Annotated in this window: 52 protein-coding genes, 1 tRNA gene and 1 other RNA gene; 22 read left to right on the forward strand and 32 right to left on the reverse strand. The window is 71.6% G+C overall.

Annotated elements, in window-relative coordinates; all coding sequences use genetic code 11:
• Positions 1-30: 30 nt before the first annotated feature.
• Both AC1DV7_RS03500 and AC1DV7_RS03505 read left to right on the forward strand, forming a co-directional pair.
• A complete protein-coding gene (locus AC1DV7_RS03500) occupies positions 31-279 on the forward strand; it encodes a helix-turn-helix domain-containing protein (RefSeq protein WP_477594634.1) in 249 nt (82 codons plus the stop codon).
• A 119-nt stretch (positions 280-398) separates the two neighbouring features.
• Complete coding sequence (locus AC1DV7_RS03505; RefSeq protein ID WP_477594636.1) at positions 399-629, forward strand: helix-turn-helix domain-containing protein; 231 nt, start codon at positions 399-401, stop codon at positions 627-629.
• Positions 630-679: 50 nt separating this feature from the next.
• On the opposite strand, the gene AC1DV7_RS03510 is transcribed toward AC1DV7_RS03505, so the two are convergent.
• The 4 genes from AC1DV7_RS03510 to rph all read right to left on the reverse strand — a co-directional run bounded on the left by AC1DV7_RS03510 (position 680) and on the right by rph (position 3,575).
• Entirely contained in the window at positions 680-1,924 is a 1,245-nt protein-coding gene (locus AC1DV7_RS03510; RefSeq protein ID WP_477594638.1) for a tyrosine-type recombinase/integrase, read from the reverse strand.
• A gap of 149 nt (positions 1,925-2,073) precedes the next feature.
• A tRNA-Leu gene (locus AC1DV7_RS03515) sits at positions 2,074-2,155 on the reverse strand.
• Positions 2,156-2,181: 26 nt separating this feature from the next.
• On the reverse strand, positions 2,182-2,790 hold the full coding sequence (gene rdgB / locus AC1DV7_RS03520) for an RdgB/HAM1 family non-canonical purine NTP pyrophosphatase (protein ID WP_477594639.1): 609 nt from the start codon (positions 2,788-2,790) through the stop codon (positions 2,182-2,184).
• Positions 2,787-3,575 carry a ribonuclease PH gene (gene rph, locus AC1DV7_RS03525; protein WP_477594641.1) on the reverse strand — a complete coding sequence of 263 codons (789 nt, stop codon included), beginning with the start codon at positions 3,573-3,575 and terminating at the stop codon, positions 2,787-2,789. The genes rdgB and rph overlap by 4 nt, the downstream gene beginning before the upstream one ends.
• Before the next feature lie 56 nt (positions 3,576-3,631).
• Here rph and AC1DV7_RS03530 point away from each other — a divergent pair, with 56 nt between their 5' ends.
• Positions 3,632-4,432: a deoxyribonuclease IV gene (locus AC1DV7_RS03530; protein ID WP_477594643.1), complete on the forward strand. Its 801-nt coding sequence runs from the start codon at positions 3,632-3,634 to the stop codon at positions 4,430-4,432.
• Here AC1DV7_RS03530 and AC1DV7_RS03535 read toward each other — a convergent pair.
• The 5 genes from AC1DV7_RS03535 to clpS form a co-directional block, all read right to left on the reverse strand.
• Positions 4,429-5,148 carry an MBL fold metallo-hydrolase gene (locus AC1DV7_RS03535; protein WP_477594645.1) on the reverse strand — a complete coding sequence of 240 codons (720 nt, stop codon included), beginning with the start codon at positions 5,146-5,148 and terminating at the stop codon, positions 4,429-4,431. The genes AC1DV7_RS03530 and AC1DV7_RS03535 overlap by 4 nt on opposite strands.
• 52 nt (positions 5,149-5,200) lie before the next feature.
• The gene (locus AC1DV7_RS03540) at positions 5,201-5,968 is read right to left on the reverse strand and encodes an MBL fold metallo-hydrolase (protein ID WP_477594646.1); all 768 of its coding nucleotides are present in this window, start codon (positions 5,966-5,968) and stop codon (positions 5,201-5,203) included.
• A complete protein-coding gene (gene murI / locus AC1DV7_RS03545) occupies positions 5,965-6,789 on the reverse strand; it encodes a glutamate racemase (protein ID WP_477594648.1) in 825 nt (274 codons plus the stop codon). The genes AC1DV7_RS03540 and murI overlap by 4 nt, the downstream gene beginning before the upstream one ends.
• Before the next feature lie 69 nt (positions 6,790-6,858).
• Positions 6,859-7,521, reverse strand: a complete 663-nt coding sequence (locus AC1DV7_RS03550; RefSeq protein ID WP_477594650.1) for a DUF2017 domain-containing protein — start codon at positions 7,519-7,521, stop codon at positions 6,859-6,861.
• Entirely contained in the window at positions 7,521-7,811 is a 291-nt protein-coding gene (clpS, locus tag AC1DV7_RS03555; protein WP_477594828.1) for an ATP-dependent Clp protease adapter ClpS, read from the reverse strand. The genes AC1DV7_RS03550 and clpS overlap by 1 nt, the downstream gene beginning before the upstream one ends.
• Before the next feature lie 34 nt (positions 7,812-7,845).
• Between clpS and AC1DV7_RS03560 the strand changes: the two genes are divergently transcribed.
• The 4 genes from AC1DV7_RS03560 to AC1DV7_RS03575 all read left to right on the forward strand — a co-directional run bounded on the left by AC1DV7_RS03560 (position 7,846) and on the right by AC1DV7_RS03575 (position 11,709).
• The gene (locus tag AC1DV7_RS03560; protein ID WP_477594652.1) at positions 7,846-9,150 is read left to right on the forward strand and encodes a nicotinate phosphoribosyltransferase; all 1,305 of its coding nucleotides are present in this window, start codon (positions 7,846-7,848) and stop codon (positions 9,148-9,150) included.
• Between the two features lie 62 nt (positions 9,151-9,212).
• The gene (locus AC1DV7_RS03565; RefSeq protein ID WP_477594653.1) at positions 9,213-10,520 is read left to right on the forward strand and encodes a kynureninase; all 1,308 of its coding nucleotides are present in this window, start codon (positions 9,213-9,215) and stop codon (positions 10,518-10,520) included.
• Between the two features lie 121 nt (positions 10,521-10,641).
• A complete protein-coding gene (locus AC1DV7_RS03570; protein WP_477594655.1) occupies positions 10,642-11,079 on the forward strand; it encodes a nitrite reductase (NAD(P)H) small subunit in 438 nt (145 codons plus the stop codon).
• 39 nt (positions 11,080-11,118) lie between these two features.
• Positions 11,119-11,709 (forward strand): isochorismatase family protein, encoded by a 591-nt coding sequence (locus AC1DV7_RS03575; RefSeq protein ID WP_477594657.1) that lies wholly within the window; start codon positions 11,119-11,121, stop codon positions 11,707-11,709.
• 29 nt (positions 11,710-11,738) lie between these two features.
• Here AC1DV7_RS03575 and AC1DV7_RS03580 read toward each other — a convergent pair whose 3' ends face one another.
• Positions 11,739-12,758: a hypothetical protein gene (locus tag AC1DV7_RS03580; RefSeq protein ID WP_477594659.1), complete on the reverse strand. Its 1,020-nt coding sequence runs from the start codon at positions 12,756-12,758 to the stop codon at positions 11,739-11,741.
• A gap of 300 nt (positions 12,759-13,058) precedes the next feature.
• On the opposite strand from AC1DV7_RS03580, the gene AC1DV7_RS03585 reads away from it, so the two are divergent.
• Genes AC1DV7_RS03585 through AC1DV7_RS03615 form a run of 7 tightly spaced genes read left to right on the forward strand, consistent with a single transcriptional unit; the run spans position 13,059 to position 23,679 of the window.
• On the forward strand, positions 13,059-14,450 hold the full coding sequence (locus tag AC1DV7_RS03585) for an MFS transporter (protein ID WP_477594830.1): 1,392 nt from the start codon (positions 13,059-13,061) through the stop codon (positions 14,448-14,450).
• Positions 14,451-14,478: 28 nt separating this feature from the next.
• Complete coding sequence (locus AC1DV7_RS03590; RefSeq protein WP_477594661.1) at positions 14,479-16,674, forward strand: molybdopterin oxidoreductase family protein; 2,196 nt, start codon at positions 14,479-14,481, stop codon at positions 16,672-16,674.
• Positions 16,671-18,218 carry an FAD-dependent oxidoreductase gene (locus AC1DV7_RS03595; RefSeq protein WP_477594663.1) on the forward strand — a complete coding sequence of 516 codons (1,548 nt, stop codon included), beginning with the start codon at positions 16,671-16,673 and terminating at the stop codon, positions 18,216-18,218. Before AC1DV7_RS03590 ends, AC1DV7_RS03595 begins: the two co-directional genes overlap by 4 nt.
• A gap of 10 nt (positions 18,219-18,228) precedes the next feature.
• On the forward strand, positions 18,229-20,808 hold the full coding sequence (nirB, locus tag AC1DV7_RS03600; protein WP_477594664.1) for a nitrite reductase large subunit NirB: 2,580 nt from the start codon (positions 18,229-18,231) through the stop codon (positions 20,806-20,808).
• On the forward strand, positions 20,805-21,290 hold the full coding sequence (gene nirD / locus AC1DV7_RS03605; RefSeq protein WP_477594666.1) for a nitrite reductase small subunit NirD: 486 nt from the start codon (positions 20,805-20,807) through the stop codon (positions 21,288-21,290). The genes nirB and nirD overlap by 4 nt, the downstream gene beginning before the upstream one ends.
• Positions 21,290-22,555 (forward strand): uroporphyrinogen-III C-methyltransferase, encoded by a 1,266-nt coding sequence (cobA, locus tag AC1DV7_RS03610; protein ID WP_477594668.1) that lies wholly within the window; start codon positions 21,290-21,292, stop codon positions 22,553-22,555. The genes nirD and cobA overlap by 1 nt, the downstream gene beginning before the upstream one ends.
• 26 nt (positions 22,556-22,581) lie before the next feature.
• Positions 22,582-23,679 (forward strand): uroporphyrinogen-III synthase, encoded by a 1,098-nt coding sequence (locus tag AC1DV7_RS03615; RefSeq protein ID WP_477594832.1) that lies wholly within the window; start codon positions 22,582-22,584, stop codon positions 23,677-23,679.
• A 12-nt stretch (positions 23,680-23,691) separates the two neighbouring features.
• Here the strand turns inward: AC1DV7_RS03615 and AC1DV7_RS03620 are convergent, their stop codons facing one another.
• Both AC1DV7_RS03620 and AC1DV7_RS03625 read right to left on the reverse strand, forming a co-directional pair.
• Positions 23,692-25,611, reverse strand: coding sequence for a bifunctional metallophosphatase/5'-nucleotidase (locus AC1DV7_RS03620; protein ID WP_477594670.1), 1,920 nt, complete (start codon positions 25,609-25,611; stop codon positions 23,692-23,694).
• A gap of 170 nt (positions 25,612-25,781) precedes the next feature.
• Positions 25,782-27,074 (reverse strand): homogentisate 1,2-dioxygenase domain-containing protein, encoded by a 1,293-nt coding sequence (locus tag AC1DV7_RS03625; protein WP_477594672.1) that lies wholly within the window; start codon positions 27,072-27,074, stop codon positions 25,782-25,784.
• 76 nt (positions 27,075-27,150) lie between these two features.
• Here AC1DV7_RS03625 and AC1DV7_RS03630 point away from each other — a divergent pair, with 76 nt between their 5' ends.
• Both AC1DV7_RS03630 and fahA read left to right on the forward strand, forming a co-directional pair.
• Positions 27,151-28,014 carry a hypothetical protein gene (locus tag AC1DV7_RS03630; RefSeq protein WP_477594674.1) on the forward strand — a complete coding sequence of 288 codons (864 nt, stop codon included), beginning with the start codon at positions 27,151-27,153 and terminating at the stop codon, positions 28,012-28,014.
• Positions 28,015-29,256, forward strand: coding sequence for a fumarylacetoacetase (gene fahA, locus AC1DV7_RS03635; protein ID WP_477594676.1), 1,242 nt, complete (start codon positions 28,015-28,017; stop codon positions 29,254-29,256).
• Here the strand turns inward: fahA and AC1DV7_RS03640 are convergent.
• Together AC1DV7_RS03640 and hppD are read right to left on the reverse strand one after the other, a co-directional pair.
• Positions 29,253-30,167 carry an RDD family protein gene (locus tag AC1DV7_RS03640; protein ID WP_477594678.1) on the reverse strand — a complete coding sequence of 305 codons (915 nt, stop codon included), beginning with the start codon at positions 30,165-30,167 and terminating at the stop codon, positions 29,253-29,255. The two genes, fahA and AC1DV7_RS03640, sit on opposite strands and share 4 nt — an antisense overlap.
• Before the next feature lie 188 nt (positions 30,168-30,355).
• A complete protein-coding gene (hppD, locus tag AC1DV7_RS03645; protein WP_477594680.1) occupies positions 30,356-31,564 on the reverse strand; it encodes a 4-hydroxyphenylpyruvate dioxygenase in 1,209 nt (402 codons plus the stop codon).
• 108 nt (positions 31,565-31,672) lie between these two features.
• Between hppD and AC1DV7_RS03650 the strand changes: the two genes are divergently transcribed.
• Positions 31,673-32,167, forward strand: a complete 495-nt coding sequence (locus tag AC1DV7_RS03650; RefSeq protein WP_477594682.1) for an Lrp/AsnC family transcriptional regulator — start codon at positions 31,673-31,675, stop codon at positions 32,165-32,167.
• Here the strand turns inward: AC1DV7_RS03650 and AC1DV7_RS03655 are convergent.
• The 10 genes from AC1DV7_RS03655 to AC1DV7_RS03700 form a co-directional block, all read right to left on the reverse strand.
• A complete protein-coding gene (locus AC1DV7_RS03655) occupies positions 32,155-33,039 on the reverse strand; it encodes an LLM class flavin-dependent oxidoreductase (protein ID WP_477594684.1) in 885 nt (294 codons plus the stop codon). The two genes, AC1DV7_RS03650 and AC1DV7_RS03655, sit on opposite strands and share 13 nt — an antisense overlap.
• Positions 33,040-33,120: 81 nt before the next feature.
• On the reverse strand, positions 33,121-33,330 hold the full coding sequence (locus tag AC1DV7_RS03660; protein ID WP_477594686.1) for a dodecin: 210 nt from the start codon (positions 33,328-33,330) through the stop codon (positions 33,121-33,123).
• 72 nt (positions 33,331-33,402) lie between these two features.
• Complete coding sequence (locus AC1DV7_RS03665) at positions 33,403-35,154, reverse strand: DEAD/DEAH box helicase (RefSeq protein WP_477594688.1); 1,752 nt, start codon at positions 35,152-35,154, stop codon at positions 33,403-33,405.
• 112 nt (positions 35,155-35,266) lie between these two features.
• Entirely contained in the window at positions 35,267-36,226 is a 960-nt protein-coding gene (locus tag AC1DV7_RS03670) for a zinc metalloprotease (RefSeq protein WP_477594690.1), read from the reverse strand.
• Between the two features lie 172 nt (positions 36,227-36,398).
• Complete coding sequence (locus AC1DV7_RS03675; protein WP_477594691.1) at positions 36,399-36,701, reverse strand: DUF3039 domain-containing protein; 303 nt, start codon at positions 36,699-36,701, stop codon at positions 36,399-36,401.
• Positions 36,702-36,733: 32 nt separating this feature from the next.
• Positions 36,734-37,288, reverse strand: coding sequence for a YqgE/AlgH family protein (locus AC1DV7_RS03680; protein WP_477594693.1), 555 nt, complete (start codon positions 37,286-37,288; stop codon positions 36,734-36,736).
• A 239-nt stretch (positions 37,289-37,527) separates the two neighbouring features.
• Positions 37,528-39,726: a DEAD/DEAH box helicase gene (locus AC1DV7_RS03685; protein ID WP_477594695.1), complete on the reverse strand. Its 2,199-nt coding sequence runs from the start codon at positions 39,724-39,726 to the stop codon at positions 37,528-37,530.
• A gap of 210 nt (positions 39,727-39,936) precedes the next feature.
• Positions 39,937-40,332, reverse strand: a complete 396-nt coding sequence (locus AC1DV7_RS03690) for a VanZ family protein (RefSeq protein WP_477594697.1) — start codon at positions 40,330-40,332, stop codon at positions 39,937-39,939.
• On the reverse strand, positions 40,325-41,779 hold the full coding sequence (locus AC1DV7_RS03695) for an NAD-dependent malic enzyme (protein ID WP_477594699.1): 1,455 nt from the start codon (positions 41,777-41,779) through the stop codon (positions 40,325-40,327). Before AC1DV7_RS03695 ends, AC1DV7_RS03690 begins: the two co-directional genes overlap by 8 nt.
• Positions 41,780-41,849: 70 nt before the next feature.
• Positions 41,850-42,530, reverse strand: coding sequence for a class I SAM-dependent methyltransferase (locus AC1DV7_RS03700; protein WP_477594701.1), 681 nt, complete (start codon positions 42,528-42,530; stop codon positions 41,850-41,852).
• A gap of 23 nt (positions 42,531-42,553) precedes the next feature.
• On the opposite strand from AC1DV7_RS03700, the gene AC1DV7_RS03705 reads away from it, so the two are divergent.
• From AC1DV7_RS03705 to AC1DV7_RS03715, 3 genes are read left to right on the forward strand one after another with little or no spacing between them, the layout of a single operon-like run.
• On the forward strand, positions 42,554-43,162 hold the full coding sequence (locus AC1DV7_RS03705; protein ID WP_477594703.1) for an SIMPL domain-containing protein: 609 nt from the start codon (positions 42,554-42,556) through the stop codon (positions 43,160-43,162).
• Between the two features lies 1 nt (position 43,163).
• Positions 43,164-43,532 (forward strand): thioredoxin, encoded by a 369-nt coding sequence (trxA, locus tag AC1DV7_RS03710; protein WP_477594705.1) that lies wholly within the window; start codon positions 43,164-43,166, stop codon positions 43,530-43,532.
• A gap of 57 nt (positions 43,533-43,589) precedes the next feature.
• Entirely contained in the window at positions 43,590-44,213 is a 624-nt protein-coding gene (locus AC1DV7_RS03715; protein ID WP_477594707.1) for a hypothetical protein, read from the forward strand.
• Between the two features lie 55 nt (positions 44,214-44,268).
• Here the strand turns inward: AC1DV7_RS03715 and AC1DV7_RS03720 are convergent, their stop codons facing one another.
• Positions 44,269-45,078 carry a phosphatase PAP2 family protein gene (locus AC1DV7_RS03720; protein WP_477594709.1) on the reverse strand — a complete coding sequence of 270 codons (810 nt, stop codon included), beginning with the start codon at positions 45,076-45,078 and terminating at the stop codon, positions 44,269-44,271.
• Positions 45,079-45,189: 111 nt separating this feature from the next.
• Positions 45,190-45,557: a transfer-messenger RNA gene (ssrA, locus tag AC1DV7_RS03725) on the reverse strand.
• Positions 45,558-45,819: 262 nt separating this feature from the next.
• Between ssrA and AC1DV7_RS03730 the strand changes: the two genes are divergently transcribed.
• Complete coding sequence (locus AC1DV7_RS03730) at positions 45,820-49,197, forward strand: pyruvate carboxylase (RefSeq protein ID WP_477594711.1); 3,378 nt, start codon at positions 45,820-45,822, stop codon at positions 49,195-49,197.
• A gap of 129 nt (positions 49,198-49,326) precedes the next feature.
• A complete protein-coding gene (locus AC1DV7_RS03735) occupies positions 49,327-49,500 on the forward strand; it encodes a CsbD family protein (protein WP_477594713.1) in 174 nt (57 codons plus the stop codon).
• Between the two features lie 83 nt (positions 49,501-49,583).
• Here the strand turns inward: AC1DV7_RS03735 and AC1DV7_RS03740 are convergent, their stop codons facing one another.
• From AC1DV7_RS03740 to prfB, 6 genes are all read right to left on the reverse strand, one after another.
• Entirely contained in the window at positions 49,584-51,509 is a 1,926-nt protein-coding gene (locus AC1DV7_RS03740) for a DUF2207 domain-containing protein (protein ID WP_477594715.1), read from the reverse strand.
• A gap of 3 nt (positions 51,510-51,512) precedes the next feature.
• Complete coding sequence (gene smpB, locus AC1DV7_RS03745) at positions 51,513-51,983, reverse strand: SsrA-binding protein SmpB (protein WP_477594717.1); 471 nt, start codon at positions 51,981-51,983, stop codon at positions 51,513-51,515.
• 97 nt (positions 51,984-52,080) lie between these two features.
• Positions 52,081-53,397: a M23 family metallopeptidase gene (locus AC1DV7_RS03750; protein ID WP_477594719.1), complete on the reverse strand. Its 1,317-nt coding sequence runs from the start codon at positions 53,395-53,397 to the stop codon at positions 52,081-52,083.
• 180 nt (positions 53,398-53,577) lie between these two features.
• A complete protein-coding gene (gene ftsX, locus AC1DV7_RS03755; RefSeq protein WP_477594721.1) occupies positions 53,578-54,486 on the reverse strand; it encodes a permease-like cell division protein FtsX in 909 nt (302 codons plus the stop codon).
• Positions 54,487-54,544: 58 nt separating this feature from the next.
• Positions 54,545-55,234: a cell division ATP-binding protein FtsE gene (gene ftsE / locus AC1DV7_RS03760; protein ID WP_477594723.1), complete on the reverse strand. Its 690-nt coding sequence runs from the start codon at positions 55,232-55,234 to the stop codon at positions 54,545-54,547.
• 140 nt (positions 55,235-55,374) lie between these two features.
• A complete protein-coding gene (gene prfB / locus AC1DV7_RS03765; protein WP_477594725.1) occupies positions 55,375-56,490 on the reverse strand; it encodes a peptide chain release factor 2 in 1,116 nt (371 codons plus the stop codon).
• Positions 56,491-56,508 lie beyond the last annotated feature (18 nt).

Raw genomic sequence — 56,508 nt, forward strand, 5'->3', positions numbered from 1 at the left:
ACCCCTCGCCGTGTGGATCCCTGGGTCACGATGCTTGAGCAGGCTCCGGATGTGGAGGCCGGGTCGCACTTCACGGGCTTCTCCAGCGAGGAGCTCGCAGAGCTGACAGGCAACAGTCACGCCTGGGTCCTCCACCTGTGCCGGACGGGGGAGATCGCGCACCATCGGTTCGGCGACCGGATCTGGTTCACTGCGGGAGACCTGGACTCCATCGCCAAGCAGGCCGCGTCTCCACGCCGGGGGTCGCGCCGGAACTCTCGCCGAGGCTGGCTGCGGTGACACGACCGTTCAGTCCCCCAAGCACGGAGGTTCAAGTCATCGCCGGGCCAGAGGACGATCGACGACAGGCCCTTCATGCCCCAAGCACCACGTCGGCGTTGGCGCGCCGAGAGCACGCAGTGAGCGCCTCTGCATCAGTCCCCCGGCTGTACACGATCGCCGAGGTGGCCGAGCGCACGGCGATGAGCGAGTACTGGCTGCGGGAGCAGTGCCGGGAGGGCAAGCTGGCGCACCACCGGCTGGGCAGGTGCTACCGGTTCGCCGAGACGGACCTGGTGCTGCTCCTGGCGGCCACTAGGGTGCAGCCCCGGGAGCGTGAGCTCACGCCCACCCGGCACCGGCGCTCCTGACGACCGGCAGTGAGCCCCACCCGTTTCGGCGGTGTGGGGCTCGCTGCCGCTCAGATCGCCTCGTCGTCTCGGACGACCCGCAGCCGTGGCCGGCCGGGGTCGAGGATCGGGATGCGGTCGAGTGAGCTGCGCATCTGCTCGTCCATCTCCGGCAGCAGGTGGGCGTAGCGGGCGTCGGTGGTGGTGATGCTGGCGTGCCCCAAGCGGCGGGACACGGCATACATCGAGTTGCCCTCGGCCAGCATCAGCGAGGCGTGAGAGTGCCGCAGGTCGTGCACCCGCGGCCGCTGGGTCAGTCCGGCGGACACCGCACGCTCGACCGCCGGGTTCCACTGGCGCAGGTGGAACGTGCCGTTCCGGATACGACCGCCCTCGGTGTTGAGGAACAGCAGCGCGGGCTGCCCGGGCCTGCGCGCCTGGTGCCTTGCCGCCTGCGCGAGGGGTGTCACCATTTCGGCGACGGTGTCGTTGAGGGTGACGGTGCGGGCCGCCCGCGTGGTCTTCGGCGGCCCCAGGTAGACGCCCAGGCTGGGGGAGTACTTCCACGCGCGGTCCACGCGGATGGTGCGGTGCGTCGCGTCGAAGTGCTCCGGTCCCAAGGCGGTGGCCTCGCCGAACCGCAGCCCGGTGGCGTAAAGGAAGGTCACGAACGGGCGGTAGTGCTCGCTGAGCTGCCCGCTCAGTAGGGCGAACTCCTCCGGGGTCAAGCACGTCATCTCGTGCACCGGGGTTCTGGGCACGCCGCGAAGCAGCCCGCTGAAGGGGTTGCGGTCCGCCAGGCCGTCGCGGACGGCGTCGTTCATCGCTCCGGAGACGTGGCCGTGCACGTTGTGTACCGTCTTGGCGGACACCGGCTGGGCGGCGAGCTTGCCGGTCCCCCCGCGGGGGACGGTGCGCAGGTGGTTGACCCACAGCCCGGCGTCTTCGCGGGTGATAGCCCGGATGGACCGCTCGGCGAGCCATGCGGGCACGTGGGTGGCGAAGTCACGGCGCATGTCGTGCTTGCTGCGCTCGTTCGCGCTGGTCCGGGCGGCCACGGCGCGCTCGAACCACTCGGCGAGGGTCGGCGCGGCAGACGCGCAGCCGGTCCGGGGCTCGTGTGGCCCGGGCGCGCGGCGGTCGGTGTCGAACCCGTGCCCGGGCACCCATCCAGCGGGGTAGCGCTCCCCCGCAGCCTGCACCAGGCCTTGGAACCGCCGGGCCTGCCCCCGGTCGGCGAACGTCTCCGCCCGGGCGGCCCCGCCCTGACGCCACCGCACCTGCCAACGCTCGTTGCGCTGTCGAATACTTGCCATCGCCGAACCCGCCTTCCGTCCGCCAGACGGTCGGCATGAGCGGCATGAAACGAACCCCCGGCGGGGTGCCCCCGCTGGGCGGGCCACCCCCGGCGTGGACAGGGCGTGGACATCGTCCACATCCCGGCTCGTTTCCGCAGGTCAGTCGGTGCGCAAGGCGGGACTTGAACCCGCACACCCGAAGGCACAGCATCCTAAGTGCTGCGCGTCTGCCAATTCCGCCACTTGCGCGTGGTCGCCAACTCTAACGCGACCCGTCAGCCGAGGAGGTCGCGCAGGTGCGGGACCATGGCTCGGAAGGCCTTGCCCCGGTGGGAGATCCCGTTCTTCTCGTCGGGGCTGAGCTCGGCGGCGTGGCGGGTGTCGCCCTCGACGACCAGCACCGGGTCGTAGCCGAAACCGTTGGTGCCCTTGGGCTCGCGAGCCAACGCACCCGGCATACGACCCTCGGTGGCCCGCACGGTGCCGTCGGGCAGCGCCAGGACCGCGGCGCACACGAACGCGGCAGCCCGGTGCTCGTCCTTGACGTCGGCGAGCTGCGCGAGCAGCAGGTCGAGGTTGGCCTGGTCGTCACCGTGCCGCCCGGACCAGCGCGCCGAGAAGATGCCCGGCGCACCCCCGAGCACGTCGACGGCGAGCCCGGAGTCGTCGGCGAGCGACGGGAGCCCGGTGTGGGCGGCGAGCGCCACGGCCTTGAGCCGGGCGTTCCCCTCGAAGGTCACCTCGTCCTCGACGACGTCGGGCGCACCCTCGAACTCCGAGGCACCCACGATCTCGAGGCCGAGCTCGTCGCACACGTCGGCGAGGATCGCGCGGAGCTCGCCGACCTTGTGGTCGTTGCGGGTGGCGAGGACGACCCGGGTCACAGCACGCGCTCGCGGGGCGTGGTGGCGAGCGCCTCCTGCTGCTTGCGGGTCAGGTCGGCACAGCCGACGGTCGCCTTGTCGAGCAGCCGGTTCAGCATCTCGCGGTCGAACGGCTCACCCTCGGCGGTGCCCTGCACCTCGACGAACCGGCCGTCCCCGGTCATGACGACGTTCATGTCGGTCTCGGCGGTGGAGTCCTCGGGGTAGTCGAGGTCGATGACCGCTTCGCCCTTGACGATGCCGACGGAGACGGCCGCGATGGATCCCGTGAGCGGCTGGGCGTTCTTGGCGATGAGCCCCTTGGCCCGGGCGTCCTCGATGGCGTCGACGAGGGCCACGTAGGCACCGGTGATCGAGGCCGTCCGGGTGCCGCCGTCGGCCTGCAGCACGTCGCAGTCCAGGACGATGGTGTTCTCGCCCAGCGCCTTGGTGTCGATGATGGCCCGCAGGCTGCGCCCGATGAGGCGGCTGATCTCGTGGGTGCGGCCGCCGACCTTGCCCTTGCGCGACTCGCGGTCGGACCGGGTGTTGGTCGAGCGCGGCAGCATCTCGTACTCCGACGTCACCCAGCCGGTGCCCTTGCCCTTCAGCCAGCGCGGGACGCCCTCGGTGAACGACGCCGCCACCAGGACCCGGGTGCGGCCGAACTCGACGAGCACGCTGCCCTCGGCGTGGTCGAGCCAGTTGCGCGTGATGCGCACCTCGCGGGTCTGGTCGGGGGTGCGTCCGTCGTGGCGCGTGGTCGGGGTCGTCGTCGGGGTCGTCGTCGGGGTCGTCTCAGTCACGCGGCAAGGCTAACGGGGCCGTGCCCGGCGTCGGTGGCCCGGCCTAGGCTGGGCCCATGGCTGAGACCCCGCGCATCGGTGCCCACGTCGAGTCCTCCGACCCGGTCGCCGCCGCCCAGGAGCGCGGCGCCGGGCTGAGCCAGTTCTTCCTCGGCAACCCGCAGGGCTACAAGGGACCCGAGTACGAGTTCGAGGGTGGGCCCGAGGCGCTGCGAGCCGCAGCCGAGGCCGCGGACGTCGACCTCTACATCCACGCGCCCTACCTCATCAACGTCGCGTCGACCAACAACCGGATCCGCATCCCGAGCCGCAAGCTGCTCCAGCAGTTCATCGACGCCGGTGCCGCGATCGGCGCCAAGGGGCTGATCGTCCACGGCGGTCACGTCGACAGGGCCGACGACGTCGACAAGGGCTTCGACAACTGGCGCAAGGCGATCGAGGCCACCGAGCTCAAGATCCCGCTGCTCCTCGAGAACACCGCCGGCGGTGACAACGCGATGGCGCGCACCCTCGAGCGGATCGCGCGCACCTGGGAGGCCATCCAGGCGGCCCCGGGCGCCGACAACGTCGGCTTCTGCCTCGACACGTGCCACGCGCACGCGGGCGGCATCCCCCTCGCCACCGCCGTCGACGACCTGCGCGCCATCACCGGTCGCATCGACCTCGTGCACTGCAACGACAGCCGCGACGAGTTCGACTCCGGGGCCGACCGGCACACCAACCTCGGCGAGGGGCTCATCGACCCCGACGAGCTGGCCGGTGCCGTGCGCGCCGCGGGCGCACCGGTGGTCATCGAGACGCGCGGTGGCCTCGACGGGCAGCGCACCGACCTCGACTGGCTGCGCGAGCGCCTCTAGAGCGCGGGGTGCGTCGCGAGGAACCGCCGGATCTCCTCGCGAGGGTTCACCCGCAGCTCCGGACCGTGCGTGAAGGCTGCCGTCGTGTAGTCGAGCTCAGCCAGCCGGTGCGCCGTCTGGGTCGTGAGCCGAAAGCTCGTGCAGAACGCCTTGATCGGCCAGCGCAGTCCGCGGACGTTGAAGATCGAGTCACCGGTGATGAGCACCCCCGAGGAGCGGTGCAGGTATGCCGCGTGGCCCGGTGAGTGCCCCGGCGTGTGGATGACCTCGAGGCCTCCCGCGACCGGCACCACCTGTCCATCCGTGAAGGTCTCCCCCACCTCCAGCGGCTCGAAGTCCTTGCGCCCGCCACCCATCCGGTTGGCCAGCCGCCCCAGTCGCAGGGTGTCGTCCCGCGGCGGCGAGAAGCCGGTGCGCGCGGCCTCGGCGTCGCCCTCGTGGATCCCGAACGAGCGGCCCGTCTCGCGAGCCACGTGCGCAGCACCACCCGCGTGGTCGGGGTGGGCGTGGGTCAGCATGAGGCGGGTGACGTCGCTGGGGCCGGACCCGATCGACTCGAGGGCAGCCAGGACCTTGGCGCCGGAGCGCTTCACCCCCATGTCGACGAGCGTCACCTGGCCGTCGTCGTCGCGGAACATGAAGCCGTTGACGAAGTCGCCGACCAGCGGGATACGCCACACGCCCTGAGCCAGGGGAACCGCTGCAGGCTTTGCCATGCCCCGAGCCTAGGGGTTCACCGCGGCGGAGCAGGGGGTTCCCCGGGTCGTCTCAGACCTCGTAGGTCTTGCCCTGGACGGCGACGTCGAGTGGGCCGGTCCACACCGACGCGGCCTGCGCCCGGCACTGCTCGCGGTCGTTCCACGGCGGGATGTGCGTAAGCATCAGCCGCCGCACTCCCCCGGCGTCGAGCGCCGCCTGGGCGGCCCGGCTGCCGCTCAGGTGGATGCCCGGGGTGGTGTCGCGCCCGTCGACGAACGCGCTGTCGACGAGGGCGAGGTTTGCCCCCTTGAGCAGAGGGGTCAGGGCGTCGCAGCTGTCCGTGTCACCGGTGTAGGCCAGGACGGCCCCATCGGCCTCGACCCGGAAGCCGTAGGCCTCGACGGGGTGGTTGACCCGGTAGGCCGTGACCGTGAGCGGCCCGACCCGGGTCCGCTTGCCGTCGCCCAGCTCGTGGACCGCGAACTCGTTGGTCATCCCGTGGCGCTCCAGTCCGTGGTACATCAGCGCGAACCGGTCCTCGGCGCCGGACGGCGCGTGGATCGGCAGCTGTCCGGGGACAGGGCCGGAGGGCCGGTACTTGCGGGTGACGTACAGCCCGCACACGTCGACGCAGTGGTCGGGGTGCAGGTGGCTGATGAACACCGCGTCGAGGTCGGCCAGGTCGACGTGGCCCTGCAGCGGCCCGAGCGCGCCGTTGCCCAGGTCGAGCACGACCGACCAGGTGCGCTCGCCGTCGTCGGCCTGCACGAGGTAGGACGACGCGGGCGAGTCGGGGCCGGCGAACGAGCCCGAGCAGCCGATGACGGTGACCCTCACGGTGCCACCACCGCCGCCGTGCGCACGGTCGAGTAGCCGTAGACGTCGGCCACCTCAGGGCCGAGGAAGCGTCGAGCGAGGTGGCGGAACTCATCCGCGTCCCCGGTGGTGGTGAAGCCGTGGCTCGGCGGCGGGAGGTGCGCCGGCCGCAGCGCGTCCTGGTCGGCCAGCACGCGGTAGACGTCCTTGGCGGTCTCGTCGGCGCTCGACACGAGCGTCACGCCGTCGCCCATGACGTAGGAGATCGCACCGGTGAGCAGGGGGTAGTGCGTGCAGCCGAGGACGAGGGTGTCGACCTCGTGGTCGACCAGCGGCTGCAGGTAGCCGCGGGCCACCTCGATGACCTCGGCGCCGCTGGTCACCCCCGACTCGACGAGCTCGACGAAGCGGGGGCACGGCACGCTCGTCACGTCGATGTGGGGGGCGGCCGCGAAGGCGTCGACGTAGGCCCCGGACTGGTGGGTGCCGCGGGTCGAGATGACCCCGACCCGCTGGTTGCCGGTGGCCCGGGCGGCGCGACGCACGGCGGGCCGGATCACCTCGACCACGGGGACGTCGTAGCGTTCGCGGGCGTCGTGCAGGACTGCGGCGCTGGCCGTGTTGCAGGCGATCACGAGCACCTTGACCCCGTGGTCGACGAGCCGGTCCAGGCACTCGAGGGCGAGCTCGCGCGTCTGGGCGATGGGGCGCGGGCCGTACGGCGCGCGGGCGGTGTCGCCGAAGTAGGCGATGGACTCGTGCGGCAGCTGGTCGAGCACGGCGCGTGCGACGGTGAGCCCGCCGTAGCCCGAGTCGAAGATCCCGATGGGTGCATCCGCCACGGGGTCAAGGCTAGGGGGCGCGGCCGCACCACACGGCATACCCACCCCGTCTCGTGCGTCACAGTCGGCTCAGGGCGTCAACGCGTGGGCGAGCGTCTCCTGCAGCCAGGTGAGGAAGTCGTAGACCGCCAGGGCGTAGACGGCCGGGTCGTCGTCCTCGAGCCCGGACACCTGCTCCTCGAGCAGGTCGAAGTCCTCGTCCTGCGTGAGCCCGAGTCGTTCGCCGAGCACCAGCCGGACGTCGGTGAGGGCGATGAGCAGGGCGAGTGCCTGCGGCTGCTCCAGGCTGACCTTGTGGTCCTCGAGGCTGGCGAGCGCCGCGATCGCAGTGCGCAGGTTGCCGGCCTTGCGGGCGCGCAGGCCGTCCTCGGTCAGTCGCCGGAACTCGGCCGCGACCTGCTCGTCCTGACGGTTCGCCGTGGGGAAGATGCGGTCCAGCGCGGGGTCGCGCGGCTCCGGCGCCCCGCCGGACAGCTCGGGCACCTGGTCGGCCGCAGACAGCGACACCCCCATGCCGATGCCCCCGAGGCCGGCCACGATCTGGTCGAACTCGTCACCGTCACCCGCGCCGCCGTCGTCGCCATCGCCCTCGCCGCCGTTCGGCCCGAGGGCGGCGTCGTCCGGCTCGACGAGCTCGAGGACCTGCTCCATGAGCCCGACCACGAGCCCCCGCTCGACGGCATCGAGCTTGGCGACGTAGTGGCCGTGCGACCGCTTGAACCCGCGGGCCATCAGCTGTCCTTCTGGAAGGTCGCCCACAGGCCGTAGCCCTGCAGGGCCTCGGTGTCGGTCTCCATGCGCTCACGGGTACCGGTGGACACGACGGCCCGGCCCTTGACGTGGACGTCCATCATCAGCCGCTCCGCCTTGGCCTTGGAGTACCCGAAGTAGCTCTGGAACACGAACGTCACGTAGCTCATGAGGTTGACCGGGTCGTTCCACACCAGCGTGATCCAGGGGACGTCGACCTCGGCCAGCTCGTCGGTGGAGGTGACCTCCTGCTCGACGGGAGCAAGGGACAGGTCGATCGGCACGGGACCACCTTAGGCTGCCGTCGTGACCCCGCGAACACCGAGCACACCCAGCACGGCACTGCTCACCGACCACTACGAGCTCACGATGCTGGAGGCTGCCCTGCGCAGTGGCGCGGCGTCACGGCGGTGCGTGTTCGAGGTGTTCGCCCGGCGGCTGCCGGACGGTCGGCGGTATGGCGTGCTGGCCGGCACGGGTCGGCTGCTCGAGGCGATCGAGCGCTTCCGCTTCGGCGACGCCGAGCTCGCCCGGCTGCGTGGCGTGCTCGACGACCAGACCGTGGCCTTCCTCGCGGACTACCGCTTCCAGGGCGACATCTGGGGGTATGCCGAGGGCGAGTGCTACTTCCCCGGCTCACCGGTGCTGGTGGTCGAGTCGGACTTCGCGCACGGCGTCGTCCTCGAGACGCTCGTGCTGTCGATCCTCAACCACGACAGCGCCATCGCGGCCGCGGCGTCGCGGATGACCTCGGCGGCGGGCGACCGGCCCTGCATCGAGATGGGCTCCCGGYGCACGCACGAGGAGGCCGCCGTCGCGGCGGCCCGCGCGGCCTACATCGCGGGGTTCGCCACCACGTCGAACCTCGAGGCGGGCCGCCGGCACGGGGTCCCGACCGCCGGCACGGCCGCGCATGCGTTCACCATGCTGCACGACGACGAGCGCACGGCGTTCGCGGCCCAGATCGCGGCCCTGGGACGCGGCACCACGCTGCTGGTCGACACCTACGACGTCCCGACCGCCGTGGCCCTCGCCGTCGAGCTGGCCGGCCCGGAGCTGGGCGGGGTACGGCTCGACTCCGGCGACCTGCTCGTACAGGCCCGTGAGGTGCGTGAGCAGCTCGACCGGCTCGGCGCGACGCAGACCCAGATCGTCGTGACCTCGGACCTCGACGAGCACGCCATCGCCGCCCTGGCAGCCGGTCCCGTGGACCGCTACGGCGTGGGGACGGCCCTGGTCACCGGGTCGGGGGCGCCGACGGCGGGCATGGTCTACAAGCTGGTCGCCAGGGCCGACAGCTCGGGCGAGCTGGTGGGAGTCGCGAAGCGGAGCAAGGACAAGGCCTCCGTGGCCGGGCGCAAGTACGCCCTGCGGCGGCGCAGCTCGCGGGGAGTCGCCGAGGCCGAGATGGTCGGCATCGGCGTCCCGCCCGTCGACGACGGCGACGACCGGGAGCTGCTGGTGCCGCTCGTGGAGGGCGGACGGGTCGTCTCGGGCTGGACGCTGGACGACGCTCGCGCACGCCACCGGACCTCCCGCGCCGAGCTCCCCGCCGCGGCCCTGAGGCTGCAGCGGGGCGAGCCGGCCATCCCCACCCTGTACGAGGACTGAGGACGCGCGGCGGGGACCGTCAGGGTCGGGTCGCCTCGCCACCCTCCGTCTAGGATCCGGGCATGGCCACCGCCTCGCCCGAGCCCTCCGCCGCCCTCTCTCCCGAGCTGTCCGCCGCGCCCACCGACTTCGTCGCCCGGGCGGCCGCCCTGGACGCCGCCGACCCGCTCGCCGGCCTGCGCGAGCGGTTCCTGGCCCCTCAGGGCAGCGACCTCGTGGCGTACTTCGACGGCAACTCGCTGGGGCGTCCGGTGGCAGCCGCCGTGGACCGGCTGGCCGAGTTCGTCAGCGGTCCCTGGGCTGACCGGCTGATCCGCTCGTGGGACGAGCAGTGGCTGGACTGGCCACACCGCCTCGGCGACCGGCTCGGGTCGCTGGTCCTGGGCGCGGCGCCGGGCCAGACGGTCGTCGCCGACTCCACGACGGTGCTGCTGTACAAGCTGTGCCGGGCCGCCGTCGATGCCCAGGTGCTCCAGTCCGCCGGCACGCGGAACGAGGTCGTGCTCGACACCGACAACTTCCCCACCGACCGCTACGTCCTCGAGGGGATCGCGGCGGAGCGCGGGCTCACGCTGCGGTGGGTCGAGGCGGACCAGCGCTCGGGGGTGACGCTCGAGCAGGTGCGCGACGTCGTGGGTCCGACGACCGCCCTCGCCGTGTTCAGCCACGTCGCCTACCGCTCCGGCCACCTCGCCGACGGGCCGGGCATCACGGCGGCCGTGCACGAGGCGGGCGGCCTCGTCCTCTGGGACCTGTGCCACAGCGGCGGCTCGGTGCCCGTGGCCCTCGACGACTGGGGTGCCGACCTCGCGGTCGGCTGCACGTACAAGTACCTCAACGGCGGCCCGGGGTCGCCCGCCTGGGCGTATGTCGCCAGGCGTCACCACGCCGTGCTGCGCCAGCCCATCTGGGGCTGGATCGGGCGGCGGGACGCGTTCGAGATGGGACCGGGCTACGAACCCGCCGACGGCATCCGCTCGTTCATCTCGGGAACCCCCCCGATCCTCGCGATGGTGCCACTGGATGCGAGTCTCGATGTCGTCGAGGAAGCCGGCATCGACGCGATCCGCGACAAGTCGGTCGCGCTCACGGAGCTGGTCGTCGAGATGGCTGACGAGCTGCTCACACCGTTGGGCGTCGAGGTGTGGAGCCCGCGCGACCCGGCCGAACGGGGTGGTCATGTCACGTTGCGGCGCAACGGTTTTCGCGAGGTCACGGCCGCACTGTGGGAGCAGGGCGTGATCCCTGACTACCGCGACCCCGACGGCCTGCGGATCGGGGTGTCCCCGCTCAGCACCAGCTTCGCCGAGGTGGCCGTCGGCATGCTCGCCCTGCGCGACGCGATCGTGGCCCACGACGCCGCACGCTGACCCCCCGCGCACGCGTCGTGCCTCGGGCGCGTGGGGCGGGGTGAGGCCGACCGGGTCGGCGTTTACGGCGATGTCACACGGGAGCCCTTGGTCCGAAACAGCCCCGGCCTAGCGTGGCAGCGTGGACGAGGACCCCGCGGGTGACCCAGGGCTGCAGGCCGCAGCCGGGCTGGTCGCGCTGTGCCGGCTCAAGCATGTCCCGACGCAACGGGGGGCGACCTACCGGGTCGCCGGTGAGGCGGTCGCGCTGTTCCGCTCCGGAGACCGCGTCTTCGCCGTCGAGGACTGGAACCCCTACACCGGCCGGGCCATCGCCGGTGGCCGGGTGTCGCTGGTCGGGCGCAGCCCGGTCGTCGTGTCGCCGATGTACCGCCTGGTGTTCGACCTGCGCACCGGGGCGTGCCTGAACGCGGTGGGGCTGCCCCAGCAGCGCCTGCGCACGTTCGATGTCGAGCTCGTGGGCGACATCGTCCACGTCGGAGCGCAGCGCCACGCGACCGCAAGCGGCGGCACGACCGGCAGGCCTGTCGCGGTCCTCGGTGGCGTCGGAGCCGCCTGACAGGTCGTCGGGCCACGGGCGCGGCAGTAGCGTCAGCCCATGAGCCGTGCGCTGATCATCGTGGACCTGCAGAACGACTTCTGCGAGGGCGGCTCGCTGGCTGTCGCCGGAGGCGCCGAGGTCGCGCGCCGCATCAGCGAGTACGTCGTCGCCCACCACGAGGGGTATGCCGCGATCGTCGCGACCGCCGACTGGCACGACGACCCGGGCGCCCACTTCAGCGAGACGCCGGACTTCGTCGACAGCTGGCCCCGGCACTGCCGGGTCGGCACCGACGGGGCGCTGTTCCACCCCGCCGCGGAGCCGGCCTTCGAACACGTCGAGGCGATCTTCCGCAAGGGCCACCACAGCGCGGCCTACAGCGGTTTCGAGGGCTTCACCGTCGAGGCCGACCGCCGGGTCGCGCTGGCCGACTGGCTGCGCGACCGGGCCATCGAGGAGGTCGACGTCGTCGGCATCGCCACCGACCACTGTGTCCGCGCCACCGCCCTCGACGCGGCCGACGAGGGTTTCGGGACGACGGTCCTGCTCGACCTCACGGTGGGGGTGGATCCGGCCACCACCAGGACTGCGCTCGCGGACCTCGCCGCAGCCGAGGTGGCGACCACCGGCACGGTCCCCGGGTCCTGACCGGGGACCATCGACCAGTCAGCGACCCCTCACGGCAGGGAGAACGGCAACGGCAGGGTGGTCTTGCTGACCGTCAGGGCACCCCGCGCGGAGATCGCGACCAGGCAGACACCTGACTTCCCCGCACCGTTCGTGTGGGTCACGTACCCCAACCCGGGCAGCCAGGCGGTGATCCGGCTCACCTGCAGGTCCGAGTTCGGGACGGGGGTCAGGTAGGTCGCGCTCCGCGGGCTGAAGGTGGCGTTGAGCACCGCGAACCCGCGCACGCTCGAGACGCCGGACTGGGGGTCGGCGACCCTGACCGCCGGACGGCCACCCGGAGGCGTCACGACGCTGCAGACAACCGCGGTCAGGTCGAGCGGTGGCGTGAACGTCACCAGTGCTCCGATGTCGTCATCGGGCAGCTCGCCGTCGCCCGCCAGCAGCTGCATGAGGTACTCGCCCGGCTGGGTGCAGTTGAGCGTCGGCGCCAGACCGGCGGCCGTGAGGGGCTCGAACGCGGTCGGCCCGCTGAACGAGCACGACGCGAGGTTGCCTCCGGACACCACCGTGCGCAGCCACCGGATCTCGAGCGCGTCCCCGTCAGGGTCGCTCGCCGAGCCGTTGAGCTGCGCGTCCGTGCCAGCGGGGACCGACACTGAGGGCCCTGAGTCCACGACCGGGGCGTGGTTCGGCGTGAACGTCACGCTCGCACCGACGCTGTCGAACGACGAGGTCCCGTCGGACGCCACCAGCTGGAGGAGGTACTCCCCCGCCTGCGTACAGTTGAGCGTCGGCGCCAGGCCGGCCGCGCTGATCGGCTGGAACGAGGTGGGGCCGCTGAAGGTGCAGGAGGCCAGGCTTCCGCCGGAGATGACCGACCGCAGCCAGCGGATCTCGACGGCGTCGCCGTCAGGGTCGCTCGCGGTCCCCGACAGGTGGGCGTCCGTCCCGACCTTGGTCGCCACCGAGGGACCCGAGTCGGCGGTCGGTGGCACCGCCAGGGCCTGTGACCCCGTGGCGACCACGAGGCCCACCACGGCACAGACGACAACGAGAACTCGACGCATGACACCCTCCCCAGAACAGCTAGCGCAGCCTCATCCGAGGTTCCCAGCGCCAAACGCAGTCTGCATCGGGCAAACGACCTACGCGTGGTGGCGGAGCGGGGTGATGGAGCCAGGCGGCTGCGCACCTCGATCTGCGAGTGGGCCCCGTTCTCACACCACCCGTGTCGCCGTTGTGCGGCAAGTGTTACGGGCGCTTTACGGCGCTCGCAGGGCCGCGAAACATCGTCTTGCCACGCTTCACGGGTGACCACGAACCTGACCTCGAGCGACACCGACGGCGCCCACGGCACCGACGGTGCCATCGCCACCGACGCCCCCACCGCGGCCCAGCCCGCCACGTCACCACCCTCCACGAGCACCTCCACCAGCACCTCCGCCACCTCCGTCCCCGTCCACCGCTCCGGCCGGTGGATCGACCACTGGGATCCCGAGGACGCCGTCTTCTGGCGCGGCGGTGGCCGCGCCATCGCCCGGCGCAACCTGGCCTTCTCGATCACGGCCGAGTTCCTCGGCTTCTGCGTCTGGGCCCTGTGGAGCGTGGTCGTGCCGCTGCTCCCCGCGGCCGGCTTCGACCTCACCCTCTCCCAGCAGTTCTGGCTCATCGCCGTGCCGAGCCTGGTCGGCGCGACGGTGCGCATCCCCTACACCTTCGCCGTTCCCGCCTTCGGCGGACGCAACTGGACGATCGTCTCGGCCCTGCTGCTCGTCATACCGGCATCGGCGCTCGCGTGGGTCGTGACCCGACCGGACACGCCGTTCGGAGTCCTGCTCGCGTGCGCCGCCCTTGCGGGCTTCGGCGGCGGCAACTTCGCCTCGTCGATGACGAACATCTCGTTCTTCTTTCCCGAGGCGGAGAAGGGAAAGGCGTTGGGGCTCAATGCCGCCGGCGGCAACCTGGGCACGGGCATCGTGCAGATGGTCGTCCCCGCAGTCATCGTCATCGGCGCCGGGACCCACCTCGAGCGTGCCGGGCTGATGTTCATCCCACTGGTGCTGCTGGCGGCCTTCTGCGCGTGGCGGTTCATGGACAACCTCTCCGGGGTCAAGTCGGACTACCGCTCGTTCGCCGACGCGACGCGCGACCGCCACACCTGGATCATCTCCTTCCTCTACATCGGCACCTTCGGGTCGTTCATCGGCTACGCCGGCGCCTTCCCGACGCTGCTCAAGACCCAGTTCCCCGAGGCTCCCCTGCAGCTGGCGTTCCTCGGGGCCCTCGTCGGCGCCCTCACCCGGCCGCTGGGCGGCACCATCGCCGACCGCATCGGTGGCGCGCGCCTGACGATCGTGGCCTTCGGGGTGCTGACCGTCGGCGCCGTGGCCGCCATCACCGGACTGCAGCAGCACAGCTTCCCGCTGTTCTTCGCGGCGTTCATGGTGCTGTTCACGGGCGCCGGGATCGGCAACGGGGCGACCTACCGGATGATCCCCGCGGTCTTCCGTGCCGGGGTGACCGACCCCGCGGTGCTGTCGGTGCGACGCAAGGCCGCCGCCGGGTGCATCGGCATCGCGGGAGCCGTGGGTGCCTACGGTGGCTTCTTCATCCCGCGCGGCTTCGCGATGGCCAAGGAGGCGTCCGGATCGCTCGTCCCGGCCTTGTGGGTCTTCGTCGCCGCCTACCTGCTCATGGCCCTGACCACGTATGCCGTGTACGCCCGGCGGGGTTCGAAGCTCGCCGCCGCGTCCGTCTGAGGATCCCTGACCGAGAGTGGGTGCCCGCATGCCGCAGGTCGACACGCACTGTCCGTACTGCGCCCTGCAGTGCGCCCAGGTGCTGACCCCCACGCCCGTGGCGGGGGTGGAGGTCGCCGGACGCGACTTCCCGACCAATCGCGGTGGGCTGTGCCAGAAGGGCTGGACCAGTGCCGACCTGCTGCGCGTGCCCGACCGGCTCACCACCCCCCTGCTGCGGTCGCCCGAGGGTCGACTCGAACCCACCTCGTGGGACGAGGCGCTCGACCTGGTGGCGAGCCGGCTCGCAGCCATCCGCACCGAGGACGGCCCCAACGCCGTGGCCGTCTTCGGTGGGGGTGGCCTCACGAACGAAAAGGCTTACCAGCTGGGCAAGTTCGCGCGGATTGCCCTGTCCACGGCCAACATCGACTACAACGGACGGTTCTGCATGAGCAGCGCCGCGGCGGCCGCCAACCGGTCGCTCGGCATCGACCGCGGCCTGCCGTTCCCCCTCACCGACCTGGCCGAGGCCGACGTCGTGCTGCTGCTCGGCAGCAACGTCGCAGAGACGATGCCGCCATCGGTCGCCCACCTCGGCCCCGTGAGGTCCCGAGGCGGGCTGGTGGTGGTCGACCCTCGGCGCAGCGCCACCGCAGCTCTCACCGAGGACCGGCAGGGTGTGCACCTGCAACCGGTCCCCGGCACCGACCTGGTCGTCCTGCTGGCCCTGCTCCACGTCCTGCTGGCCGAGGACCTCGTCGACACGGCATACCTCGCGGAGCGCACGACCGGTCTCGACGAGGTGCGCCGCCGCGCAGCGGCCTGGTGGCCCGAGCGGGCCGAGCAGTCCTGCGGTGTCGGGGCCGACCTGCTGCGACGCACCGCTCGGCAGCTCGCCGCGGCCAGCCCGTCCCGGGGCGGACGCGGGGTCTTCGTCCTCACGGGCCGCGGCGTCGAGCAGTCGACACAGGGCACCGCCACCGTCACGGCCGCGATCAACCTGGCACTCGCGCTCGGGCTGCCCGGCCGGGTCGGCAGCGGGTACGGCGCGATCACCGGACAGGGCAACGGCCAGGGTGGCCGAGAACACGGGCAGAAGTCCGACCAGCTCCCCGGCTACCGGATGATCGACGACCCGGCTGCCCGCGAGCACATCGCCCGCGTCTGGGGCGTCGAACCGCAGACCCTGCCCGGCAAGGGCAAGCCGGCCGTCGAGCTGCTCGACTCGCTCGGCACCGAGGACGGCCCACGCGCCCTGCTCGTCCACGGCTCAAACGTCCTCGTCAGCGCCCCCAACGCCGGGCACGTCGCGGAGCGACTTCAGTCGCTGGACCTGCTCGTCGTCTGCGACTTCGTGCCTTCCGAGACAGCGCTGCTCGCGGACGTGGTCCTCCCGGTGACCCAGTGGGCCGAGGAGGAGGGCACGATGACCTCGCTCGAGGGCCGGGTCATCAGGCGCCGCAAGGCGATCGAGCCCCCCGAGGGCGTGCGCAGCGAGCTCTGGGTCTGGTCCGAGCTCGCCCGGCGGCTGGGTGCTCCCGGCACCTGGAGCACCGAACCTGCCGAGGTGTTCGACGAGCTGGCCCGCGCGAGTGCGGGTGGTCGCGCCGACTACAGCGGGCTGTCGCACGACCGGCTGGACGGGCCCGAGGCGCTCTACTGGCCGTGCCCCGCCACCCCCGACGCGCAGGCGCCGCACCCGGGAACGCCCCGGCTGTTCGCCGACGCCTTCCCCACCCCGGACGGGCGAGCGCGGCTCGTCGCCGTCGACCACGTGGGCCCACGCGACGGGCTCCGCCCGGACGCACCCCTGTTCCTCATCACCGGGCGCGTGCTCCAGCACTACCAGTCGGGTGCCCAGACGCGACGCGTGCCCGCCCTCGTGGCCGGCGTGCCCGGTGCGTATGCCGAGGTGCACCCGCTGCTCGCAGCCCGCCTCGGCGTCGCCGAGGGTGCGCAGGTCCGGCTGGCCACGGCACGGGGCAGCCTGGGCCTGCCGTGCCGCATCACCGTGGACGTGCGCCCGGACACGGTCTTCGTGCCGTTCCACTGGGCCGGCGCCGAGAGCGTCAACCTCCTCACCAACGACGCCACGGACCCGATCTCGGGGATGCCGGAGTTCAAGGTGTGCGCCGTCCAGGTCACGGCCGACGAGGGCTGTCGGCCGGGGCGCTCGCCCGCACACGCCCGGTCGGGCGGCGCGCAGGCTGAGGTCACGAACGAGACGGAGGTGCACGCATGACCCGCTTGGTCGTCGTCGGCAACGGGATGGTCGGCGCCCGGTTCGTCGAGGACGTCCTCGCGGCGGACACTGCCGGCCGGTTCGACATCACCGTGCTGGGGGACGAGGCCTGCGAGCCGTACAACAGGGTGCTGCTGAGCGAGGTCGTGGCCGGCCGCTACGACGTGGCGACCCTCACGCTGCCCAGCCCGAGCGACAGCCGGCTCCGGGTCCGACGCGGGCACGCCGCCATCCACCTCGACCGCGTGGACCGGGTCGTCGTCACCGCGGACGGCGAGCGCCACCGCTACGACCAGGTCGTCCTCGCGACGGGGGCGTCCGCCCGCATCCCGGCCCTCGGCGGGCTCCCCGGCTCTGGAGCCTCCGACCTGCCTGCGGGGCTGCACGCCCTGCGCACCATCGACGACGCCCGCGAGATCGTCGCCGCCACCCTCAACGCCTCTCGTGCGGTGGTCCTCGGCGCTGGCGTGCTCGGGCTCGAGGCCGCGTGCGGGCTGGCCCGCCGAGGGGTCCGTGTCACCGTCGTGCACCCGGCCCCGGCCCTGATGGAGCGCCAGCTCGACGACGCCGCGAGCCGCGTCGTCGAGAGCGTCATGGGCAGCCTGGGCATCGACCACCGGGTCGGGGTCGGCGCCGACGCCGTCGTGGTCCGCGACCAGCGGGTGCACGGAGTCCGCCTGGCCGACGGCGAGACGATCGAGGCCGGACTGCTCGTGGTCGCGGCCGGCACCATCGCCAACACCCGGCTCGCGGCCGATGCCGGTCTCACCACGGCCAGGGGCATCGTGGTCGACGAGGCCCTGGCCAGTCCCGACGACCGGCGGGTGTTCGCGATCGGCGACTGCGCGCAGCCCCCCGAGGGCGGCTCCGGTCTGGTCGCCCAGGGCTGGGAACAGTCCCGGCGACTGGCTGCCCTGCTCACCGGGACCACGACCGACGCCAGGGGTCCCGGCGGGACCGGCGCCGAGGCATCCGACCCCACCGACGTGGTGCGCCTCAAGGCCCACGGTCTCGACGTCGTCACCATGGGCGTGTGCGGCTCGCAGCGCGCCGACGACCCGGCTCAGCGGACCCTGCGGCTCTCGGACCCCGACATCGGCCGGCACGTCGAGGTGGTGGTCTCGGGCGGCACCCTCGTGGGCGCCACCTGCGTCGGTGCCGGGCAGGTCGCCGCCGACCTCGTGGCGGCCTACACCCGGCGCACCCCGGTGCCCGGCGACCCCGCGCACCTCCTGCTGCCGGTCCTCACCGGCATGCCGGCCCATGGGCCGAGCGACCCGGCGGACCTCGCGGACGAGGCCACCATCTGCCGCTGCAACGGGGTCAGCAAGGCCGCGATCCGCAGCAGTGTCCACGACGGGGCGGACAGCCTCGAGCAGGTCGCGGCCCGCACGCGCGCCAGCACCGGCTGCGGGGGCTGCGCCGAGGACGTCTGCAGCCTGCTGGAGTCGTTCCGCACCTCACGGCCGGAGCCGCCCACCGGTGAGAACCGTTTTACGCAGGGGAAACACGAGACAACCAACGCCGAAATCGGGGCTACCTAACGTGTTCGACATGACCCAGGCACCCGCGCCGCAGCAGCTCGTCGTCGTCGGCGGCGGCATGGTGGCCCGCCGCCTGATCGACGCCCTGCGGGCCCGTGACACCGCCGGCGAGTGGGCGGTGACGCTGCTCTGCGAGGAGCCCCGCGCCCCGTACGACCGGGTGGCCCTCACCTCGTACTTCACCGGCCGAGACCCCGACGACCTCGCGCTGGGCGGCCAGGAGCTGTGGGACGACCCGCTCGTGACCCTGCGCCGCGGGGTGGCCGCCACCAGCGTCGACCGCGCGGCCCGCACGGTGGCCACGTCCGACGGGCGGACCCTCCCCTACGACTCCCTCGTCCTCGCCACCGGCTCCTATGCCGCGGTGCCACCGGTGCCCGGCAAGGACCTGCGGGGTGCGTTCGTCTACCGCACCATCGATGACGTGGCCGCCCTGCGCGCCTACGTCGAGCACCTGCGCCACGAGCTCGACCGCCCCGTCCGGGGTGCCGTGGTCGGCGGCGGCCTGCTGGGCCTCGAAGCAGCGGGTGCCCTGCGCGCCCTCGCGTGCGAGGCCACGGTCGTCGAGTTCGCGCCTCGGCTGATGCCGCTGCAGGTCGACGACGGCGGCGGCGAGGCGCTCAAGCGGCTCATCGAGGCGCTCGGGGTCTCGGTGCGGACCTCGACCGCCACGGCACGGATCTTGGGCGACCGCGGCAAGGTCGCCCGGATGGAGTTCACCGAGGGTGACGCACTCGACGTGGACGTCGTCGTCTTCGCCGTCGGGGTCCGCCCCCGCGACGACCTCGCCCGCGGGGCGGGTCTGGCGGTCGGCGAGCGCGGCGGCGTGGTGGTCGACGACACCTGCCGGACGGATGACCCAGCGATCTGGGCCATCGGCGAGGTCGCCTGCATCGAGGGCCGGTGCCTCGGCCTCGTGGCGCCCGGCTACACGATGGCCGAGATCGTCGCCGACCGGCTCCTGGGTGGCGAGGGGACGTTCCCCGGCGCCGACCTGTCGACCAAGCTCAAGCTGCTCGGGGTGGATGTCGCCTCGTTCGGCGACGCGTTCGCGACCGAGCCCGGAGGTCTCGAGGTCGTCATCTCCGACCCCGTCGGCGGTGTCTACAAGAAGCTCGTGATGAGCGATGACGCCCGCACCCTGCGCGGGGGCATCCTCGTCGGCGATGCCAGCGCGTATGCCGCGCTGCGGCCCATGGTGGGGCGCGCCCTGGGCGGTGACCCCGCGGCATACCTGCTCCCGGAGGGCTCGGCCCCCGCCCCCGGCGGGGACCTGCCCGATGACGCCGGCGTCTGCTCGTGCAACAACGTCACTGCTGGCGAGATCCGTTGTGCGGTCAGTGAGTCCGGCTGCACCGACCTCGGCGGGGTCAAGGCGTGCACGCGCGCCGGCACCAGCTGTGGGTCCTGTCTGCCGCTCGTCAAGAAGCTCGTCAGCAGCGAGCTCGAGAAGTCCGGCGTCGCGGTCAGCAACGCCCTGTGCGAGCACTTCGACACCTCACGTGCGCAGCTATTCGACATCGTGCGCGTGCAGGGCCTGACGACGTTCAGCGAGATCATCGGCCGGCACGGTCGTGGCCGCGGCTGCGACATCTGCAAGCCGGTCATCGGCTCGATCCTCGCCTCGCTCGGGACGGGCCACATCCTCCAGGGCGACCGTGCTGCTCTGCAGGACACCAACGACCACGTAATGGCCAACCTCCAGAAGGACGGCTCCTACTCGGTGGTGCCGCGCATCCCCGGCGGCGAGGTCACGCCCGAGGGGCTGATCCTCATCGGCGAGGTCGCCCGCGACTTCGGGCTCTACACCAAGATCACCGGCGGCCAGCGGATCGACCTGTTCGGTGCCCGCATGGAGCAGCTGCCGCAGATCTGGAAGCGACTCGTCGACGCCGGCTTCGAGTCGGGGCACGCCTACGGGAAGTCGCTGCGGACCGTGAAGTCCTGCGTCGGCTCCACCTGGTGCCGCTACGGCGTGCAGGACTCGGTCGGCCTCGCCATCGACCTCGAGCTGCGTTACCGCGGGCTGCGCAGCCCGCACAAGATCAAGCTCGGCGTCTCGGGCTGTGCCCGCGAGTGCGCGGAGGCCCGCGGCAAGGACGTCGGGGTCATCGCGACGGACAACGGCTGGAACGTCTACGTCGGCGGCAACGGCGGGTTCACCCCGCGTCACGCCCAGCTCCTCGCGGAGGACCTCGACACGCAGACCCTGGTCCGGACGATCGACCGGTTCCTCATGTACTACGTCCGCACGGCAGACCGCCTGCAGCGCACGGCGACCTGGGTCGAGGACCACGAGGGCGGTCTCGACGCCATCCGGGCGGTCGTGCTGGATGACTCCCTCGGCATCGGCGCGGACCTCGATGCGGCGATGGCGGCGCACGTCGACTCCTACGAGGACGAGTGGGCGGCGGCGCTCGAGGACCCCGAGACGCTGCGGCGGTTCGGCTCGTTCGTCAACGCGCCCGACCAGCCCGACGACTCGCTCGCGTACGTCGACGAGCGCGGGCAGGCCCGCCCCGCCACCGAGTCCGAGCGCAGCGGCGGTGCTGTCCTCATCGCCGGGACGACCCTGGAGGTACGACGATGACGGCCGAGATCCTCCCACCGCAGACTGCGACGCCGGACCTCGTCGCGGACGGGGCACCGCCCACCCCGGTCGGGGCAGCGCCCACCCCGGACGTGGCACCGCCCACCCCGGTCGGGGCGCCGCAGGTCGACGCCGTGCCGCTCACGCCGGTGTGCCGGCTCGAGGACCTGTCCGCCGAGCGTGGCGTCGCTGCCCTCGTCGCGGGCACCCAGGTGGCGCTGTTCCGCACGTACGACGACGCCGTGTTCGCGCTCCAGCAGCGTGACCCCTACAGCGGCGCGAACGTCATGTCGCGCGGCATCGTCGGCTCGCGCGCGGACATCCCGACAGTCGCCTCGCCCATGTACAAGCAGGTCTTCGACCTGCGCACCGGTGAGTGCCTCGACCCCGTCGGCAAGGACCCACGACCCCTCACCACGTATGCCGTGCTGGTGCGTGACGGGGTCGTCCACGTCGGTGGTCCGAGGGGGTCGACCGGCTGATGACCACCCTCGTCGGGCTGGACCTCCACGGGCGCCGCGTGCTCGTCGTCGGCGGCGGCCCGGTGGCCGCGCGTCGGGTCTCCTCGCTGCTCGAGGACGGCGCACGCGTCACCGTCGTGGCTCCCCAGCTGTGCGAGGACCTCGTGGACCAGGTGCTCGCCGACGCGGTCGTCTGGCAGGCGAGGGGCGTGCACGAGTCCGACCTCGATGGCGTGTGGTTCGTCCACGCCGCCACCAATGACGCAGGGGCCAACGCCGAGGTCTGCCGGTGGGCGAACGACCGCCGGGTCTGGAGCAGCTGTGCCAGCGACGCCAGGCGCGGGTCGGCCCGTACCCCGGCGACCACCCGCCACGCCGGGCTCACGGTCGGCGTGGCCTCCGTCGGCGACCCCGACCCGGGCCGCGCCGCCCGGGTTCGTGACCAGCTCGCCGACACGCTCGTCGCCGGCACGCTCGACCTGCGTCACCGCCGGGCGCCCGCAGCGGGTGGCGGCCTCGGACGGGTCACGCTGGTGGGCGGCGGTCCTGGCGCGCTCGACCTCATGACGGTGCGCGCCCGCCGAGCCGTCCTGGAGGCAGACGTCGTCGTCACGGACCGGCTCGGTCCGACCGCGATCCTCGACAGCCTGCCTGCCGACGTCGAGGTCATCGACGTGGGCAAGGCCCCCGGCCGCCATGCCGCCACCCAGCACGAGATCAACGCGATCCTCGTCGACCAGGCGCAGCGCGGTCGCGTCGTCGCCCGGCTCAAGGGCGGCGACCCGTTCCTCTTCGGTCGCGGCGGCGAGGAGCACCAGGCACTGGCCGCGCACGGCATACCGGTGGAGGTGGTGCCGGGAGTGACGTCGGCCTTGGCCGCCCCGCTCGCCGCAGGCATCCCGGTGACCCATCGGGGCACCGTCGCCTCCGTCCACGTGACGCACGGGCATCGCGAGCTCGACCTGTCGTCCGTCGACGTCGTGGTCCGCGGGCACGCGACGCTGGTCGTGCTGATGGGGATCGGCCACCTCGCCTCGCACGTCGCCCAGCTGGTCGCCGCCGGGGCCGATCCCGAGCTTCCGGTCGCCATCGTCGAGGACGCGTCCCTGCCCACGCAGCGCGTCACCCGGGCACCGCTTCGGCTCGTCGTGGCCGAGGCGGACCGGCGCGGGGTGCGCGCTCCCGCCGTGGTCGTGGTCGGTGCCGTCGCCGACCCGGCACTCCTGGAGGTGTCCCTCGAGGCCTCGTCACCCGCCACGCCGCCCGGGGCCGGAGACGCGTCGTGACCGCCGCCGCCCGGCTCACCCAGGTGATGGCGGGCTGCGTCGTGCTCGTCACGGCCGACCGTCGCTCGGCTGAGCTGTCGTCGGCCCTCACCCGGCGCGGTGCCACCGTGCGTCACGCGCCGGCGCTCAGCATCGTGCCGCACGAGCACGACGAGCAGCTGTTGCTCGACACCAAGCAGCTCCTCGAGTCCCCGCCGGACGTCGTCGTCATCACCACCGGGATCGGGTTCCGGGGCTGGGTCGAGGCCGCCGACGCCGCAGGGGTCGCGGACGACCTGGTCGCCGTGCTCTCGGGCGCCCGCATCGTCGCCCGCGGGCCCAAGGCGCACGGGGCCATCCAGGCCGCCGGGCTGCAGGCCGACTGGGTCGCCGAGTCCGAGACCTCGGCCGAGATCCTCGACCTGCTGCTCACCGAAGGGGTCTCCGGGCTGCGCGTCGCCGTCCAGCACCACGGCGCCGGTGCCGACGGCCTCGACACCGAGCTCGCCGCGGCCGCGGCCGACGTGGTGAGCCTCGTGGTCTATCGCTGGGGGCCCTCCCCTCAGCCGGCGGCCCTCACCCAGTCGGTGCACGCCTCAGCAGCCGGACAGGTCGATGCCGTCGTCTTCACCTCCGCCCCGGGGGCTGCGGCCTGGCTGGCCGAGGCCGACGACCAGGGCCAGTGGGAGGGGATATCGGCCCGCCTGCTGTCGGGAGTCATGGTCGCCGCGGCCGTGGGTCCCGTCACCGCGAAACCGTTGCTGGACAGGGGGATCACGCCCTTGGTCCCGGATCGCGGCAGGCTCGGGGCCCTGGTCCGAGCCCTCGTGAGCCACTTCGAGCAGGCGCAGTCGACGGCCGTGCTGACCAGGGCCGGCGCGCTGCAGGTGCGCAGCACGGTGGCCCTGCTCGACGGGCACGTGCTGCCCGTGTCGCCCAGCGGTCTCGAGGTGCTCCGGCTCCTGGCTGACGCGGGCGGGGACGTCGTGACGCGCGAGCAGGTGCTGACCGTGCTGCCCGGCGAGTCGGCCGACCCACACACGGCCGAGGTGGCCGTCGCCAGGTTGCGCGACGTGTGCGGGCGTCCGCTGATCCAGACCGTGGTCAAGCGTGGCTACCGCCTCGCGGTCACCTCGCCCGACTGAGCGAGGCGCCCGTCAGTGGCGCCCACCCTCGGCCGCGCCCTCGACCACCACGGGCTGGTCACCCGAGACGAGCTTCCAGTCGTAGGTCGTGAAGGTCGCCGGGTCGATCGTGCCCTGCGCGGTGACCCAGTCGATGATCAGCTGCCGGATCTCGACCTGCGCGTTGTAGAGGACCGGTGCGGTCGTGACGCCGGGGAAGTTGCCGCCGCCGGACTGCCGGTAGTTGTTGATGGCGATGACGAACCGCGCAGCCGGGTCGACCGGCTGCCCGGCGTAGGTCAGGTTGGTGATCCGCTGACCGTTGGGCTGGGAGATGTCGATGTCGTAGGCCAGCGACTCGTCCAGGCCACTCATCACGTCGTAGTTGTAGTCGGGGATCGGGGTGCCCGTCCCCAGGGGTCGCAGCGCGTTGGTGACGTCATCCGGCGCGAACGGCCCGGTGCCGACGACCTGCTTGAAGTACTCGGCGGAGTACTCGAGGTAGGCCTTGACCTGGGCACCGGTGAAGCGGATGCCGAGCAGGGTGTTGTCGTAGATGTAGAGCCCGGCCACGTCGCGCACGGTGACGTTGCCGGCCGGGATCGCCGCGTCGCGGTTGAACGGTGCCGCGATCGACAGGACGGGGAGGTCCTCGTCGGGCGTGCCCACCAGGGCAGCCTTGACCGCCTTGGCCTGCACGACGTTGATGAAGTCCAGGGCGGCCGTGTCCTCGAACCGTGCCGTCGCGGCCGACATCGCCAGGGTGGAGGACCCGATCACCGAGTTGACGTAGGTGCGCACGACCGCATGGTCCTCGCGCAGCAGCTCTGCGACGGCGGGGTCCTCGGGGACGGTGTTGGCGTTGAGCAGGTGCGCGTGGGCGTCCTTGAGGACCCACCGTCCCTTGTCCATGACGAGGTCGAGGTCCATCACCGACAGCCTCATGCCCCACTTGAGCGGCTCGGTCAGCAGCACCTGCTTGTCCTTGGTGACCTTGCTGGCCACGAAGCGTTCGGGGATCTCGAGGTGCGCGTGGCCGACGAGCACCGCGTCGACGCCGGCAACCTCCTGCGCCAGCTGGGTCGAGGCGTTCTCGGGGAACGGGAGTGCGTCGCCGTACGACGAACCGGGGGTCGCGCCGGAGTGGCACGAGACGATGACCAGGTCGCACCCGGCGGCCTTGAGCTTGGGCACCCAGACCTTGGCCTGCTCGACGATGCCGGGGAACGCGAGCTGCCCCTCGACGTTGGCCTTGTCCCAGATCGCGACGCCCGGCGTCACCAGTCCGAGGATGCCGACCTTGAGCGGCCTGGCGAGGCCCGGCACCTTGAACGTCTTGATGAGGTACGGGGCGAAGGCCGGCGCACCGGTGGACCAGTCGACGGTGTTGGCCGACAGCAGCGGGAAGTCGCACTGCGACTCGAAGGTCCGCAGCGTGTCGATGCCGTAGTTGAACTCGTGGTTGCCCAGGGCCGCCGCGTCGTAGCCGATGGCGTTCATCGCCTTGGCCATGGGGTGCACCGACCCGCCGGTGATGGGGTCGATCTTGGCGTAGTAGTAGGACAGCGGGGTGCCCTGGATCGTGTCTCCGGCATCGAGGAGCAGGGTCTGGTCGGCCCCGCGCTCCTCGCGGACCAGGGTCACCAGGCTGGCGATCTTGGCCAGGCCGATGTCGTTGTGCGCCGCGTCGTCGTAGTCGGCGTCCTTGAAGTAGTCCCAGTTGAAGACGTTGCCGTGGGTGTCCGTGGTGCCGAGCACCGTGAGCCGGAAGGTCTTGGCGGGCTTGGCGCTGACCACGCCGCTCTCCTGGATGGCCTGGGCCTCGCCGGGGCCGAGGAACGCGGCGGCCGCACCTGCGCCTCCGACGACCGCGAGCGCCAGCACCTCACGACGGGTGCGGTCCTGCGACTGCTGCTGCGGCAGGGTCGCTGCGACGGTGGACGGACTGTTCACGGTGGCCTCCGAAGGCAGGAGCGCAAGGGGCCGTGACGCCCCCTGCTGGCGCGGGCCGGCTCGGCACTGAGTCGGCAGGTCTTTCAGACTAACCCACCCCGGCGCCACTGGCGGGCTCGGTGCACAGGCTCTGGGCGGCATACCGACACTGTCGCGGGGCGACACCGCGGTCAGCCGATCGAGTAGTCGGACCCGTCCGCGGGCGCACCCGCCCCCGTGGCCCCGCCCGCGCGGTTGGCGGCCCACGACCTGGCGTAGATGCCGTCGTCCACGGCGCGGCCACCCTCGCCGAGCTCGAGCGGCCGGAAGGTGTCGACCATGACGGCGAGCTCGTCGAAGTACTCGACCCCGATCGACGCCTCGCTCGCGCCGGGCTGCGGACCGTGGGCGTGCCCACCCGGGTGGACCGAGATCGACCCCTTGCCGATGCCGGACCCCTTGCGCGCCTCGTAGTCGCCGTCGACGTAGAACATGATCTCGTCGCTGTCGACGTTCGAGTGGTAGTAGGGCACCGGGATCGACAACGGGTGGTAGTCGACCTTGCGCGGCACGAAGTTGCAGATGACGAAGTTCCAGCCCTCGAAGACCTGGTGCACGGGCGGCGGCTGGTGCACCCGCCCCGTGATCGGCTCGAAGTCGCGGACGTTGAACGCGTAGGGGTACAGGCACCCGTCCCAGCCGACCACGTCGAGGGGGTGGAACGGCAGCGCGTGGACCGTGCCCACGATGCCGCCGGGGCCGTGGCCGCGGTGCTTGATGTGGACCTCGGTCTCGTCGCCCGCCCTGGCGCCGACGTCCTCGGCGAGCAGCGGGCCGTCCGGACCCCGCAGGTCGCGCTCGCAGTAGGGCGCGTGCTCGAGCAGCTGGCCGTACTTGGACAGGTAGCGCTTCGGCGGGGCGATGTGGCTGTTGGCCTCGATGCAGTAGGCACGCAGCGGGTTCCGGGCCGAGCGCTTCGGGAGCCAGCGGTGAGTGGTGGCCCTCGGGATGACCAGGTAGTCGCCCTCCGCCACGTCGAACGCCCCGAACACCGTCTCGACCCGCGCAGCGCCCCGCTCGACGTAGACGACCTCGTCGCCGATCCCGTTGCGGTACCAAGGACTCGGGGCCCCGGCAACGGCATACGAGATGCGGACGTCACCATTGCCGAGGACCAGTCGACGGCCGGTCACCACGTCGGTGTTCTTGACGTCCTTGGCCTCGAACAGGTCGTGCAGCTTGAGGTGGCGGGGGGTCAGTGGGTGGTTGGGCGTCGTCGACAGGTCGCCCACCGCCCACTCGCGGGCATCGGCGACCGTCGAGGGGATGTTGCGGTGGTAGAGCAGGGAGGAGTCCGAGGAGAAGCCCTCCTCCCCCATCAGCTCCTCGTAGTAGAGCTCACCCTGCTTGCCGCGGCCGGCCGGCCGACGGTGCTGCGTGTGCCTCTTGGGCGGGATGCTGCCCATCGCCTGGTAGTGCGCCACAGGTCCACCTCGGTGTGGTGTGTCGGTCTCACGGGTACTCGATCTGGCTCCCGACCACCCTAGTAGCCTCGCCGGCATGGCACCGACGTCGGCACCCCTTGCGGAGCGCCCCGCCGAGCCGGGTCTGTTCGCGGGCCTGGTGGACGACGCGGCCGTCTTCCCTCCGGGCAACGCTCCCCTGCCCGAGGCCGTGCGGCTGCACCGCGTCCACGCCAGCAGCGCGTATGCCGCGTGCGTGGGTCCGCTGCTCGTCCCCGCCTCCGCGGTCGCAGAGCTCCTGCCGCTGCTCACCGAGGAGCCCTTCGCGGTCGGCGTCATCGGTCGCCCCGGGACGCCGGCGCCCGAGGTGTGGGAGGCCGTGACGGCCTTGCAGGGCAACGGGATCCGCGTCGCCGGGGCCGAGCTCGGTTGGGTGCCCGGCTGGCGTGAGGCCTGGCCCGCCGACGTCCCCGTGTCGCTGGAGGTCCCCCGCGGGCCGGACCAGGCGGCGGCGCTCGACGACCTCGCCCGCGACGCGTCGGACTCCTCCGACGTCCGCGCCAAGTTCCGTACGGGAGCCACCCTTTCGTGGGCCTGGCCCGACGAGCGCGAGCTCGCGGGGCTCATCCGGGCCGCCATCGACCGCGACCTCGGGTTCAAGCTGACCGGAGGGCTGCACCACGCGGTCCGCTCGACCCGCCCTGACGACGCCCTCCAGCCAGAGCACCACGGACTGCTCAACGTCGTGACGGCCGTCCGCTGGGCCCTGAACGGCGAGGAGGTCGACGAGCTCGTCCCCCTCCTCGCCGAACGCGACCCGGCGCCCCTCGTCGCCCACGTCACCCGCATGAGCGCCGCCGACGCCGCCATCGTGCGCGCCTTCTTCACGGCATACGGCTGCTGCACCGTGACCGACCCGATCGACGAGCTCATCCAGCTCGGCCTCATCGAAGGAGCCTGAATGACCACCCCCACCACGTGGCTGGACGTCCCCCACGACCACCCGTTCGGCATCGCGAACCTGCCCTACGGGGTCTTCTCGACGGACGGGTCCAGCCCCAGGGTCGGCGTCCGCATCGGCGACTGGGTGCTGGACGCCAGTGCGGTCGCGCGCATCGGCCGGGACAGGTATGGCGTCGGCGACGGTCCGGACCTGACCCTGGCCTGGGAGCAGCCGAGCCTCAACGCCTTCCTCGAACTGGGCCGGCCGGCGTGGACCGTGGCCAGGGACTGGCTGACCGAGGTCCTGGGCGACGCCGTCCACGAGGACGGTGTGCGACCGCACCTGCTGCGGGTCGCTGACGTCACGATGCACCTGCCGATCGAGGTGGGCGACTACGTCGACTTCTATGCAAGCGAGCACCACGCCACCAACGTCGGCCGGATCTTCCGGCCCGACTCCGAGCCGCTCACCCCGAACTGGAAGCACCTGCCCATCGGCTACCACGGCCGGTGCGGCACGGTGGTCGTCTCAGGCACCGACGTCGTGCGTCCGAGCGGTCAGCGCAAGGCGCCCACCGATGCCACCCCGACCTTCGGGCCCAGCGTGAAGCTCGACATCGAGGCCGAGCTCGGCTTCGTGGTCGGCGGCTCGTCGCGGCTCTCCGAGCCGGTCCCCGTCGACCGGGCCGAGGAGCACCTCTTCGGGGTCGTGGTGCTCAACGACTGGAGCGCCCGCGACCTGCAGGCCTGGGAGTACGTCCCGCTCGGTCCGTTCCTGGGCAAGTCGTTCGCGACGTCGATCAGCCCGTGGGTCGTGACCCTCGACGCGCTGGCCTCGGCGCGCGTCGACCTGCCGGGCCAGGACCCGGAGCCGCTGCCCTACCTGCGCGGCAGCCGCCCAGCGCCCGGCTTCGACATCCACTGCGAGGTCGAGTGGAACGGCACGGTCGTGTCCCGCCCCGAGTACCGCGGGATCTACTGGTCGCCGGCCCAGATGCTGGCCCACATGACCGTCAACGGTGCGTCCGTGCGCAGCGGCGACCTGTTCGGCTCGGGCACGATCTCTGGCGCGGACCGCGACACCCGCGGAAGCTTCCTGGAGCTGTCGTGGAACGGCACCGAGCCGGTCACGGTCGGCGACGGCACGCGCACCTTCCTCGAGGACGGCGACACCGTCACCATCCGCGCCTGGGCACCCGGTCCGGGCGACACCCGGATCGGGCTCGGCGAGGTGACCGGCACCATCGCCCCTGCCCGCTAGCCCCTGCGCGGTTGCTTGCCGACCACGACGTTGGTCGCGGCGATCTTGTCGTGCAGGGCCTGCTTCTTGTCGTCCCAGGCCGGCCACAGCAGGTCGAGGAGGGACGCGATCGAGGCGATCGACCCCAGCACCGGGATGTTGGCCAAGAGGCTGAGCGCGGTCTGCAGGAACGACCGCTTGCAGGCGTCCCCGACGCTGAGGACGCCCGGGCGCTCGCGCAGCCGCACGCTGATCCCGAGCGCCATCTTGCCGGGCGTCGCGCCGGTGCGGGACAGGAAGAACACCTGGTAGCCGAAGCCGACGACGGCCGCGATGACCGCGAACGCAATGAGGTTGGGCATGTCGAACTGGGGCGTCAACCCCTCGAACGCGGCGGGGTCGTTCTGGTCCAGCGCGTCGCGGAACTGGTTGACCGTGGGCGCGATCGCCTTCCACAGGAAGTAGCCGCCGAGGAGGCTCACGAGCAACCCCGTGATGATCGAGTCGATGAGGTAGGCGCCGACCCGCTGCCAGTAGCCGGCGAGCAGCTGCCCGTCCGGTGTGGTCGGCCCGGCCGTCATGCCGGGGTAGGCCGGGGCGTTCCACTGGCCCGGCTGCGGGGCACCGGGGAACTGCGGGCTGGGAGGGGGCTGCTGCGTCGGCTGCTGCCACTGCGGCTGGCTCGGCTGGCTCGGCTGGGTCGACTGGCCCGGCTGGGTGGGCTGCCCGGCCGGCTGCTGGGTCTGCTGCCCCGGGTACTGCGGCGGGTGGCCCTGCCCGGGGTACTGCTGCTGGCCGGCCCCCGAGGCGGCCGCCGCCGGCCGGGTCGAACGCGGAGTCGTGTGGCTCGTCCAGATCACGCCGTCGAAGTACCGCAGCTGGCTCTGGTCGCTGGGGTCGTCGTACCAGCCGGCGTTCGTGGGCATGTCCATGTGCTCAGCCTCTCACGGTGGCGATGGCCGGCTGGACGCTTCGCGGACTGCCGGCTGTCCGTGTCGCCCCGTCACCCAACCCCTGCTAGCAGAAGGTACGGAAATGGGGACAGGGTGCACCCTGTCCCCATTTCACCAACATCTGCTAGCAGGGGTTAGGTGAGTCCGGCCAGCCGGGGGGGCAGGCGTCAGAGGTTGCCGCGGGCGTCCTGCTCGCGCTCGATCGCCTCGAACAGCGCCTTGAAGTTGCCCTTGCCGAACCCGAGCGAGCCGTGCCGCTCGATGATCTCGAAGAACACGGTGGGGCGGTCGCCGAGCGGCTTGGTGAAGATCTGCAGCAGGTAGCCGTCCTCGTCGCGGTCGACCAGGATCTTGCGCTTCTGGAGCTCCTCGATCGGCACCCGGACCTCGCCGATGCGGGCGCGCAGCTCGTCGTCCTCGTAGTAGGAGTCCGGGGTGTCGAGGAACTCGATGCCGTTGGCTCGCAGCTCGTCGACGGTGCGCAGGATGTCGCCGGTCGCGAGGGCGAGGTGCTGGGCSCCSGGMCCGTTGTAGAACTCGAGGTACTCGTCGATCTGSSWCTTSCGCTTGGCGATCGCCGGCTCGTTGAGSGGGAACTTSACCCGGTGGTTGCCGTTGGCGACGACCTTGGACATSAGSGCGGAGTAGTCGGTGGCGATGTCGTCACCGATGAACTCCGCCATGTTCACGAAGCCCATGACCTTGTTGTAGAAGGTGACCCACTCGTCCATCTTGCCGAGCTCGACGTTGCCGACGATGTGGTCGAGCGCCTGGAACAGCCGCTTCGGGGCGCCGTCACGCTTGACCCACGTCGACTCCCTGGCGACGTAGCCGGGCAGGTAGGGCCCGGTGTAGCGGGAGCGGTCGACGAGGGTGTGGACGGTCTCGCCGTACGTCGCGATCGACGCGATCCGCACGGTGCCGTGCTCGTCCGTGATGTCCTCGGCGTCGCGGACCACGCGGGCGCCGGCGGCCTTCGCCTGGGCGACGCACTTGTCGACGTCGGGCACCTCCAGGGAGATGTCGACGACGCCGTCACCGTGCTTGGCGTGGTGGGCGATGAGCGGGCTGTCGGGACTGACCGCGCCGTTGACGACGAACCGGATGGAGCCGGACTTCAGGACGAACGACTTGTGGTCGCGCTGGCCGTTCTCGGGACCGCTGTAGGCGACGAGGTCCATGCCCCACGCGGACTGGTAGTAGTGCGCGGTCTGGCTGGCGTTGCCCACGACGAAAACGATCGCGTCCCAGCCGGTGACGGGGAACGGGTCCTTCGTCTCGTCGTACTCGACGAGGCCGACGAGCTGCTTGAGCTGCTCGATGTCGAGGTTCGCCTCGCGCTCCTGCGGGGTCAGGTCCAAAGTCGTGTCGGTCATGGTTGCAAGGGTGCCCGTGGGCCAGAGAGTGTGCAACTGTATGCCGCTGCGCTGCACAGTCTGCGCAGAATGTTCGCCAAACGGCGGTTCGCGATGCACAATCTGACCATGGACCTTGATCCGTTGGACCGTCGCCTCCTCACGCTCTTCGCGGCCCAGCCGCAGATCGGGGTGCTCGGGGCCTCCCGCGAGCTGGGCGTGGCGCGCGGCACGGTCCAGGCCCGCCTCGACCGCCTGGCCTCGCACGGCGTCATCCGCTCGTGGGCTCCCCAGATCGAGCCCGCGGCGATGGGCTACCCCGTCTCGGCGTTCTGCACGCTGGAGATCCGCCAGGGCCGCGGGCACTCCCCCGTCGTCGAGCACCTGTCCCGCATCCCCGAGGTCCTCGAGGCGCACACCATCACCGGCTCGGGAGACCTGTTCATCCACGTGGTGGCCCGCGACAACGCCGACCTGCAGCGGGTCATCGACGCGGTGGTCGACGACGAGCACGTCATCCGCGCCAACACGGCGATCTCGCTCGCGACCCGCATCCCGCTGCGCACGCTGCCCCTCGTGCAGGCCGCGGCTCCCGTGACGGAGCCGGCGCCTCAGCTCGGCTGACGCCGCACGGACGACACGGCCGACTCGAAGACCTCGGGGTCGCACCAGAACGGGTCGCCCCGCTGCCCCATCGGCGCGTAGACCACGACCTCGTCGAAGCCGGCCGACTCTGCCCGTTCGACCGCGTACGCCAGGGCGTCGTCGGACTCGAGCGGGCGGTAGGCCCCGTAACCCATGAGGACGACCCGGCGGATCGACACGGGGTCACGCATGATCCGCTCACAGGCCCGGGTGACCTGGGTGGACTGGCCCTCGACCGCAGCCCACCAGCCGTCGCACTCGAGATCCGCCAGCGCTGGGCCGCCGTAGGTGACCCAGCCGTCACCCTGCTTGGCCACCAGGTCGAAGCCGCGCGGCCCCCCGGCTGCGAGCACGATCTTGGGATGCAGCTGCCCGGGGGCGTGCGCGGACGGCAGGACTCCGTGCACGGCGACGCTGCTGCCGCTCCAGGTCGTCGACCCCGTCCACAGCGCCCTGATGGCGGACACGGTCTCGGCATAGCGGTGCCAGAGGTCCTGGCCGGTGAGCTCTTCGCCCCGGTCGGCCAGGGCGTCCGCAGCCAGCCCGGAACCCAGCCCCAGGACGAACCGGCCGCCGCTGATGTCCTGCAGCGTCGCGGCGCAGCGGGCGATCACCGTGGGGCTGCGGACCGCCGCCGAGGCGACCAGGGTCCCGAGCACGAGGCGGTCCGTGACACCGGCCGCCGCTGCCAGGGTGGTCCAGCCATCGGCCCACCAGCGCCCGGCGACCGTGGAGTGCGTCAGGTGGTCGGCGACGTAGCCGGTGTCGAACCCCAACCGCTCGATCTCACGCCAGGTCGAGGCTGCGTCGAGCCATGGCTGCTGCTGCAGCACCAGGGCACCCAGCCGCATCGGACCTCCTGACCACGCGCTCGCTCCAGCGAATGCTTGCACCCACCGGGCGTGCGGCGTGGCGGAATGGTCAGAACGCGGTCAGCCCTCGAGACGGAAACCGAGCTTGACGGTCACCTGCCAGTGCGCGATGGCGCCGTCGGCGATCTGGCCGCGGACGCTCTGCACCTCGAACCAGTCGAGGTTGCGCAGGGTCCTGGCGGCCTGGGTGACCGCGTTCGAGACCGCGGACTCGATGCTGTCCGGGGAGGTGCCGACGACCTCCGAGATCGAGTAGACGTGGTTGGCCATGAGACTGCTCCGTCCTCGGCGGCACGCGTCGCCGTGCAGTGAACGCTAGTCCCCTGCCCGGCCCGCCGCCCGTCAGCGGCGACCGACGAACCAGCCGCGGATCTTGTCGATGCGGGCGGTCACCTGCTCGGAGGTTGCGGCATCGAGCGCCGGCCCGCCGCAGGCCCGGCGCAGGTCGGTGTGGACGACCCCGTGGGGGGTGCCCTGCTTGCGGGCGTAGGCAGCCACCAGCTTGTTGAGCTCCTGCCGCTGGGCGGCGAGGGCCCGGTGCGCCGACACGGCCTGCTGGACCTTGGCCGGTCGCCGCGTGCTCTGGGCGGTCTGCCGCTCGTGCAGCAGCGTCGCCACCTGGTCCGGCTCGAGCAGCCCCGGCAGCCCGAGGTACTCCTGCTCCTCGTCGGACCCGACGGTCGCGTTGAGGCCGAACTGCTTGGCGTCGAACAGGACGTGGTCGAACTCGGCGTCGGACTCCAGCGCCTCGAAGGCCAACGCGTCGATGTCGGGTGTGCGAGCGGTGCGGTTGGCCGCCGACACGAGCGCGTCCTCCTCGGCCCACATCGACGCCTCGTCGTCGGCCGAGGTCACGCGGTCGAGGGCGTGGTCGCGCTCGTCCTCGAGACGCGCGGCGTGCTCGAGGATGACCGGCACGGACGGCAGGAACACCGACGCCGTCTCACCACGGCGCCGCGCGCGCACGAAGCGGCCGACCGCCTGGGCGAAGAACAGCGGGGTCGAGGTGGAGGTCGCATAGACGCCCACGCACAGCCGGGGAACGTCGACACCCTCGGACACCATGCGCACCGCGACCATCCAGCGCGACTCGCTGGCGGAGTACTCCTCGATCCGCGCCGAGGAGCCGGCGTCGTCGGACAGCACCAGCGTCGGCTTGTCGCCCGTGATCGACTCGAGGATGCGCGCATACGCGCGGGCCGCCGTCTGGTTGGACGCGATCACGAGGCCGCCGGCATCGGGCACGCCCCGCCGCACCTCGGTCAGCCGCTTGTCAGCCGCAGCCAGGACCGACGGGATCCACTCCCCCTTGGGGTCGAGGGCCGTCCGCCACGCGTGCGCGGTCGCGTCCTTGGTGAGCGGCTCGCCCAGCCGTGCCGCGATCTCGTCGCCGGCCTTGGTGCGCCAGCGCATCGCGCCGCCGTAGGCGAGGAAGAGCACGGGCCGCACGACCCCGTCCCGCAACGCCTCGGCATACCCGTAGGTGTAGTCGGCCGAGGAGCGGCGGATGCCGTCGCGGTCCTCGGCGTAGGTGACGAACGGGATCGGTGAGGTGTCGGACCGAAAGGGCGTCCCCGTGAGGGCCAGCCGCCGGGTCGCGGGCTCGAAGGCCTCGCGGATCGCGTCGCCCCACGAGAGGTTGTCGCCCCCGTGGTGGATCTCGTCGAGGATCACCAAGGTGGGCGCGGACTCGGTACGGGTCCGGTGCAGCGCCGGACGGCTCGCGACCTGGGCGTAGGTCAGCGCGACCCCGTCGTACTCACTGGAGTGCCGGGCCGAGGAGTTGGAGAACTTCGGGTCGATGTGGATGCCGACCCGGGCGGCAGCCTCGGCCCACTGGGTCTTGAGGTGCTCGGTCGGGGCGACGATGGTCACCGCGGACACGGTGCCGCGACCCAGCAGCTCGGTGGCCAGCCGCAGCGCGTAGGTGGTCTTGCCGGCCCCCGGGGTGGCGACCGCCAGGAAGTCGCGCGGGGTCGCCCGCAGGTATGCCGTGAGCGCCGCCTGCTGCCAGGCGCGCAGCTTGTCGGCCGTGCCCCACGCCGCCCGCTCCGGGAACGCTGGCGAGAGGTGGGATGCGGCGGCGGTACTCATAGGCCCGCCACGATAACCGTTGCCCCGGAACGACATGCCGAGGCCCCGGCGTCTGCGCCGGGGCCTCGGTGGTGTGCTAGGGCGTGTCGCCCGGGGGCGTCAGCGACGGCCGTCAGTGGCCCTGTCGGTAGGTCACCCAGGCGTTCTGCATGCGAAGCTTCTGGCCGTCGGTGAAGCTGTCCATGCAGGCGTCGTCGGTGTAGTCCATGAAGTTCCTGATCGGGTCAGCGCCCGGCTTGCTGGCGCAGCTGTCGCGCCCGACCGGGCACCCGAACGCCGGCGAAGCCTCGGCGTTGGTGTCCCCGACGTAGTCGCCGTTGCCGTTACAGCCGCCCTGGAACGTGTGGTAGAGCCCGAACCAGTGGCCCGCCTCGTGGGTGGCCGTGTCACCCAGGTTGTACGGGGCCGCGTTCCCGCCCGGAAGGCTCTGGTCGAGGACGACGACGCCGTCCATGGGGTCGAGCGTGGACTTGGGGAAGGTCGCCCACCCGAGCAGCCCACCGGAGAGGTTGGCGGTGTAGATGTTGAGGTCGTCCATCGTGCCCTTGCGCAGGGCCGTCTTCATGGCCCGCTCGGCGCTGCTCCCCTGGGCGAGGTTGTACCAGCTGGCGTTGTTGGTCTTGTCCACGACGGGCGTGGCGAACGACAGGCCCGTGCCGGCGTACGCGCTGTTGAGCACGTTCATCTGCTCGTCCACGAGACCCGAGACGTCGCCGGTCGAGCCGTTGGTGATGATGTGGAAGTACACGTTGACGACCACCGGGGTGAAGGCCACCCCTCCGCCGGGCTTGCGGACCGAGCCGTCGGCGCCCTTGGTGTAGCCCTTGGCCGCCATCGCCTTCGCGAGGTTCGTCTCCATGGCCTTCGCCTGCGCGGCGGACAGCTCGTTGCCGTCCTTGCGGTTGCCACCGGCGGCGGAGCGGGCGGAGTTGACGGCGTCGGTGTGCGTCACGCACTCGGCAGCGGTGTCGAGCCCGGCCATCGGCTGGGCCGTGGCACTGGCCTGGCCCAGCCCCAGCGCGGCTGCACCGAGCAGCAGGGAGGAGAGCGCCATACGGGAACGAAGCTTCATGAGCGTCCTTTCGCAAGGTCGCCACCTCCGGGTCGGCAGGGTGGCTCGACCTTGCACGCTAGGCAGCGTCGGCCCCGGCACGGGAATGCGGCCGGACAGGTGCAGGTAAAGACTCGTTCAGGCTTTCGGATGAAGCCGGTCCAAACGGAGGCAAACGCAGGCGAGCGGAGGTCTAGTCCCCGCCGTCCTGCGGGGCTCGCAGGCCCTCGTAGATCTCCTTGCAGGTGGGGCAGACCGGGAACTTCTTGGGGTCGCGCCCGGGCACCCAGACCTTGCCGCACAGCGCCACCACGGGCTCCCCCGACAGGGCGCTCTCGAGGATCTTCTCCTTGCGGACGTAGTGCGAGAAGCGCTCGTGGTCGCCGGGCTCCTGCAGCTGCTCCTCGACCTGCTCGCGCTCGAGCACGGCGGTCGTGGTCTGCGGCTGCGGCGAGGGTGCCAGCGGGTCGTCCAGGGGGGTCTGGGGCTCGCTCATGGTGCCGAGTGTATGCCGCGTCGCCGGGCCACTCAGTTCATCTCGGGGTCGGCCGGGAACGTCGCCACGAAGGCGAGGTGGTCGCGCTGGCGGCGCAGCACGCGCTCCCACATCCGCGACGGGGCGTCGGTGAAGGCGTCGCGGGCCTCGGACTCCACGACGTACCAGCTGCCCTCCTCGATCTCGTCCTCGAGCTGTCCGGGCGACCACCCGGCATACCCGGCGTAGATCCGCAGCCCGGCGAGGTCTGGCATCACGAGGGCGGGCGGGGTGTCGAGGTCGACCAGGCCGATGCCGCCGAACAGCCGCTTGACCCCCATGGGCTCGACGTCCCCAGGCGCCGACACGAGGCCGAGCGCGCTGTCGAGGCCGACCGGACCGCCCTCGAACAGGACCGACGGCGAGGTCGCGTACGGCTGCCAGTCGGGGAGCACGACGTCGACCCGAGCCTCCATCGGCCGGTTGAGGACGACGCCCTGGGCTCCCTCGGCGTCGTGGTGCAGCAGGAGCACGACACTGCGGTGGAAGACGCCGTCCCCGATCTGGGGCGTCGCCACCAGGAGGTTGCCCGACAGGTCGCTGTCCACGGGTCCATTGTGCCCCGCTCGCGCCAGCGGCCCACTCGGGGCACCGAGGCTCTGGACGTTCGGCTGATGGGTGGGTGGGTCCGCACCGGCTCAGGGTCTGCCCGGCGACGGTCCCGCGCCGTCCGGGAGACGGCCGACGGACGTGCCAGAGCCCCGGCCGTCGGGCCGGGGCTCTGGGGTCGGCGGGAGCCGAGGGGGTCGGGCGCTGGCGCCGTCGATCGCGCGCTGGCGCCCTGGTGTCAGTCCCGAGCGGCGCGGGAGTAGCCGCCACGGTCGGAGCGCTCGCGCCCACCGCGGTAGCCACCCTCGCGGCCGTCACGGCCCTCACGGCTGAAGCCGCGACCCGCCGGACGAGAACCGCCGCGCGGACYGCCACCGTGGCCACCGCGGCCACCGGGGCGACCGCCCTGGCGACGCTTCTCGCCCTCGAGCACGCGACGGACCTGGTCCTCGGGCACCGGCACCCCACTGGGGGTCGTGGCGCCCGTGGCGGCGAGGAGCTCGTGGCCCGGGTGGACCTTGACGGCCGTCAGGTCGACGCCGGCTTCACGCGTGAGGCGCTCCATCGTGCGCTTCTGGTGCGGCAGGGCCAGGGTCACGACGGTGCCCTTGTCACCGGCGCGGGCCGTGCGGCCCGAGCGGTGCAGGTAGTCCTTGTGGTCGGCCGGCGGGTCGACCTGGAGCACGACGGACACGTCGTCGACGTGGATGCCGCGCGCGGCGACGTCGGTGGCGACGAGGACCGGCAGGCTGCCGTCACGGAAGGCACCAAGGACGCGGTTGCGTGCACCCTGGTTGAGCCCACCGTGCAGGGCCGCCGCGAAGACACCCTGCTCGCGCAGCTGGAGCGCGACGCGGTCGGCGCCCAGCTTGGTGCGCACGAACACGACGGTCCGGCCGGCGCGGTTGGCAACCTCGGCGGTGATGACCTTCTTGTGGATCGGGTCGACGAGCAGCACGTGGTGCTCCATCGTCGTGACGGAGGCCTTGCCGTCCTCGGTCTGGTGCGTCACCGGGTCGGTGAGGTAGCGCGCCACGAGCTGGTCGATGCCGTTGTCGAGGGTTGCGGAGAACAGCATGCGCTGACCGCCCTCGGGCATCTGGTCGAGGATCGCGGTGACCTCGGGCATGAAGCCCATGTCGGCCATGTGGTCGGCCTCGTCGAGGACGGCGATCTCGATGTCGCCGAGCTGCACGGCCTCACGCTCGATGAGGTCCTTGAGCCGGCCGGGGGTCGCGATCAGCAGGTCGACGCCGCGGTTGAGGGCGTTGATCTGCGTCGTGTAGGAGAGGCCACCGGCCACGAGCTTGTGGTGCAGGCCGAGGACGTGCACGAGCGGCTCGAGCGCGTCGGAGACCTGCATGGCGAGCTCGCGGGTCGGGACCAGGACCAGGGCGCGCGGACGACGCGGCTTGGACTTCGTGCCGGCGGCGAGGCGCGTCAGGGCCGGCAGGCCGAAGGCCAGGGTCTTGCCGGAGCCGGTTTGGCCACGGCCGAGGACGTCCTTGCCGGCGAGCGCGTCGGGGATCGTCGCAGCCTGGATCGGGAAGGGGGTGGTGATGCCGTCGCGAGCCAGTCGCTCGACGATGCGCTCGGGCAGGCCCAGGGCGGCGAAGCCGTTGTCGGCCTCGACCGTCACGGGACCATCGACGCTCTTGCGGGTCGACTTGACCCAGGTGTCGGCCTGCATGCGCGCGGTCTCGGGGTCCACCTGGTCCTCGAAGCGCGGCGCGCGGTCGGTGCGCTCGAAGCGACGCGGGCCCCCGCTGTTGCGGTCATCCCGGTCGAAGCGACGGGTGGGTCGCTCGGGGCGGTCGGCGCGGTCGAAGGTACGGGCCGGGCGGTCGCTGCGGTCGAAGGTGCGCGCGGGGCGGTCGCTGCGGTCGAACTCACGACGCGGGCCACGGTTGTCGTCACGGTCGAAGGTGCGCGCGGGACGGTCGCTGCGGTCGAACTCACGACGCGGGCCACGGTTGTCGTCACGGTCGAAGGTGCGCGCGGGACGGTCGCTGCGGTCGAAGCTGCGGGCCGGGCGGTCGCTGCGGTCGAACTCRCGRCGCGGGCCACGGTTGTCGGTGCGGTTGTCGTTGCTCATGGTGCGGTCCTCACGGTTGTACTGACGAGGACCACGGTTGTCGTCTCGGTCATGGCGGCGGGTGGGGCGGTCGCCCCGGTCGAACTCGCGTCGCTGGGGACGCTCGTCACGGCTGGTCTCGCGGCGCGGGCCACGGGTGTCGTCGCGGTCGAAGCGGCGGACGGGGCGGTCACCGTCGCGCGGCGGCCGCGCGGCATACGGCTTCTTGCCACCGGACTTGGCGGCACCGGCCACGGCCGACTGTCCACGGTGGGCCTTCTTGGGACCCTTCTTCGCGGCAGCCTTCTGGTCGGGGGTCCAACGAGCCTTTTTGGGCGCGCCGGACCGAAGGTTCTTGGGCACAGATGTTCAACTCACTTCAGGTGCTCGAGGTAGACACGTCTCGAGCCACCTGGCAAGGGGGCGAAGAAACGAGCCTCAGGCCTCTGGGGCCCGGTGGACCGGATCAACAGTTGTCATCCGGTGGGGCATCAGTCGGAGTTGGGAATGCGTCCGTGGCATCGTCGCCACCTGTTGGCGCTGCCACGCGCCGCCGAACTGAGCCCGTCCAGTCTAGCAGCGCCGTAGGGTCCTCCCGACCACCACGACCGTGACCCCGAGCACCACCCCGGACACGTCGGCGACCGCGTCCCACACGTCGCCCGACCGCCCGGGCAGCAGGACGTGCTGGACGACCTCGCTCACCGGAGCGTGCAGGGCCAGGGCGCCGACGACGTAGGCCGGCCGGAGCCCGGCCAGCAGCCCCACCACCGTGGGGACGAGGAACAGCAGGACGTGCACGGCCTTGTCGGTCCAGGTCACCGGCCCCTGGACGTCGACCCGGGGCCAGTAGACCGCGCAGAGCTGGACGAGCACGGCCAGCGCGAACGCGAGCCGCCCGAGGCGTCGGCCCCCCGGGCCCGCATCCGCCCCGGCACCCGCGTGCGCCTCGGTCGAGGTCTCAGCCAATGAACTCGGGCTCGTCGCTGGCCTTCGAGACGACGACGTGCTCGGGGGTCGTGCCGAGGACCGCGGCCTTGACCGCGGCGGCCACGACCTTGGAGACGTCGGGGTGGAACACGCTCGGGATGATGTAGGCGGCGTTGAGCTCGTCGGGGTGGACCACCTCGGCGAGCGCCTTGGCCGCAGCCACCATGACGTCCTCGTCGATCGAGGTCGACGCGGCGTCGAGCAGGCCGCGGAAGACACCGGGGAAGACCAGCACGTTGTTGATCTGGTTGGCGAAGTCGGAGCGACCGGTCGCGACGACCGCGGCGTGCTGGGCGGCGGCGACCGGGTCGACCTCGGGCTCGGGGTTGGCCATCGCGAACACGATGGAGTCCTTGGCCATGGTGGCGATGTCGTCGCCGGTGAGGATGCCTGGGGCCGAGACGCCGATGAACACGTCGGCCCCGACGAGGGCGTCCTTGAGCGTGCCGGTCAGGCCGCGGTGGTTGGTGTGCTCGGCGGACCAGGCGAGCGCGGGGTGCTCGCCGGAGACGATGTCGGCGCGGTCGCGGTGGAGGACGCCGAGGTGGTCGGCCACGACGACGTCCGTGGCGCCGGCCTTGAGCAGCAGCTTGAGGATCGCGGTGCCCGCCGCACCGGCCCCGGACATGACCACCCGGCTGTCGCGCAGCTCCTTGCCGACCACGCGCAGCGCGTTGCGCAGGGCGGCCAGCGTCACGATGGCGGTGCCGTGCTGGTCGTCGTGGAAGACCGGGATGTCGAGCTCTGCGCGAAGGCGCGCCTCGATCTCGAAGCAGCGCGGTGCCGAGATGTCCTCGAGGTTGATCCCGGCGAACACCGGCGAGATCGCCTTGACGGTGCGGATGATCTCCTCGGTGTCCTGGGTGTCGAGGCAGATCGGGAAGGCGTCGATGTCGGCGAAGCGCTTGAACAGCGCCGCCTTGCCCTCCATGACCGGCAGGGCGCCGAGGGGTCCGATGTTCCCGAGCCCGAGCACCGCAGACCCGTCGGTCACGACGGCGACGGTGTTGCGCTTGATCGTCAGGCGGCGGGCGTCCTCGGGGTTCTCGGCAATCGCCATGCAGACCCGCGCGACTCCGGGTGTGTAGATGAGCGACAGGTCGTCGCGGTTGCGGATCGGCACCTTGGACTCGATCCTCAGCTTGCCCCCGAGGTGCGCCAGGAAGGTGCGGTCGGAGACCTTGCCGATCTCGACGCCGTGGACGCCGCGCATCGCCTCCACGAGGTCGTCGGCGTGCGCGGTGTCACGGGCGGCAGCCGTGACGTCGACCCGCAGGCGGTCGGACCCGGACGCGGTGACGTCGAGCCCGGTGACGAGCCCCCCGCCGCTCTCGATCACCCCGGTGAGCTCCGACACGGCGGTCGCTCGTGCGGGCAGGGTCAGGCGGACCGTGATCGAGTTGGAGACGGAAGGGGCTGCAGTCATGCCGGGCATTCTCCCGATTACCGCGGGGTACGCCGAACCGCGGCCGTCTGGTGGTCGTCGGGACGGTCACTCACGGTGTCGCCACCGGCGCCTCGGCGGGTGCCCGGCCCAGCAGGAGGTAGCGCTCGTGCTCGACCTCGCGACCCCAGTAGGCCTGGTCGGTCAGCTGGACGAGGACCGGCTCGAGACCGAGGTCCCTCACGACGAGCGCGAGCTCGTCGGACGGGACGCCGGCCCGCCAGAGGGCGGCGGGCTTGCCCTCGGCCGCCTCGATGCCCCAGCGCCCCTCGATCAGGACGAGCCGGCCGCCGGGGCGCAGGAGCTGGGCCCAGCGCGCCAGCGCGGTGGCGGGGTCGGGCAGGGTCCACAGGATGTGCCGGGCGAAGACCACGTCGATGCTGGCGGGCTCGAACGGCGGCTCGCTGGCATCGGCCTGCTCGATCTGGACAGCCGCCCCGAAGGGGGCGGTCTTGGCCCGCGCCCGCGCGACCATCTCGCCGGAGAGGTCGATGCCGCGGACCTGGTGGCCGAGCTCGGCCGCCAGGACGCTCATGGTGCCCGTGCCGCAGGCCAGGTCGGCCACGACGGAGGGCTGCGTCGGCAGCCAGGTGCGCAGCAGGTCCTTCCAGGCGGCGCGGATGTCGGAGTCGAGCAGCCCGTGGTCGGGGTAGGTGTCGTAGTCGGCCGCGAAGTCGTCCCAGTAGGCACGGATCGCGTCGCGGTCGTTGCTGCGGAGGTCGTCGGTGCTCATCGCGTCCACCATAGGCTGGGCCCATGACGCACCTCGAGGTGACCGGCAGCGGCTCGGCCTCGGCCCCGCCGGACGTGGTCCGCATCCGGGCTGGTGTCCGCTGCGACGCCGACGACGTGGCGAGCGCCCTCGACGACGTGGCCGGCCGCTCCGCCGCGCTGTCGTCGGCCGCACGGGACCACGGGGTGGCCGCCGCCGACCTGCGGACGACCGGCACGGGCGTCCATCCGCGCCACGACCGCGAGGGGACCGCGGTCGTCGGCTACACGGCATACCAGAGCCTGTCGGTGACGGTCCGCGACCCGGGGCTCGTCGGGAGCCTCGTGGCGGCCTTCGCCGGAGCGGCCGGCAACGCGCTCACCATCGAGCACATCGGCCTCGAGCTGTCCGACCCGCAGCCGTTGCTGGCGCGGGCGCGCGAGGCCGCCTTCGCGGACGCCCGCCGCAAGGCCGAGCAGTATGCCGCGCTGGCCGGCCGCGAGCTCGGGAAGGTTGCACGGCTGTCCGACGTTGTGTCGGGTGGAGCCCAGCCACGGTTCGAGCTGATGGCGGGCAAAGCAGCCGACCTGGGGGTCGAGCTGGGCGAGAACTCGGTCACCGCGACGGTCGCGGTGCGATGGGAATGGAAGTGACATGGCGAGCACGACGCTGACGGCGGAGAACTTCGAGAAGACGATCCTCGAGGGCGGCACGGTCCTCGTGGACTTCTGGGCAGAGTGGTGCGGGCCGTGCAAGCGGTTCGAGCCGGTCTACGAGCAGGCGTCGGACGAGCACCCCGACATCGTCTTCGGCAAGGTCGACACCGAGGCCGAGCAGGCCCTCGCTGCCGCTGCCAACATCACCAGCATCCCCACGCTGATGGCGTTCCGCGACGGCATCCTCGTGTTCTCGCAGGCCGGGGCACTCCCGGCGCCGATGCTCAAGCAGGTCATCGGCCAGGTCGAGGCGCTCGACATGGATGCCGTCCGCGCCGACGTCGAGGCCCAGAAGGCCTCCACGTAGCCAGCACCCGGCGGGGGCGCGGCGCACCGGCCCCCGGCACTGCGCCACACTCGTCCCATGACGTCGTGGTCCATCCAGGCACTCGGGTGGGCAGGGTCCGCCCTGCTCATCTTCTCCCTCCTGCAGCAGCGGGTCCTTCGCTTCCGGCTGCTCAACCTCACGGCCAGCATCACGCTGGTGGTGTTCAACGCGCTGCTGCACGTGTGGCCCATGGTGGGCATGAACACCGTGACGGCCGGCATCAACATCTGGATGGTGACCAAGCTGCTGCGTGAACGCGGCGACGAGACGGTCTACGAGGTTGTGGGCGTGGGTCCCGACGAGGCGTACCTCCAGCACTTCCTCAAGGTGCAGGGCAAGGACATCCGCAAGTACTTCCCCCAGTTCGACGCGGGTGACCTGAGCGCCGGGCGCAGCGCCTACCTCATCGAGCGCGGCAACGAGACCGTCGGGGTGGTCGTCGTGCGGGATGCCGGCGACGGCGTCGCGCAGGTCGAGCTCGACTACGTGACGCCGCGGTTCCGCGACTTCTCCCCCGGCGAGTTCGTCTACCGCAGCTCGGGCCTGTTCCGCGGCAAGGGGATCCGGCGGATCGTCACGCCGCCCGGGATGGTCAACCCCTACTACCAGCGGCTGGGGTTCACCCAGGAGGGCGACCACTGGGTCGCCGACCTCCCCTGACCGGTGCTCACGCGGGTCTTTGATGGGTTGACCACGCCATGACGTGGTCAACCCATCAAAGACCTGGGTCTGGTTGGGGTCTGCGGCGCACGGTGAGGTAGAGCCGGTGGGCGGTCACCACGGCTGCCACCCAGGCCAGGCCCAGCGCCCACCCGGCAACCACGTCGGTGAGCCAGTGGTGGCCGAGGAACACCCGGCTGAGTCCCATCGTCACGACGAAGACCGCTCCGAGCAGCACGGTCGTCGCGCGTGCCCACGCGGGTTCGATCCGGCGGAGCAGCAGGTAGACGATGACGCCGGTCAGCACGGTCGCGTTGAGCGTGTGCCCGCTCGGAAAGCTGGGCGAGGTCTCGAAGGGTGGCACGGCGTCCGACGACGGCGGCCGCGAGCGACCGATGACCGCCTTGCCCGTGACGGTCATGGCCAGCGATCCGAGGGCGGCGATCACCATCAGCACCAACGGGGTCCGCGACCTCCACAGCACCACGAGCAGCAGCGTCACGAGGGTGGCGAGCACGGGCATGCCCACCGGCCCGCCGACGTCGGTGTACGTCGTGAGGGCATGGTCGAGCCCGGGCGAGCGCCAGGCGATGGCCTGGTCGAGCACGGGCCGGTCCAGGGCGGCGATGCCGTCGGACTCGGTCACCGCGTCGTAGACCTGCGCAGCGGCGGCCGTGAGCGCAACCGCCACCGCGCCGCCGACCAGGGCCGTCACGACGAGCACCAGGTGTGCGGCGCTCCACCGCGCCAACCCGGTCGCGTGTTCGACCACCCAGCCCGCGAGCCGGCGGCCCGCACGAGTTCGCCACTGGGTCAGGTCCCGGGACCCGATCCGCTCCTCGGCGGGGGTGTCGTCGCGCAGCATCGGGCCATCCTCGCAAAAGGTGCACGCCGGCATACGACCGTCTTGCCACCACGAAGGCCCGGTCGCGGACGACCGGGCCTCGTGGCTGAGACGTGTGTGCGAACACCGCGGTGGTGGAGGTGGCGGGAATTGAACCCGCGTCCATTGACGCCAAACCAGGACTTCTCCGGGTGCAGTGCGCTGTGGAGTTTCTCGGCCCCAGGGCTCGCGCGCACACGTTCCCTGACAGGCCCAGCCGAGTAAGAGTCCCACGCAGCCCCTCGACATGACTGCGCAGCAAGTTCTCTAGCTGACGCCAGACACTGAGACGAGAACTAGCTCAGGCTGACGGACTTTGGAGCTCGCTCAGGCGGCGAGGGCAAAGTCGGTGCGCTTGGAGTTGGCACCTATTGGTTTGCCGGGAGCGTTAACGAGATAACCCAGGCATCCTCGACCCGCTTCCCCTGAAATGCCGACCAATGTCGAAACCGATCACCCCCGTGCTCCTGCGAGTGCAGGGGTGTTCACACACACGCTGTTCAGTTGTGGTTGGAACTGTACCGTCCAACGCCGACCGGCCCCGAATCATTTCCGCGGCCGCGCGGGCCCCACGATGCGTCGGAGTCGACACGGCCGACGAACGGCGCTCCCCCGTCCCGCATCGCGGGCACCCCATCTCACCCTCCGGGATCTCACTAGGATCGACGGGACGCTGCCGTCCCGCGCCCCAGCCCCACCACCGGCTGATCCCCTGGAGGTCCCGTGTTCAGCAAAGTCCTCGTCGCCAACCGCGGTGAGATCGCCGTCCGAGCCTTCCGGGCAGCGACCGAGCTCGGCGCCAAGACCGTCGCGGTCTTCCCGTACGAAGACCGCAAGTCCGAGCACGTGCTCAAGGCCGACGAGGCGTACCAGATCGGCGACGAGGGCCACCCGGTCCGCGCCTACCTCGACCCCGAGGGCGTGGTCCGCACGGCGGTCGAGGCCGGGGCCGACGCGGTCTACCCGGGATACGGCTTCCTGTCGGAGAACCCCGACCTGGCCGAGGCCTGCGCCAAGGCCGGCATCACCTTCGTCGGGCCCCCCGCGTCGGTCCTCCACCTGACCGGCAACAAGGCCCGCGCCATCGCCGCCGCCAAGAAGGCCGGGCTGCCGACGCTCAACAGCGCCGAGCCCAGCACCGACGTCGACGAGCTCGTCAGGGGCGCCGAGGAGATCGGCTTCCCCGTGTTCGCCAAGGCCGTGGCCGGCGGTGGCGGACGCGGTATGCGGCGGGTCGAACGGCGCGAGGACCTGCGCGACGCCCTCGAGGCCTGCATGCGTGAGGCGGAGTCGGCGTTCGGCGACCCGACGGTGTTCCTCGAGGAGGCGGTGGTCAGCCCCCGGCACATCGAGGTCCAGATCCTCGCCGACGGAGCCGGCAACGTCGTCCACCTCTTCGAGCGCGACTGCTCGGTCCAGCGACGCCACCAGAAGGTCGTCGAGATCGCGCCCGCCCCGAACCTCGACCCGGAGCTGCGCGAGCGGATGTGTGCGCACGCCGTGGCCTTCGCGCGCGAGATCGGGTACGTCAACGCGGGCACCGTCGAGTTCCTGCTCGCGCCCGACGGGCGCTACGTGTTCATCGAGATGAACCCGCGCATCCAGGTCGAGCACACCGTCACCGAGGAGATCACCGACGTCGACCTGGTCGGCTCGCAGCTGCGCATCGCGAGCGGTGAGACGCTCGCCGACCTCGGCATCAGCCAGGAGACGCTGCAGATCCGTGGCGCGGCCCTCCAGTGCCGGATCACGACCGAGGACCCGGCCAACGAGTTCCGCCCCGACACCGGCCGGATCACGACCTACCGCTCCGCCGGTGGGGCCGGCGTGCGCCTCGACGGCGGCACCGTGTTCGTCGGCGCCGAGATCGGCGCGCACTTCGACTCGATGCTGGTCAAGCTCACCTGTCGCGGCCGCGACTTCCCGACGGCCGTGCGGCGGGCCAGGCGCGCGCTCGCGGAGTTCCGCATCCGCGGCGTCTCGACGAACATCCCGTTCCTCCAGGCGCTGCTGGAGGAACCCGACTTCCAGGCCGGGCGGCTGTCGACGGCCTTCATCGACGAGCGGCCCGGCATGCGGACCGCCCGGGTCCCCGCCGACCGCGGCACGAAGCTCCTGACCTACCTCGCCGACGTCACCGTCAACCAGCCGCACGGACCGGGTCGCAGCACCGTCTCGCCGCGCTCCAAGCTCCCCGCCCTCGACCTGTCCACTCCCCCGCCGCCGGGGGCCCGCGACCGGCTGCTGCGCCAGGGTCCGCAGGTCTTCGCCGACGAGCTCCGCGCCCAGGCCGCAGTGGGCGTCACCGAGACCACCTTCYGCGACGCCCACCAGTCCCTGCTCGCGACCCGGGTGCGCACCCGTGACCTCATGCACGTGGCGCCGTACGTCGCGCGGCTCACGCCGCAGCTCCTGTCCGTCGAGGCCTGGGGCGGTGCGACGTATGACGTGGCGCTCCGCTTCCTCTCCGAGGACCCGTGGGAGCGGCTGGCCCGCCTGCGCGAAGCGATGCCCAACCTGCCCCTCCAGATGCTGCTGCGCGGCCGCAACACGGTGGGCTACACGCCATACCCCACCGAGGTCACGGACACGTTCGTGCACGAGGCGGCCCGCACCGGCATCGACATCTTCCGGATCTTCGACGCCCTCAACGACGTCAGCCAGATGCGCCCGGCGATCGACGCGGTCCGCGACACCGGCACCGCGGTTGCCGAGGTCGCCCTCTGCTACACGGGCGACCTGACCAACCCGGGCGAGAAGCTCTACACCCTCGACTACTACCTGCGGCTCGCCGAGCAGATCGCCCAGGCCGGGGCGCACATCATCGCCATCAAGGACATGGCCGGCCTGTTGCGCGCGCCCGCAGCCCGCACCCTCGTCACGGCGCTGCGCGAGCGCTTCGACCAGCCCGTGCACCTGCACACGCACGACACGGCGGGTGGGCAGCTCGGCACCCTGCTCGCGGCCATCGACGCCGGGGTCGACGCCGTCGACGTCGCCAGCGCGGCCATGGCGGGCACCACGAGTCAGCCGCCGCTGTCGAGCCTCGTCGCCGCCACGGACGGGACGCCCCGGGCGACCGGGCTGGACCTCGCGGCCGTGGGCGACCTCGAGCCGTACTGGGAGGCCGTGCGCGCCCTCTACGCACCGTTCGAGTCGGGGCTGCCCTCACCGACCGGACGCGTCTACACGCACGAGATCCCGGGGGGCCAGCTGTCCAACCTGCGCCAGCAGGCGATCGCCCTCGGGCTCGGGGACCACTTCGAGGAGGTCGAGGACATGTACGCGGCCGCGAACCGCATCCTCGGCAACATCGTCAAGGTCACCCCCAGCAGCAAGGTCGTCGGCGACCTCGCCCTCGCCCTCGTCGGTGCCAAGGCCGACCCAGACGACTTCGAGGCCAACCCGACCCGGTACGACATCCCGGACTCGGTGATCGGCTTCCTGTCCGGCGAGCTGGGCGACCCACCCGGCGGCTGGCCCGAGCCCTTCCGCACCAAGGCCCTGCAGGGACGTGACGTCAAGCCCCGCGACACCGAGCTCTCCGCCGAGGACCGCGACGCGCTCGCGGCCGACCCCCGCCCGACGCTCAACCGGCTGCTGTTCCCCGGTCCCACCAAGGACTTCCTGCACTCCCGCGACGCGTTCTCCGACCTCGCCGTCCTGGGCACCCGCGAGTTCCTGCACGGCATTGAGGTCGGCTCGGAGCACGAGATCGACCTCGAGCCGGGCAAGCGCCTGCTCATCGGGCTCCAGTCGATCTCGGAGCCGGACGAGCGCGGACTGCGCACCGTCATGTTCACGATGGGCGGGCAGCTGCGGCCGGTCCAGGTGCGCGACGAGCGCGTCGCCGTCGACGTCAAGGCCGCCGAGAAGGCCGACCCGTCCGACAAGCGGCAGGTGGCCGCCCCCTTCGCGGGCGTCGTCAGCCTCGCGGTCGAGGAGGGTGCCAGCGTCGACGCCGGGGCCGTCGTGGCGACGATCGAGGCCATGAAGATGGAGGCCAACATCACCGCCGCCACCGCCGGGACCGTCTCGCGACTGGCCATCGGGTCGCAGCAGCAGGTGGAGGGTGGCGACCTGCTGCTCGTGCTCGCCTGAGCCCGACGAAAGGTCCTGACCTGCGCTTTTTCCCGATCGGAGTTACGGTCGAGGGGCAGGCAGGTCAAGAAGCGGCCCGACCCTGTGCGAAGTCAGATGCAGATTCCACCGCAATGAGGGAGACCCGACATGGGACTGACCGACAAGTTGGATAACGCCAAGGACGACGCCGCCGGTAAGGCCAAGGAAGCCACAGGCAAGGCCACCGACAACGAGCGCCTCGAGGCCGAGGGACGCGCCGACCAGACCGAAGCCGACCTGAAGCAGGCCGGCGAGAAGGTCAAGGACGCCTTCAAGGACTGAGCGCGGCACCCCCGCACGACGGCGGGCCGGTCACCTCTCGAGGTGACCGGCCCGCTCCGTTCCGCGCGGGGGGGTCGCGGTGTCTACCAGGAGCCGCCTGAGGACCCGCCGCCGCCTCCGCCGGAGAAGCCGCCGCCGCCGGAGAAGCCCGATCCGCCCGAGCTGCCGGGGGTGCTCGTGAAGGTGCCGCCCGCCGTGGTCGCGAACGAGTCCATGCCGTCGGCGATCCCACCGAACGAGCCGTAGCTGCCGCCGAGGTACCAGACCGGAGGCATGAGCGAGTGGCCTGCGGCCGCCGCCGCCGCGGCGACGCGCTCGAAGGTCGCGGCCCATTGCGAGGCCACGCCGAAGACGATCGCGTAGGGCAGGTAGCGGCTGAAGATGTCGTTGGCCTCCTCCCACTTGATCTGGTTGGCCTCGGCCGTGACGAGGTACTGCTTGAAGCCTTCGCTCTGCGCCAGCACCGCGCTGCCGTCGGCCGTCCGGGAGGCCATCCGCCGCCCGAGCAGGAACACGATGACGCCGGCGAGCACCGATCCCCCTGCCAGCACGATCCCCGGCGGCACGGGGACCGGCCCCACGGATCCCACCTCGAACAGCACGTGGCCCCAGCTGAACAGCACGAACAGGGGGCCGAAGACGAGCAGGCCGCCGAGGACCGCCCAGCTGCCCCGCTGGGCCGACGGCGACCGGCGGAACCAGCCCCGTTGCACGACCTCGTCGTACATCAGGCTCTGGACGCGGTCGAGCGTCGACTTGAAGTGGTTCTTGAGGCTGGACAGCATGACCGGCGACCCCGTCGAGAAGACCCCGGCGAGCAGGGCCTCCTCGTAGCGGTGGAGGGGCGTCGAGGCCTGGTCGGGCCCGGGGGTGGTCTGGGTGAGCCGCCAGTCGCTGCGCCCGAAGGACTTGTCGACCTCCTCCATGGTGAGGTAGCCGCGGACGGCGAGGTCGACCAGCGTGGCCGAGACGTCGATGGTGTTGGCGGTCTCGTCGATGACGGTGCCCACCAGTCCGGGCTGCACCCCAGCCGGCGGCGTGAACTGCACGGCGACGGTCCGGGGTCCCCCGCGCACCACCGTGGCGGCGTCGCCCGTGCCGGGGGTCAGCCCCGGGGTGAGGCCGGCGTACTGCTCGTCGCGTCCGCGCGTGTAGACGAGGGTGCCCATCAGTCCGGCGGCCAGCAGGGGCAGGGTCACCCCCGCGCCGAGAGCCAGCGCGCCGAGGGTCTTGGCCGTTTCCGACGTGACGACCTCGCCCGAGCCGTCCGACCCCGACACCCCGCCCTCGTGCAGGACGGGGTCGAGCGACCCCGGGAAGGCCGAGCGCGGCATCGAGGTCAGGATCGAGACGCCCTGGCCCGCGTCGACCGACGGGGTGCTGAACTGCGCGGTCGCGCCGGGCTTCGCCTCACAGCGGTCGGTCGACCCGAGCTCACCGCGGTAGCACTCGGCGCGGTCGCTGGGCTCCGGTGCCGTGACCGAGGCGCTGACGTTCTCGTAGCGCGAGGAGCTGCTGGAGTCGATGAGGTTGTAGTAGAACTCCGCGTGCGTGTCGAAGCCGTTGACGATCGACTCGAGCCGGTAGCGCACGACATAGCTCTGGGTGCCGGAGACGGTCTCGTCGGGCGAGCCGACACGGATCCGCGCGCTGGAGCCGCTCGAGGTCTCGGAGACGGACACGTCGGCCGGGGCTCCCGAGGGAGAGGTCGCCGAGACGTCGCTCATCGGGTACTCGCGGTAGCGGTCCGCGTCGTAGCCGGCGCGCACCGTGATGAACCGCTCGATGCCGTGCCGTTCCTCGCCGTCGGGGAAGTGCCAGGTGATGTTCTCGGCCACGTCCACCGAGCCGTCGGCGTTCACCGTGAAGTCGACGTGGAACGTGGTCGCGTAGTCCTCGCTGGACGACGCGAGGGCCACTCCCCCCGCGGCCACCCACGCCGCGAAGGCGAGCACGACCACGGCGGCCGCGCGGACGGCATACGGTCGCTGCCCCCGGTGACCGACCATGGCCTAGCGCTCGCCCCGCACGTGCAGCGCGCGCTGGGTGTCGCGGGTGTCCTGCCGCTCGCGCAGGGCCTGCCTCTTGTCGTACTGCTTCTTGCCCTTGGCGATCGCGATCTCGACCTTGGCCCGGCCGTCCTTGAAGTACAGCTGGAGCGGCACGATGGTGTGGCCGCTCTCGGACGACTTCTTCATGATCTTGGCGAGCTCGGCGCGGTGCAGCAGCAGCTTGCGACGTCGGCGAGGGGTGTGGTTGGTCCAGTTCCCGTTGACGTACTCGGGGATGTGCACGCCCTCGAGCCACAGCTCGTCGCCCCGCCAGGCCGCGTAGCCGTCGATGAGCGACGCCCGACCCTCGCGCAGGGACTTCACCTCGGTGCCCATGAGGACGAGGCCCGCCTCGAAGGTGTCCTCGATGAGGTAGTCGTGGCGCGCCTTGCGGTTGCTCGCCACCACCTTGCGACCCTGTTCCTTGGCCACTGCCTGGTTCCCTGTCCCGTCTGCGTGCTGGTACGCGGGCGTGCGCCCGTGCGGGCCAACGCTACCTGTCCCCTCGGGTGTTCCGGCGCGGGCGGGCTCACAGCCAGCGGCGCGGGTCCTTGGGTATGCCGTCCTCGTAGGTCTCGAAGTGCAGGTGGCAGCCAGTGGACGTGCCAGTGGTGCCGACGTAGCCGATGACCTCGCCCCGTGACACGTAGCCGCCGCGCACGGCGAACCGCTCCATGTGGTTGTAGGCCGTCACGAGGTCGACGCCGCGGTGGATGCCGTGGTCGATCTCGATGCGGTTGCCGTAGCCGCCGGCGCCGCCTGCGGAGATGATCCGGCCGGGGGCTGCCGCGCGGATCGCCGTGCCGCAGTTGGCCGCGTAGTCGCGACCGGCGTGCAGCCGCCAGTAGTGCAGGATCGGGTGGTAGCGCATGCCGAACTCGGACGAGATCCATCCGCTCGACGGCGCTGTCAGGAAGCCCTTGCCGGCCGAGCTCCTGGGGACCTTCTTGCCGGCCCTGCGCAGCGCAGCGGCGCGCTTGGCTGCGGCACGCTTGGCGGCCTTGGCCCGAGCGACCAGGACGGCCTGCAGCCGGGACTGCTCCTTCTGGGCGGCGGCGAGCTTCTTGGTCTCGCTGGCCTTCTGGGCCTTGAGGGCCTTGGACTGGGCGGCCTGCTGCACCGCGAGGGCGTCGAGCTTGGCCTTGGCTGCGGCGGCGTTGGCACGGGCCGTCGTGGCCTTGGCCAGCGCAGCCTCGGCGGCCTTCTTGGCGGCAGCGACCTCGGCCCGCAGGGCCTTGATGTGCGCCTCCTGGGCGACCGCCGCGGCCTGGGCGGTGGCGAGTCGGCTCAGGGACTGGTTCTGCACGTCCATGACCGACTCGGTCAATGCGATCCGGTTGGCGAAGTCGTCGGGGGTCGTCGCGCTGAGCGCCACGGACAGCTGGCCCATCCCCTGGTCCTGGTAGAGCTGCGAGGCGAACCGGGCCACGCGCTGGCGGCTGTCCGCGAGCTCGGTGCGGGTCTTGGCGAGCTCGTCGACGGCGCGCTCCTCGTTGGCCTGCGCCACCTCGAGCTTGACCGCCATGTCGTCGTTGTAGGCGTCGGCCTTCTCGAGGTCGACAGTGGCCTTGTCGAGGGCCGCCTGGGCGACGGGAAGGGCGGCCTGGGTGCGACGCAGTGCGATGTACGCGTCCTTGAGGCTGGCCGAGGTGTCCTCGAGCTCGTCCTTGAGGTTGTCGATCTCCTTGTCGACCTGCTTCTTGGCCTTCTTCGGGTCGTCGGCGCGAGGTGCGCCCTGGACGACCCCGGCCGTGCCGCCGGCGACGGCGGTGGGTGCCGCGGCGAGGGTGGACCCGACGAGCGCCAGGGAGCAGACCAGGGACAGACCGACGCCACGACGCCTCATCAGGTCACGTCGAAGGCGTCTGGGCGCGCTGGAGGGCGGGGGGATGGCGCTCATAGGCCTCATTGGTAACACAAACCACACCCGTTTCGTCGCATTCAGGCCGGACAATCGGCCACGACCTGACCAAACGGTCGAGGCGGCGGCGCATCCGCGCACCGACCGGCGTGGGGTGGCCGGGCGTCAGACGCGCAGGTAGCGGCGCAGCGTGGCCCAGGACGTCGTCACCGCGATGACGAGCATCAGCCCGGCGAGCCACGGGGAGATCGCCCAGACGTCGCCCACGCCCACGAGGGCCACGTCGGGCAGCTCGCGCCGGACGTACGGCACCACGACGAGGTCCATCGTGCTCCAGAGCAGGGCCACGGCCGCCGAGACACCGACGAGCGTGGCGAGCACGATCTCGAGGACGAACGGCAGCCGGATCGTGAAGTTCGACGCCCCCACGAGCTTCATGATCCCGGTCTCTCGACGCCTGGTGAACGCCGCCTGCCGGATGGTGGTGGCCATCAGCAGCACGGCGCAGATGATCATGATGGCGGCCAGCACCAGCGATGCGACCGTCACGCCGTTCATCACCTTGAACAGCTTGTCGAGGGTCTTCTGCTGGTCCTGCACCCGGCCGACGCCCGGAGCCCCCTGGAACGCGCTGACGACCACGTCGTACTTGGTCGGGTCGGACAGCTGGACGCGGTAGCTCTGCGGGATGTCGCCGACGCGGATGTTGCTGGCCAGCGGACTGTTGCGGAACTGCTCCTGGAACCGGTCGTAGGCCTGCTGCTCGGACTCGAAGTAGATGTTCTTGACCAGCGGCTTCATCTGCTCGAGCTGGGCCTTGAGCGCCGACCGCTGCTCATCGGTGACCGCCTTGCCGCCACAGTTCGCCTCGGCGGAGTCCTGGCCGCACATGAACACCGACACCTGGATCCGGTCGTACCAGTAGCCCTTGAGGGTGTCGACCTCGCGCTGCAGCAGCAACCCGAGGCCGAGCAGGTACAGCGAGACCGTGGTGACGAGCATGACCGACACCGCGATCGACAGGTTCCGGCGCAGGCCGGTCCAGATCTCGCTGAGGATGAACTGCAGTCGCATGGGGTGGAGTCTCTTCCGATGTCTCGGTCAGGTGCCTGGAGGTGGGAGTCGGGGCGGCTCAGCGGCCGCTGCCGTAGACGCCCTTGTTCTCGTCGCGGACGATGTGGCCGTTCTTGAGCTCGACGACGCGCTTGCGCAGCTGGTCGACGATGTCGTCGTCGTGCGTCGCCATGACGATCGTGGTGCCGGTGCGGTTGATCCGGTCGAGCAGCCGGACGATGTCCAGGGAGGTGGTCGGGTCGAGGTTGCCGGTCGGCTCGTCGCACAGCAGGATCGGCGGCTTGTTGACGAAGGCCCGGGCGATGGCGACGCGCTGCTGCTCACCACCGGACAGCTCGTGTGGCAGCCGCTTCTCCTTGCCCTCGAGGCCGACCATCTCGAGCGTCTCGGGCACGACCTGCCGGATCGCGTGGCCGGAGCGGCCGAGGACCTGCAGGGCGAACGCGACGTTCTGGTAGACGGTCTTGTTGGGGAGCAGCCGGAAGTCCTGGAAGACGGTGCCGATCTCGCGACGCAGCCTGGGCACCTTGCGCTGAGGCAGCTTTCCGACCTCCTGGCCGGCGACGAGGACCGTGCCCTGGGTGGCGCGTTCCTCCTTGAGGACCAGGCGCAGCAGCGTCGACTTGCCGGACCCGGAGGCCCCGACGACGAAGACGAACTCGCCACGCTCGACGTCGAGGGTGATGTCGCTCAGGGCCGGTCGGGTCGACCGGGGATAGACCTTGCTGACGTTCTCGAAGCGGATCATGCGCGGGGAGTGAGCCTTACGGGCGGGGGCGGGTGAACACGGCATACGACCGCGCGCGCAAGCACGCACGACGCACCCGAGGATAGGTCGGCAACCTTGGTATGGCGTGCAGCCGCCGGTTCTCGGCGTTGCGGGCGGCGTCAGCCGCCGAGCTTGGACTGCTCCTTGCGCCAGCGCACCCCGGCCTCGATGAAGCCGTCGATGTCGCCGTCGAAGACCGACGACGGGTTGCCCACCTCGTACTCCGTGCGCAGGTCCTTGACCATCTGGTACGGCTGCAGGACGTAGGAGCGCATCTGGTCGCCCCAGCTGGCCTTGACGTCGCCGGCCATCTCCTTGCGCTCTGCTGCCTCCTCGGCCTGGCGCTGGAGCAGCAGCCGCGACTGCAGGACGCGCAGGGCCGCTGCACGGTTCTGGATCTGCGACTTCTCGTTCTGCATCGAGACCACGATGCCGGTCGGGATGTGCGTCATGCGGACGGCGGAGTCGGTGGTGTTGACGCTCTGGCCGCCGGGACCGCTGGAGCGGAACACGTCGACCTTGATCTCGTTCTCGGGGATCTCGATGTGGTCCGTCTGCTCGATGAGCGGGATGACCTCGACCGCCGCGAAGCTCGTCTGGCGCCGCCCCTGGTTGTCGAACGGGCTGATCCGCACCAGCCGGTGAGTGCCGGCCTCGACCGACAGGTTGCCGAACGCGTAGGGCACGTTGACCTCGAAGGTCGCCGACTTCAGCCCGGCCTCCTCGGCGTAGGACGTGTCCATCACCTGGGTGGGGTAGCCGTGCCGCTCGGCCCAGCGCAGGTACATCCGCATGAGCATCTCGGCGAAGTCCGCGGCGTCGACTCCCCCGGCGCCGGAGCGGATGGTCACGACGGCCTCGCGGGAGTCGTACTCCCCCGAGAGCAGGGTGCGGACCTCGAGCTCGCCGACGGCCTTCTGGAGGGACACGAGCTCCTTCTCGGCCTCGGCCATCGTCTCGGGGTCTCCCCCGTCCTCGGTGCCCATCTCGACGAGTGTCTCGAGGTCGTCGATCCGCTGGTCCATGCCGGTCACGCGCTCGTACTCGTTGTTGGCCCGCGACAGCGCAGAGGTCACCTGCTGGGCAGCGTCCGGGTCGTCCCACAGGTCGGGGGCCGAGGCCTTCGCCTCCAGCTCCGTGATCTGCTGCTGGACAGCCGCCAGGTCCGTCACCTCACGCACGGAATCCATCGTCGCGCGGAGGTTCTTGATCTCTTGGGGAAAGTCGGTGGCCACGAGAGTCAACTCTATGGC

The sequence above is a fragment of the Pedococcus sp. P2_E4 genome, assembly GCF_056403935.1.

What these genes read in the sequence shown, in the direction of transcription:
- AC1DV7_RS03500 (WP_477594634.1), top strand. Translation starts at nt 31, where the DNA reads ATGCTTGAGCAGGCTCCGGATGTGGAGGCCGGGTCGCACTTCACGGGC.
- AC1DV7_RS03510 (WP_477594638.1), bottom strand. Translation starts at nt 1,924, where the DNA reads ATGGCAAGTATTCGACAGCGCAACGAGCGTTGGCAGGTGCGGTGGCGT.
- AC1DV7_RS03530 (WP_477594643.1), top strand. Translation starts at nt 3,632, where the DNA reads ATGGCTGAGACCCCGCGCATCGGTGCCCACGTCGAGTCCTCCGACCCG.
- AC1DV7_RS03535 (WP_477594645.1), bottom strand. Translation starts at nt 5,148, where the DNA reads ATGGCAAAGCCTGCAGCGGTTCCCCTGGCTCAGGGCGTGTGGCGTATC.
- AC1DV7_RS03550 (WP_477594650.1), bottom strand. Translation starts at nt 7,521, where the DNA reads ATGGCCCGCGGGTTCAAGCGGTCGCACGGCCACTACGTCGCCAAGCTC.
- AC1DV7_RS03565 (WP_477594653.1), top strand. Translation starts at nt 9,213, where the DNA reads ATGGCCACCGCCTCGCCCGAGCCCTCCGCCGCCCTCTCTCCCGAGCTG.
- AC1DV7_RS03575 (WP_477594657.1), top strand. Translation starts at nt 11,119, where the DNA reads ATGAGCCGTGCGCTGATCATCGTGGACCTGCAGAACGACTTCTGCGAG.
- AC1DV7_RS03580 (WP_477594659.1), bottom strand. Translation starts at nt 12,758, where the DNA reads ATGCGTCGAGTTCTCGTTGTCGTCTGTGCCGTGGTGGGCCTCGTGGTC.
- AC1DV7_RS03590 (WP_477594661.1), top strand. Translation starts at nt 14,479, where the DNA reads ATGCCGCAGGTCGACACGCACTGTCCGTACTGCGCCCTGCAGTGCGCC.
- AC1DV7_RS03595 (WP_477594663.1), top strand. Translation starts at nt 16,671, where the DNA reads ATGACCCGCTTGGTCGTCGTCGGCAACGGGATGGTCGGCGCCCGGTTC.
- nirB (WP_477594664.1), top strand. Translation starts at nt 18,229, where the DNA reads ATGACCCAGGCACCCGCGCCGCAGCAGCTCGTCGTCGTCGGCGGCGGC.
- nirD (WP_477594666.1), top strand. Translation starts at nt 20,805, where the DNA reads ATGACGGCCGAGATCCTCCCACCGCAGACTGCGACGCCGGACCTCGTC.
- cobA (WP_477594668.1), top strand. Translation starts at nt 21,290, where the DNA reads ATGACCACCCTCGTCGGGCTGGACCTCCACGGGCGCCGCGTGCTCGTC.
- AC1DV7_RS03615 (WP_477594832.1), top strand. Translation starts at nt 22,582, where the DNA reads ATGGCGGGCTGCGTCGTGCTCGTCACGGCCGACCGTCGCTCGGCTGAG.
- AC1DV7_RS03630 (WP_477594674.1), top strand. Translation starts at nt 27,151, where the DNA reads ATGGCACCGACGTCGGCACCCCTTGCGGAGCGCCCCGCCGAGCCGGGT.
- fahA (WP_477594676.1), top strand. Translation starts at nt 28,015, where the DNA reads ATGACCACCCCCACCACGTGGCTGGACGTCCCCCACGACCACCCGTTC.
- AC1DV7_RS03640 (WP_477594678.1), bottom strand. Translation starts at nt 30,167, where the DNA reads ATGGACATGCCCACGAACGCCGGCTGGTACGACGACCCCAGCGACCAG.
- AC1DV7_RS03650 (WP_477594682.1), top strand. Translation starts at nt 31,673, where the DNA reads ATGGACCTTGATCCGTTGGACCGTCGCCTCCTCACGCTCTTCGCGGCC.
- AC1DV7_RS03655 (WP_477594684.1), bottom strand. Translation starts at nt 33,039, where the DNA reads ATGCGGCTGGGTGCCCTGGTGCTGCAGCAGCAGCCATGGCTCGACGCA.
- AC1DV7_RS03660 (WP_477594686.1), bottom strand. Translation starts at nt 33,330, where the DNA reads ATGGCCAACCACGTCTACTCGATCTCGGAGGTCGTCGGCACCTCCCCG.
- AC1DV7_RS03665 (WP_477594688.1), bottom strand. Translation starts at nt 35,154, where the DNA reads ATGAGTACCGCCGCCGCATCCCACCTCTCGCCAGCGTTCCCGGAGCGG.
- AC1DV7_RS03670 (WP_477594690.1), bottom strand. Translation starts at nt 36,226, where the DNA reads ATGAAGCTTCGTTCCCGTATGGCGCTCTCCTCCCTGCTGCTCGGTGCA.
- AC1DV7_RS03675 (WP_477594691.1), bottom strand. Translation starts at nt 36,701, where the DNA reads ATGAGCGAGCCCCAGACCCCCCTGGACGACCCGCTGGCACCCTCGCCG.
- AC1DV7_RS03695 (WP_477594699.1), bottom strand. Translation starts at nt 41,779, where the DNA reads ATGACTGCAGCCCCTTCCGTCTCCAACTCGATCACGGTCCGCCTGACC.
- AC1DV7_RS03700 (WP_477594701.1), bottom strand. Translation starts at nt 42,530, where the DNA reads ATGAGCACCGACGACCTCCGCAGCAACGACCGCGACGCGATCCGTGCC.
- AC1DV7_RS03705 (WP_477594703.1), top strand. Translation starts at nt 42,554, where the DNA reads ATGACGCACCTCGAGGTGACCGGCAGCGGCTCGGCCTCGGCCCCGCCG.
- trxA (WP_477594705.1), top strand. Translation starts at nt 43,164, where the DNA reads ATGGCGAGCACGACGCTGACGGCGGAGAACTTCGAGAAGACGATCCTC.
- AC1DV7_RS03715 (WP_477594707.1), top strand. Translation starts at nt 43,590, where the DNA reads ATGACGTCGTGGTCCATCCAGGCACTCGGGTGGGCAGGGTCCGCCCTG.
- AC1DV7_RS03720 (WP_477594709.1), bottom strand. Translation starts at nt 45,078, where the DNA reads ATGCTGCGCGACGACACCCCCGCCGAGGAGCGGATCGGGTCCCGGGAC.
- AC1DV7_RS03735 (WP_477594713.1), top strand. Translation starts at nt 49,327, where the DNA reads ATGGGACTGACCGACAAGTTGGATAACGCCAAGGACGACGCCGCCGGT.
- AC1DV7_RS03740 (WP_477594715.1), bottom strand. Translation starts at nt 51,509, where the DNA reads ATGGTCGGTCACCGGGGGCAGCGACCGTATGCCGTCCGCGCGGCCGCC.
- AC1DV7_RS03750 (WP_477594719.1), bottom strand. Translation starts at nt 53,397, where the DNA reads ATGAGGCGTCGTGGCGTCGGTCTGTCCCTGGTCTGCTCCCTGGCGCTC.
- ftsX (WP_477594721.1), bottom strand. Translation starts at nt 54,486, where the DNA reads ATGCGACTGCAGTTCATCCTCAGCGAGATCTGGACCGGCCTGCGCCGG.
- ftsE (WP_477594723.1), bottom strand. Translation starts at nt 55,234, where the DNA reads ATGATCCGCTTCGAGAACGTCAGCAAGGTCTATCCCCGGTCGACCCGA.